This window comes from Streptococcus sp. UBA632, assembly GCF_002300045.1.
Lineage (GTDB): Bacteria > Bacillota > Bacilli > Lactobacillales > Streptococcaceae > Streptococcus > Streptococcus alactolyticus.
Window position 1 is genome coordinate 1 of the sequence record NZ_DBPA01000019.1, and the last position, 57671, is coordinate 57671.

At 41.4% G+C, this 57671-nt stretch carries 57 protein-coding genes and 1 riboswitch (1 of these 58 running past the window's edge); of the genes, 10 read left to right on the forward strand and 47 right to left on the reverse strand.

The genetic code is table 11. The annotated features are described in order from the left end of the window. Window positions 1-144: 144 nt before the first annotated feature. Window positions 145-1779 carry a putative polysaccharide biosynthesis protein gene (locus B3473_RS02185; protein WP_154454555.1) on the reverse strand — a complete coding sequence of 545 codons (1635 nt, stop codon included), beginning with the start codon at window positions 1777-1779 and terminating at the stop codon, window positions 145-147. Between the two features lie 103 nt (window positions 1780-1882). On the opposite strand from B3473_RS02185, the gene B3473_RS02190 reads away from it, so the two are divergent. From B3473_RS02190 to B3473_RS02210, 5 genes are all read left to right on the forward strand, one after another. Continuing rightward, the gene (locus tag B3473_RS02190; RefSeq protein WP_235280827.1) at window positions 1883-3334 is read left to right on the forward strand and encodes a UDP-N-acetylmuramoyl-L-alanyl-D-glutamate--L-lysine ligase; all 1452 of its coding nucleotides are present in this window, start codon (window positions 1883-1885) and stop codon (window positions 3332-3334) included. 119 nt (window positions 3335-3453) lie between these two features. After that, on the forward strand, window positions 3454-4236 hold the full coding sequence (locus B3473_RS02195; protein WP_154454553.1) for an ABC transporter ATP-binding protein: 783 nt from the start codon (window positions 3454-3456) through the stop codon (window positions 4234-4236). A gap of 21 nt (window positions 4237-4257) precedes the next feature. Then, window positions 4258-5196, forward strand: a complete 939-nt coding sequence (locus B3473_RS02200) for an ABC transporter substrate-binding protein (RefSeq protein ID WP_154454552.1) — start codon at window positions 4258-4260, stop codon at window positions 5194-5196. Between the two features lie 37 nt (window positions 5197-5233). Then, on the forward strand, window positions 5234-6256 hold the full coding sequence (locus B3473_RS02205; RefSeq protein ID WP_154454551.1) for a FecCD family ABC transporter permease: 1023 nt from the start codon (window positions 5234-5236) through the stop codon (window positions 6254-6256). After that, complete coding sequence (locus tag B3473_RS02210; RefSeq protein WP_154454550.1) at window positions 6253-7254, forward strand: FecCD family ABC transporter permease; 1002 nt, start codon at window positions 6253-6255, stop codon at window positions 7252-7254. Before B3473_RS02205 ends, B3473_RS02210 begins: the two co-directional genes overlap by 4 nt. 33 nt (window positions 7255-7287) lie before the next feature. On the opposite strand, the gene B3473_RS02215 is transcribed toward B3473_RS02210, so the two are convergent. Both B3473_RS02215 and B3473_RS02220 read right to left on the reverse strand, forming a co-directional pair. Beyond that, window positions 7288-7944: a DUF1803 domain-containing protein gene (locus tag B3473_RS02215; RefSeq protein WP_154454549.1), complete on the reverse strand. Its 657-nt coding sequence runs from the start codon at window positions 7942-7944 to the stop codon at window positions 7288-7290. After that, window positions 7941-8453: a YiiX/YebB-like N1pC/P60 family cysteine hydrolase gene (locus tag B3473_RS02220; protein WP_154454548.1), complete on the reverse strand. Its 513-nt coding sequence runs from the start codon at window positions 8451-8453 to the stop codon at window positions 7941-7943. Before B3473_RS02220 ends, B3473_RS02215 begins: the two co-directional genes overlap by 4 nt. 98 nt (window positions 8454-8551) lie before the next feature. Here B3473_RS02220 and yaaA point away from each other — a divergent pair, with 98 nt between their 5' ends. Then, window positions 8552-9283: a peroxide stress protein YaaA gene (yaaA, locus tag B3473_RS02225; protein ID WP_235280825.1), complete on the forward strand. Its 732-nt coding sequence runs from the start codon at window positions 8552-8554 to the stop codon at window positions 9281-9283. Window positions 9284-9340: 57 nt separating this feature from the next. On the opposite strand, the gene B3473_RS02230 is transcribed toward yaaA, so the two are convergent. The 14 genes from B3473_RS02230 to B3473_RS02295 form a co-directional block, all read right to left on the reverse strand. Next, window positions 9341-10312 (reverse strand): DUF6287 domain-containing protein, encoded by a 972-nt coding sequence (locus tag B3473_RS02230; RefSeq protein WP_154454546.1) that lies wholly within the window; start codon window positions 10310-10312, stop codon window positions 9341-9343. A 42-nt stretch (window positions 10313-10354) separates the two neighbouring features. Continuing rightward, the gene (locus tag B3473_RS02235; RefSeq protein WP_235300283.1) at window positions 10355-11542 is read right to left on the reverse strand and encodes a DUF6287 domain-containing protein; all 1188 of its coding nucleotides are present in this window, start codon (window positions 11540-11542) and stop codon (window positions 10355-10357) included. Window positions 11543-11755: 213 nt separating this feature from the next. After that, on the reverse strand, window positions 11756-12688 hold the full coding sequence (locus B3473_RS02240; RefSeq protein ID WP_154454545.1) for a manganese-dependent inorganic pyrophosphatase: 933 nt from the start codon (window positions 12686-12688) through the stop codon (window positions 11756-11758). A gap of 154 nt (window positions 12689-12842) precedes the next feature. Continuing rightward, on the reverse strand, window positions 12843-13475 hold the full coding sequence (locus B3473_RS02245; RefSeq protein WP_154454544.1) for a hypothetical protein: 633 nt from the start codon (window positions 13473-13475) through the stop codon (window positions 12843-12845). A gap of 54 nt (window positions 13476-13529) precedes the next feature. Next, window positions 13530-14324, reverse strand: a complete 795-nt coding sequence (pflA, locus tag B3473_RS02250; RefSeq protein ID WP_206148149.1) for a pyruvate formate-lyase-activating protein — start codon at window positions 14322-14324, stop codon at window positions 13530-13532. Between the two features lie 66 nt (window positions 14325-14390). Next, window positions 14391-15722, reverse strand: coding sequence for a hemolysin family protein (locus tag B3473_RS02255; protein ID WP_154454542.1), 1332 nt, complete (start codon window positions 15720-15722; stop codon window positions 14391-14393). Between the two features lie 101 nt (window positions 15723-15823). Next, window positions 15824-17887, reverse strand: a complete 2064-nt coding sequence (locus B3473_RS02260) for a cation:proton antiporter (protein ID WP_293651152.1) — start codon at window positions 17885-17887, stop codon at window positions 15824-15826. An 18-nt stretch (window positions 17888-17905) separates the two neighbouring features. Continuing rightward, the gene (locus tag B3473_RS02265) at window positions 17906-18148 is read right to left on the reverse strand and encodes a hypothetical protein (RefSeq protein ID WP_154454541.1); all 243 of its coding nucleotides are present in this window, start codon (window positions 18146-18148) and stop codon (window positions 17906-17908) included. A gap of 3 nt (window positions 18149-18151) precedes the next feature. Continuing rightward, window positions 18152-18715: a tRNA (mnm(5)s(2)U34)-methyltransferase gene (locus B3473_RS02270; RefSeq protein WP_293651137.1), complete on the reverse strand. Its 564-nt coding sequence runs from the start codon at window positions 18713-18715 to the stop codon at window positions 18152-18154. Then, complete coding sequence (locus B3473_RS02275) at window positions 18712-19653, reverse strand: TIGR01212 family radical SAM protein (protein WP_154454539.1); 942 nt, start codon at window positions 19651-19653, stop codon at window positions 18712-18714. Before B3473_RS02275 ends, B3473_RS02270 begins: the two co-directional genes overlap by 4 nt. A gap of 101 nt (window positions 19654-19754) precedes the next feature. Next, complete coding sequence (locus B3473_RS02280; RefSeq protein ID WP_154454586.1) at window positions 19755-20411, reverse strand: phosphatase PAP2 family protein; 657 nt, start codon at window positions 20409-20411, stop codon at window positions 19755-19757. A 30-nt stretch (window positions 20412-20441) separates the two neighbouring features. After that, complete coding sequence (locus B3473_RS02285; RefSeq protein WP_168260433.1) at window positions 20442-21005, reverse strand: ECF transporter S component; 564 nt, start codon at window positions 21003-21005, stop codon at window positions 20442-20444. Window positions 21006-21080: 75 nt separating this feature from the next. Beyond that, window positions 21081-21221, reverse strand: a riboswitch (FMN riboswitch). Between the two features lie 80 nt (window positions 21222-21301). Then, window positions 21302-21847, reverse strand: coding sequence for a tRNA (cytidine(34)-2'-O)-methyltransferase (locus B3473_RS02290; RefSeq protein ID WP_293651138.1), 546 nt, complete (start codon window positions 21845-21847; stop codon window positions 21302-21304). A gap of 218 nt (window positions 21848-22065) precedes the next feature. Beyond that, window positions 22066-23913 (reverse strand): APC family permease, encoded by a 1848-nt coding sequence (locus B3473_RS02295; RefSeq protein WP_293651139.1) that lies wholly within the window; start codon window positions 23911-23913, stop codon window positions 22066-22068. A 195-nt stretch (window positions 23914-24108) separates the two neighbouring features. Here B3473_RS02295 and trkA point away from each other — a divergent pair, with 195 nt between their 5' ends. Together trkA and B3473_RS02305 are read left to right on the forward strand one after the other, a co-directional pair. Next, window positions 24109-25458, forward strand: a complete 1350-nt coding sequence (trkA, locus tag B3473_RS02300; RefSeq protein ID WP_154454535.1) for a Trk system potassium transporter TrkA — start codon at window positions 24109-24111, stop codon at window positions 25456-25458. A gap of 2 nt (window positions 25459-25460) precedes the next feature. After that, window positions 25461-26900 carry a TrkH family potassium uptake protein gene (locus tag B3473_RS02305; RefSeq protein ID WP_154454534.1) on the forward strand — a complete coding sequence of 480 codons (1440 nt, stop codon included), beginning with the start codon at window positions 25461-25463 and terminating at the stop codon, window positions 26898-26900. Between the two features lie 70 nt (window positions 26901-26970). On the opposite strand, the gene yidD is transcribed toward B3473_RS02305, so the two are convergent. The 17 genes from yidD to B3473_RS02390 all read right to left on the reverse strand — a co-directional run bounded on the left by yidD (window position 26971) and on the right by B3473_RS02390 (window position 40712). Beyond that, a complete protein-coding gene (yidD, locus tag B3473_RS02310) occupies window positions 26971-27222 on the reverse strand; it encodes a membrane protein insertion efficiency factor YidD (RefSeq protein WP_154454533.1) in 252 nt (83 codons plus the stop codon). After that, a complete protein-coding gene (locus B3473_RS02315) occupies window positions 27219-27944 on the reverse strand; it encodes a pseudouridine synthase (RefSeq protein ID WP_264879485.1) in 726 nt (241 codons plus the stop codon). Before B3473_RS02315 ends, yidD begins: the two co-directional genes overlap by 4 nt. A 33-nt stretch (window positions 27945-27977) precedes the next feature. Next, entirely contained in the window at window positions 27978-28544 is a 567-nt protein-coding gene (scpB, locus tag B3473_RS02320) for an SMC-Scp complex subunit ScpB (protein WP_154454531.1), read from the reverse strand. A gap of 11 nt (window positions 28545-28555) precedes the next feature. After that, complete coding sequence (locus B3473_RS02325; protein WP_168260425.1) at window positions 28556-29290, reverse strand: segregation/condensation protein A; 735 nt, start codon at window positions 29288-29290, stop codon at window positions 28556-28558. Continuing rightward, entirely contained in the window at window positions 29290-30030 is a 741-nt protein-coding gene (xerD, locus tag B3473_RS02330; RefSeq protein ID WP_168260497.1) for a site-specific tyrosine recombinase XerD, read from the reverse strand. The genes B3473_RS02325 and xerD overlap by 1 nt, the downstream gene beginning before the upstream one ends. After that, entirely contained in the window at window positions 30020-30493 is a 474-nt protein-coding gene (gene cbpB, locus B3473_RS02335) for a cyclic-di-AMP-binding protein CbpB (RefSeq protein ID WP_168260424.1), read from the reverse strand. Before cbpB ends, xerD begins: the two co-directional genes overlap by 11 nt. Further along, a complete protein-coding gene (locus B3473_RS02340; protein ID WP_168260423.1) occupies window positions 30490-31014 on the reverse strand; it encodes a metallophosphoesterase in 525 nt (174 codons plus the stop codon). The genes cbpB and B3473_RS02340 overlap by 4 nt, the downstream gene beginning before the upstream one ends. Beyond that, window positions 30993-32015, reverse strand: coding sequence for a nucleoside-triphosphate diphosphatase (locus tag B3473_RS02345; protein WP_293651143.1), 1023 nt, complete (start codon window positions 32013-32015; stop codon window positions 30993-30995). Before B3473_RS02345 ends, B3473_RS02340 begins: the two co-directional genes overlap by 22 nt. After that, entirely contained in the window at window positions 32005-32838 is an 834-nt protein-coding gene (gene racE / locus B3473_RS02350) for a glutamate racemase (RefSeq protein ID WP_168260421.1), read from the reverse strand. Before racE ends, B3473_RS02345 begins: the two co-directional genes overlap by 11 nt. A 147-nt stretch (window positions 32839-32985) precedes the next feature. After that, complete coding sequence (locus B3473_RS02355) at window positions 32986-33228, reverse strand: YneF family protein (protein WP_154454525.1); 243 nt, start codon at window positions 33226-33228, stop codon at window positions 32986-32988. 137 nt (window positions 33229-33365) lie between these two features. Then, window positions 33366-34607 carry a diaminopimelate decarboxylase gene (locus B3473_RS02360; RefSeq protein ID WP_167510357.1) on the reverse strand — a complete coding sequence of 414 codons (1242 nt, stop codon included), beginning with the start codon at window positions 34605-34607 and terminating at the stop codon, window positions 33366-33368. Window positions 34608-34723: 116 nt separating this feature from the next. Next, a complete protein-coding gene (locus B3473_RS02365; RefSeq protein ID WP_168260420.1) occupies window positions 34724-35413 on the reverse strand; it encodes a Bax inhibitor-1/YccA family protein in 690 nt (229 codons plus the stop codon). 42 nt (window positions 35414-35455) lie between these two features. Next, on the reverse strand, window positions 35456-35929 hold the full coding sequence (locus B3473_RS02370; RefSeq protein WP_154454522.1) for an HD domain-containing protein: 474 nt from the start codon (window positions 35927-35929) through the stop codon (window positions 35456-35458). 107 nt (window positions 35930-36036) lie between these two features. Beyond that, on the reverse strand, window positions 36037-36780 hold the full coding sequence (locus B3473_RS02375; RefSeq protein ID WP_154454521.1) for a TrmH family RNA methyltransferase: 744 nt from the start codon (window positions 36778-36780) through the stop codon (window positions 36037-36039). 49 nt (window positions 36781-36829) lie between these two features. Further along, window positions 36830-38104 carry an oligosaccharide MFS transporter gene (locus B3473_RS02380; RefSeq protein ID WP_293651144.1) on the reverse strand — a complete coding sequence of 425 codons (1275 nt, stop codon included), beginning with the start codon at window positions 38102-38104 and terminating at the stop codon, window positions 36830-36832. Window positions 38105-38121: 17 nt separating this feature from the next. After that, window positions 38122-39498 carry a glycoside hydrolase family 32 protein gene (locus B3473_RS02385; protein WP_235280773.1) on the reverse strand — a complete coding sequence of 459 codons (1377 nt, stop codon included), beginning with the start codon at window positions 39496-39498 and terminating at the stop codon, window positions 38122-38124. 215 nt (window positions 39499-39713) lie between these two features. Beyond that, on the reverse strand, window positions 39714-40712 hold the full coding sequence (locus tag B3473_RS02390) for a LacI family DNA-binding transcriptional regulator (RefSeq protein ID WP_293651145.1): 999 nt from the start codon (window positions 40710-40712) through the stop codon (window positions 39714-39716). A gap of 91 nt (window positions 40713-40803) precedes the next feature. Between B3473_RS02390 and B3473_RS02395 the strand changes: the two genes are divergently transcribed. Continuing rightward, window positions 40804-41082: an acylphosphatase gene (locus B3473_RS02395; protein WP_154454754.1), complete on the forward strand. Its 279-nt coding sequence runs from the start codon at window positions 40804-40806 to the stop codon at window positions 41080-41082. Window positions 41083-41185: 103 nt separating this feature from the next. Then, the gene (gene yidC, locus B3473_RS02400; protein ID WP_154454755.1) at window positions 41186-42115 is read left to right on the forward strand and encodes a membrane protein insertase YidC; all 930 of its coding nucleotides are present in this window, start codon (window positions 41186-41188) and stop codon (window positions 42113-42115) included. A gap of 81 nt (window positions 42116-42196) precedes the next feature. On the opposite strand, the gene greA is transcribed toward yidC, so the two are convergent. The 13 genes from greA to htpX all read right to left on the reverse strand — a co-directional run. Beyond that, the gene (gene greA / locus B3473_RS02405) at window positions 42197-42679 is read right to left on the reverse strand and encodes a transcription elongation factor GreA (protein ID WP_154454756.1); all 483 of its coding nucleotides are present in this window, start codon (window positions 42677-42679) and stop codon (window positions 42197-42199) included. A gap of 79 nt (window positions 42680-42758) precedes the next feature. Then, a complete protein-coding gene (mltG, locus tag B3473_RS02410) occupies window positions 42759-44438 on the reverse strand; it encodes an endolytic transglycosylase MltG (RefSeq protein WP_154454757.1) in 1680 nt (559 codons plus the stop codon). A gap of 160 nt (window positions 44439-44598) precedes the next feature. Beyond that, entirely contained in the window at window positions 44599-45930 is a 1332-nt protein-coding gene (gene murC, locus B3473_RS02415) for a UDP-N-acetylmuramate--L-alanine ligase (RefSeq protein WP_154454758.1), read from the reverse strand. A 29-nt stretch (window positions 45931-45959) separates the two neighbouring features. After that, window positions 45960-46553 carry a hypothetical protein gene (locus B3473_RS02420; RefSeq protein ID WP_167829274.1) on the reverse strand — a complete coding sequence of 198 codons (594 nt, stop codon included), beginning with the start codon at window positions 46551-46553 and terminating at the stop codon, window positions 45960-45962. Between the two features lie 180 nt (window positions 46554-46733). Beyond that, entirely contained in the window at window positions 46734-49829 is a 3096-nt protein-coding gene (locus B3473_RS02425) for a DEAD/DEAH box helicase (protein ID WP_167829275.1), read from the reverse strand. Between the two features lie 128 nt (window positions 49830-49957). Then, window positions 49958-51268, reverse strand: coding sequence for a ribosome biogenesis GTPase Der (der, locus tag B3473_RS02430; protein ID WP_154454759.1), 1311 nt, complete (start codon window positions 51266-51268; stop codon window positions 49958-49960). Window positions 51269-51365: 97 nt separating this feature from the next. Continuing rightward, window positions 51366-52268, reverse strand: coding sequence for a primosomal protein DnaI (gene dnaI / locus B3473_RS02435; RefSeq protein ID WP_154454760.1), 903 nt, complete (start codon window positions 52266-52268; stop codon window positions 51366-51368). Window positions 52269-52284: 16 nt separating this feature from the next. Then, window positions 52285-53433, reverse strand: a complete 1149-nt coding sequence (locus B3473_RS02440; RefSeq protein WP_154454761.1) for a DnaD domain protein — start codon at window positions 53431-53433, stop codon at window positions 52285-52287. Beyond that, window positions 53420-53917: a transcriptional regulator NrdR gene (nrdR, locus tag B3473_RS02445; protein ID WP_154454762.1), complete on the reverse strand. Its 498-nt coding sequence runs from the start codon at window positions 53915-53917 to the stop codon at window positions 53420-53422. The genes B3473_RS02440 and nrdR overlap by 14 nt, the downstream gene beginning before the upstream one ends. Window positions 53918-54055: 138 nt before the next feature. Further along, window positions 54056-55510: a sensor histidine kinase gene (locus B3473_RS02450; protein ID WP_154454763.1), complete on the reverse strand. Its 1455-nt coding sequence runs from the start codon at window positions 55508-55510 to the stop codon at window positions 54056-54058. Next, the gene (locus tag B3473_RS02455) at window positions 55510-56205 is read right to left on the reverse strand and encodes a response regulator transcription factor (RefSeq protein WP_154454764.1); all 696 of its coding nucleotides are present in this window, start codon (window positions 56203-56205) and stop codon (window positions 55510-55512) included. The genes B3473_RS02450 and B3473_RS02455 overlap by 1 nt, the downstream gene beginning before the upstream one ends. 236 nt (window positions 56206-56441) lie before the next feature. Beyond that, entirely contained in the window at window positions 56442-56978 is a 537-nt protein-coding gene (locus tag B3473_RS02460; RefSeq protein ID WP_154454765.1) for a YceD family protein, read from the reverse strand. 83 nt (window positions 56979-57061) lie between these two features. Continuing rightward, a protein-coding gene (gene htpX, locus B3473_RS02465) for a zinc metalloprotease HtpX (RefSeq protein WP_154454766.1) crosses the window boundary here: on the reverse strand, window positions 57062-57671 show its 3' portion. 284 nt of this gene lie beyond the right edge of the window; the window shows 610 of its 894 coding nt (coding positions 285-894); the start codon falls outside the window, past its right edge; it ends in the stop codon at window positions 57062-57064.

Consider the following 57671-nt stretch of genomic DNA (forward strand, 5'->3'; position numbering starts at 1 on the left):
CAATCAATCTCTTTTTAAATGTTATCACTATTCTACCACTTATTAGGCATTAGACAGGCTTTTTGGTTATTCTAATTCTTGATAATGAGCTATAAGTCAAAACTATAACACAAAAAAGCACCGCAAGGGTGCTTTTTTAATATCTTAAGGTAAGTGTAATTTTTGACGCAAGGTTTTGGCGCGTGTTCCGATGAGTTTATCCAGCAAATGAGTGGCTAGGGTCAAAAAACCATAGACAAGGACGCCAATCGCACCAACCAAGGCAATGTAAACCACACTACCAAGACGTGTTGTCGGACTAATGGCAAAATGAAGCCCATAAGCTGCTATAGCCACAACCACACCCATGATAAGCGCTAATAGCGTCATCAAGAGAATCGAACGTCTTAACCCTTGGCGATTAAAGCCAGTCACTTCATGAATACGACGGTACATCAAGACAATGGGCACAGCTAAGCCAATCGCCGTTGAAATCAAAGGACCGTAAGCTTGGAACACATAGATAAATGGAATTTGCAGCACAATCTTCACCACCAAACCATAGACAAAGTAAAGGATAGCTTTGCGAGGTTCAAAGAGGGCTTGAAGCATTGGTGCTAACAAACTGTAAAGAGCTAGGAAAATAACCTGAATCAAGGCCCCCACAAAAAGCCAGAGAGCTGTATTGCTTGGAGCTCCGTAAAAGAGCGTATAGATAGGTTCTGCCAAGATAATGGCTCCAACCAAGGCTGGGAAGAGCACCATCCAAAGCATTTGCAAGTTGTTGACAACTAATTGAGCAGCGGCTTTTTTGTCTTTGTTGACAAAGTTTTCGGTTAATAGGGGAATACCCGCACCTGCGATAGCCGTTGCAATAGACACCAAAATCATCGTAATCTTGTTAGGGTTACTTGATAGAAAAGCGTACAAGATTTGCAGGTCTTTGTTGCTATACGATGTAAAAGATGTCATCGTATTGATGAAGGACATTTGGTCCACAATTTGAAAGAGCTGAATAGCTGCTCCTGTGATGATAAAAGGAATGGCTTCTTTTATTGTTTCAAGGATAAGGGCTTGCGTGTCAACCGTCACGTCGTTGGTATTGCCAGCAAAAATAGCTTGCCATTTGCCTTCTCGCCACAAGAAAACTACCAAAACCAAGACGCTGGCAATCATTCCAATGAAGGCTGCAAAAGTGGATTGCACGACGGCATTCACATAATCTCCAGAGCCGATATTCATGATGATATAGGCAGTGAGCAGCATCCAAATCACGCGGATAATTTGCTCAGCAATTTGGCTCATGGCGTAGGGTTTTAAATTATTGAAACCTTGGAAAAAGCCACGTAAAACACTCATTGAAGGGAAAATCAGCAGGGCCCAAGACAAGCTTTTCATGACACGAACTAAGTCTTCCCCACCACCACTCCAAGCAGCCAGAAGCGGCGAGCCTAGATACATGATGGCTGCAAAAATCAGCCCTAAAATACTGGTTAATTTCAGTATTTTCCGCAGCAAGTGGTAGCTGGTTTCTTCTTGACCAAGGGCATTGTACTTGGAAACCTGTTTGGCAATGGCAACAGGAATTCCTGCCGTTGATATGAGAAGAAAAACGGCATAAATGTTATACCCCATTCCAAAAAGGGCATTGGCTTGTTCGGCGTGCGTTCCCATCCAAGCGTACCAAGGAATAATGTAGAAAGCACCGAGCAGGCGGCTGAGAAAATTGGAAGCCGTCAACCAAGCCGTCCCACGGACCATCTGTTGTTGCTGTGTCGTTGTTGTATTATTTTCAGACATAGTATTCTCTCTAGATGTAAATTTTAAAAATAAGCGTTACGTTTTATTATAAACTTTTGCTTATGACTTGTAAATTAAAGACTTTAAGTCTAAAATAGAACGTATGATTACACTTGAAGAAACCATCCAGATTTTAACCAAAGACCACAATTTTCGTGAGATTATCTTTGGCAATCATTACAGCCTTGATTGGCCTGAAAATCCGCAGTTTAAGCACATCAGCTTTGATAGTAGCGATGTAGACCAAGACACCCTTTTCTTTGCCAAGGGAGCGACGTTTAAAAAAGAATACCTTGAGCAAGCTATTCAAAAAGGGCTAGGCTTTTATGTGAGCCAAGTGGATTATGGTCTTGCGATTCCAGCCATCATCGTGACGGACATCAAAAAAGCCATGAGTTTGATTGCTATGGTCTTTTACGGACACCCTGAAAAACAATTGCATTTGCTGGCATTTACAGGAACGAAGGGCAAGACTACGGCGGCTTATTTTGCCTACCATATTCTAAAACAAAGCCACAAACCAGCCATGCTCTCAACCATGAACACCACGCTTGATGGAAAGACTTTTTTCAAATCGCATCTGACAACTCCTGAGAGCCTTGACCTCTTCAAAATGATGGCGACAGCGGTAGACAACGGCATGACCCATCTCATCATGGAAGTGTCTAGTCAGGCTTATCTTGTTGACCGTGTTTATGGTTTGAGCTTTGATGTGGGCGCTTTTCTCAACATCAGCCCAGACCATATTGGACCTATTGAGCATCCGACCTTTGAGGATTATTTCTACCACAAGCGTCTGTTGATGGCTAATAGCAAAGCGGTTGTGGTCAATGCTGACATGGACCATTTCAAAGTGGTGGCCCAACAAGTGGCTGACAAACCGCATGATTTTTACGGCAAAACGACTGACAATACTATCCACAATAGCAAAGCTTTTGCATTTGACGTGGCAGGAACCTTGGCTGGGCACTACGATATTCAGCTCATTGGTTCATTTAACCAAGAAAATGCCTTGGCAGCTGGACTTGCCTGCCACCGTCTAGGAGCTAGCCTTGATGATATTCAAAAAGGAATTGCTGAAACCAGCGTCCCAGGTCGTATGGAAGTCATCACCCAAGCCAATGGTGCCAAGGTCTTTGTGGACTATGCCCATAACGGAGATAGCCTTGCCAAATTGTTGTCTGTCGTGGAAGAACACCAAAAAGGAAACTTGTATTTGATTTTGGGAGCGACTGGTAATAAAGGGGAAAGTCGCCGAGCTGATTTTGCCCGCATCATCAATGCCCACCCTAATCTACACGTGATTTTGACGGCAGATGACCCTAACTACGAAGACCCGCAAGCTATTGCCGAAGAAATTGCCAGCCAAGTCAACCGTCCGCTTACCATTCAAGTGGACCGTGAAAAAGCTATCGCGCACGCTATGACATTAACAAAAACACAAGATGATGCTGTTATCATTGCAGGAAAAGGGGCTGACGCTTACCAAATCGTCAACGGAGAACACACGCCTTACGCTGGAGATTTGCAAATCGCCAAAAAATACCTTGATTAGAATGATTTTAAGTAAACTTTTGAATGATTCTAACCAAGTAGCAATCATAGAAAAAGCCTTTTCTCAGGCTTTTTTTCTTGTTACAATAAAAAAGACATTTTCTAGAAAGGAGGACTTGTATGTCACAAATTGCTGCTGAAAATATCTCAGTTGCCTATGAGGACAAGCTTATTTTGGACAAGCTATCTGTCACCATTGCCAAGCAAGAAATCACCACGATTATTGGGGCAAATGGTTGCGGCAAATCCACTTTATTAAAAGCCTTGACTCGCATTCACCCTGTGAAATCTGGGCATGTTTTAATTGACGGAGAGTCTATCGTACACTTGCCAACTAAGGAAGTGGCGAAAAAACTAGCCCTGCTTCCACAAATGCTTGAGGCAACGGACGGTATTTCAGTTTATGAATTGGTTTCTTATGGGCGTTTTCCTCACCAAAATTCTTGGGGACGATTGACCAAAGAGGACAAGGACAAAATCAATTGGGCGATGGAGATGACCAAGGTGGCTGACCTTGCTAATGAAAGCGTTGATTCCCTCTCTGGTGGGCAACGGCAATGTGTTTGGATTGCCATGGCTTTGGCACAAGACACCGACACGATTTTTCTGGACGAGCCAACCACTTATCTCGACATGAATCACCAATTGGAAGTCTTGGAATTGCTCAAAAAGCTCAACACTGAAACCAAGAAAACCATTATCATGGTCTTGCACGATTTGAATTTATCCGCACGTTTTTCGGATACCTTAATCGCTATGAAATCTGGAAAAATCGCTTATCACGGCAGCATCACCGATATTATGACGCCAGCTATTTTGCGTGATATTTTCAACATCGATGCCCAGATCGTTCAAGACCCTATCCACAACCGCCCAATATTGCTGACTTATCAGCTGACATAGATTAATCATTTGGAGAATAATATGAAAAAGTTTTTCGTCGCTTTAGCAACATTTCTAGCAACCTTTACACTCGTGGCTTGCCACAAAAATAACTCATCATCTGATACCAAGCAGGCAGACTTGTCTAGCATGCCTAAAATCACTGGCTTCTCTTACGAAGGGGACATTCCCAAAAATCCTAAAAAAGTCGTCAATTTTGCCTATTCTTACACAGGCTACCTCTTGGAACTTGGGGTCAATGTGTCTAGTTATTCCTTAGATTTGGAAAAAAACAACCCTGCTTTTGAAAAACAATTGGATAAGGCTGTGCATCTGACTTCAGATGATACCGAGGCTATCGCTGCGCAAAAGCCTGATTTAATCATTGCCTTTTCAACTGATAGCAACCTCGCTCAATTAAAAGCCATTGCTCCTGTTTTGGTCATTGATTACGGCAAAAACAATTACTTGGAAATGATGACCGCTCTTGGAAAGGTCTTTGACAAAGAAGACAAAGCCAAAGAATGGCTAAACCAGTGGGAAGAAAAAACCAAGGCTACCAAGGAAGAATTGAGCCAATACATCGACCCATCAAGCACCTTTACCATCATGGATTTTTATGATAAGGACATTTACCTTTACGGTAAGAACTGGGGACGTGGTGGAGAACTGATTTATGACGCTCTTGGCTATGCTGCTCCTCAAAAAGTGCAAGAAGACGTCTTTCCTGCAGGCTGGCTAAATATTTCTCAAGAAGTGCTAGGCGATTATGTTGGGGATTATTTGGTGGTTAACACCAGCAAGGACAGCCAAAACGTGGCAGCTTCCCTGAAAGAAAGCGACGTTTGGAACAACCTCTCTGCCGTCAAAAACAAGCACGTCTTAGAAGTCGATGAAAATCTCTTTTATTTCTCAGACCCCTTGTCATTAGACAAACAACTCGACGTTTTCGTGACAGCCATCAAAGAACTCAACGCTTAATCCCTATCAATCCAATGCTTTCTGAAAAGGAAATCTCATGAAACCAATCTCCCTTCTTTTTCAAAAAAATAAAACCGCTGCTACTTGGCTTCTCCTTATCTGCCTCTGCCTACTTTTTGGGCTGGGCTGGTATGGAGAGCTTCGCTTTGGTGCCATCACCTATTCCAATAGCCAGCTCGTTCAAGTGCTCAAGCACCCTTTGACGGATTCGCCAGTGCAAGATGTCATTATTGATTTACGCTTACCAAGAACGCTGGCTGCTATTTTGGTTGGTGCTGCCATGGCGCAAGCTGGGGCAATCATGCAGGGCATCACACGCAATCCCATTGCTGACCCTGGGCTTTTGGGTATCAATGCCGGTGCTGGATTGGCACTGATTGCGGGCTATGCATTTTTGGGGAGTATGCATTATAGCGTGATGTTGGTGCTTTGCCTATTAGGAGCTATTGTAGCGGCACTTTTGGTTTTTGGCTTGGCTTATCGTCCTAGAAAGGGTTACCAGCAACTGCGATTGATTTTGGCAGGGGCTATGGTTGCTATGCTATTGTCAGCTATCGGACAAGCTTTGACCTTGTATTTTGATTTGTCAAAGGCTGTTATTGGCTGGCAGGCTGGTGGCTTGGCTCAGGTCAATTGGAAAATGCTGGGCATTATCGCTCCTGTCATTGTCCTTGGCTTGATTCTAGCCCAAATATTCGCCCATCAATTGACCATTTTAAGCCTTGACGAAACCGTTGCTAAATCTTTAGGGCAAGAAACTTTCTCCATGACCGTGACTTTTCTTGGTATTGTGGTGATTTTGTCTGCTGCTGCAGTTGCCTTGGTGGGAAGTCTTGCTTTCGTAGGCCTTATCATTCCGCATTTTATAAAACTGTTTGTGGCAAAAGATTACCGCCTCATTCTGCCCTTAACAGCTTTTGCAGGTAGCACATTTATGCTGTGGGTGGATTTGGTGAGTCGCGTTATGAATCCACCTGCTGAAACGCCACTCAGCGCTATCATCAGCATCATCGGCTTGCCTTGCTTTTTATGGTTGGTTAGAAAAGGAGAACAAGCATGACTGCAAAACGACCTACTGCTCGTCATTTTATCTTGTTAAGCGTCTTGCTCGTCCTAGCCTTCCTCCTATCTTTGTCGCTTGGGTATGCGCATTCGTCCTTTGGCGACGTCCTTCAAGTCTTTTTAGGGCAGGCCGATCCAACCACTTCACTCATCGTTTTAGACATCCGTTTGCCACGTATTTTGGCTTGTTTGCTGGGAGGTGCCTCGCTGGCTTTGGCAGGGGTATTATTGCAAACGCTGACGCGAAATCCCTTGGCAGACTCAGGTATTTTGGGCATCAATACAGGCGCTGGGCTGGTCATTGCTCTGATGATTGGATTGTTAGACACGAGTCATCCACTGGTTATTGCACTTATGCCATGCTTTGCCATGCTAGGCGGGATGCTAACCATTTGCATCGTTTATCTCGTATCTTATCGGAAAAATCAGCCCATCAATCCAACACGCCTTATTATTGCAGGGGTGGGGATTTCCAGTCTGCTGTCTGGTGTGATGGTGGCTGTCATGGACCAACTTGACCCAAATGAAACGGACTACATCGTTTCTTGGTTAAGCGGGAAGGTGACTGGCGGCAATTGGCAAACGCTGACAATTTTGGCGCCGCTGCTCATTCTCATCTGGCTGGCAACTTACAGCCGTAGTTACGCTTTAAACATCATGACCCTAAACGAAGAAAGCGCACTAGCTTTGGGATTACATCTGAAACGAGAACGCTTCTATATTCTCGTATTAGCCACAGCCTTATCTGCCATTAGCGTGGTACTCGTTGGCAATATCACCTTTGTTGGCTTACTGGCTGGACACATCACGCGCCGCTTTCTAGGCAGCGACCACCGCGTTAGCCTACCTGCCATCATGATAATGGGAATGCTATTGCTCCTAATCGCCGATACCCTTGGCCGTATTTTCTTAGTTGGAACAGGCATTCCCACAGGCATCGTCGTTGCCATCATCGGAGCGCCTTATTTCCTCTACCTCATGTCAAAAACAGCATAAAATCCCTAAACCATCTCGGTCTAGGGATTTTCTTTAGGCTTTGCTAATCAATAGAAGATTTTCCGTGTCAAAAAGCATCTTTAAGACATATTTGCCTTGGTCATTTTTGTGAATGTAACCCAATAACTCCAAGGCTGTGACAAAAATATCAGGGCGTTTTTGGGCCACCTCGTCCTTGCGTGCAAATTTTAAGAGAAATGTTGTCATGTATTTCAAGGCATACTGAGGATTGACATCCCCTAACAAATCATAGAGCGGCTTTTGGGCAGCTGAAAGAGGCAAATTCTCATCCAGCTTGAAAAAGTAATTGGCCAAGGTCAAGTCATCTCGTGCAATACCTGTTTCTTCTCGCACAACCAAGTCGTTGGTTGTATTGGCTAGTTCGGTTTCAAAACGCAGCGCCATAAGCTCAGCAAAAACCTCGCTTTGGTCATCCACAAAAACCTGACTATCTAAGCTCACACAAGCCACATCCTCTAACAAGTCCAAACCAATCGTGTAGCGTTTATTTTCACGGATAATGTACCCTGCCTGAATGTACTCCTCCAACAAACGGTCAATTTTGGTCACCTCGGGAAATGCCGCCTTTATCTGACGCAAGGTCACATCATCGTGCTGGTACAAAAAAGCTACCAAGTCTTTAAAAAAAGCTTGTCGAGTCCATTTATCTGGATTAAATATACGAATCATATCAATTCTCCTACATAGTGTAATAGCTTAGACTGTGCTAATTGGCTGGGATTGGTCCCAGGTTGATTGAATGGCACAGCAAGCCCAAGTTTATCATAATAAGCCTGCCAAAAAGGGGAAATCTCTTGATTGCCATCACCAAACTGCATGGGGATAGGGGGAAAAATAGGCAGAATACTAGCAATATATTGTGAGCAATAATAAGCATCATTGTCGGGGTAAAAGCTGTCATTGTAAGGCTTTCCGAGTAAATTTTCCGCAGCCCTAAAGACCTTTTCCACGTTTATTTGCGGATAGCGATAGACGGCAATTGCCTGCGAATGACTGGCTAAAAAAGCCGCCAAATCTTCCTTAATCACGCCCTTATCTCTCGTGGCATGGTAAATCATGTGGTCAAAATAAATGGCAACATGGCTATACTTTCCTGTTGCCTCTTGAATAGCTTGTGACAGGTCGGACGCATCCTTCACAAAAAGCAAATCCCCCGCCTGCAATTCCTGAATAGTCATAGCCTTATTATAACAAAAAACCAGCCTGACGGCTGTAAAACTTTCTCACTTAAACCGAAACATTGTAGCACGCTCTAGTGATATGCTATAATGCCAGTATGAAAATATTAATTCCTAACGCCAAAGAATTACATACCAACCAAGATGCTTTTCCAAGTCAAAACCTAACTCCTATGAGTCAAACAGTTCTCAAAATCATACGCGAATACGCTGTTGATGACTTGGCCAACTTTTACAAAATTAATTCCAACAAGGCTGACCAAGAATGGCTGCGCTGGAAACGTCTTGCTGACGGGGAAGCCAAAACCTACCACGCATGGCTATTATATGACGGTCTCATGTATCGGTATATGAAACGAACTCAGGTAACCGAATCGGAGCGACATTATCTTGATAACCACCTTCGTATCGCTACTGCCTTATACGGCTTAATCAGTCCCATGACGTTAATCGCACCACATCGCCTTGATTTTCAAGGAAATCTCAAGATTGACAACACATCATTAAAACAATTTTGGAGACAACAATACGACGAAGAAGTCCAAGATGACGAACTCATCATTTCATTACTGTCATCAGAATTTGAGCAAGTTTTCTCTCCAAATATCCGCAAACGCATAGTTAAAATTGTCTTTATGGAAAATAGAAACGGAAAGCCAAAAGTTCATTCAACCATTTCTAAAAAAGGACGTGGTCGTTTGGTCTCACTAATGGCTGAAAAACAAATTGAAACCATTGAGCAAATCAAACACCTAACCTTTGACGGCTTCCAATTCTCACCAGAATTATCCAAAGACCAAACCCTCACCTTTATCCGTGATCAAGAATAACATCCCAAAAATAAAAAGCAAACCAATCAAACCAACGATTCGTTTGCTTTTGTTTTGTTATTCTCTATAATAATATGCTTCTGCAGGAAAGTCAATAAATTGTTGCCCAGCAATCAACCTTGGTTGGGAAGAATCCGAATGATCTCCTTTGGGATTTTTGACACCAGTAGGGTAAACTTCAATAGCAAATCCACCGGGTGCACCGTTAGCTGCACCACATGCTAAGATAACTGTTCCATAAGAACTTTCTCGTGGCGAACTAATATTCATTCCTTCAAGCATTCCTTCATCACTAAATTCAAAAGTTTGCCCCCTACCATTTTTCCATGTTCCAGCTAATGATGTATAATCTCCATTAAGTATCTGGTCAATATTTAAATCACCTGAAGAAGTCTGTTCTGATGCCAAAGGTTGCCAATCCAAAATACTAAAATCAAACTCTTTTTTCCCCTTGATGTCAAAGTAATCCGACAACTCTACATCTCTCCCAATAGGTACATTAGCATTTTTTATTACATCAACACCTCTATTGTCTGCTCTTAGTTGATATTGAGTGTCTTCCATTTGAGTTCCTGTTGACATCCACTTAGCTGTAATAACCGTTCCATCTGTATAAATATTTGCAGCTTCTCTATAACCACCAGCTGACGCAACATAACTTTGTGCCAAATAATCAGCAACACCGTTATTATCATAATAAAGAGCGGCGAATTCAATTGTTCCCGTAGACTCCCAATACCGTCCAGAAAATAGTTCATCCTGTCCATTTCCATCAATATCATAATAAGCATAATGTGTCGCAGGGCTCTCACTGGTATCATTTCTAAGTTTCTCTAGTACAACGTCATAAATACTATTATTACTTGTTACTTCCTCATTACTTTCTGTCTGTGATACAGTTGAACTGCTAGAACTAATCGTCTCACTCGAGTTTGTGTTCCAACTACCACTTACACTTCGACTATCACTCTTTTTAGAACACCCTGACAATAATAAAACCATTATGCCTAGTAAAACAAACTTTTTCATAAACTGACCTTTCCTTAATACTCCTATAAAAATATTACATTATTATTGACGATAATAATAAGCATCACTCGATAAATTATACACACCATTCTGTGTTGGTACAATTCGTGGTTTAGAAGTATCTGAATTGTCACCTTCTGTTTTAAAACCAATCTTAAGTAATGCTATTAAACCTCCCATATAGCCATTACTCATTCCAATATAAGGAACACCATCACTTTCATATCTAAAAGCACCTCCCAAACTTCCTTCGCCCGTCCTTCCGCTTACTGTACTGACAACAGATCCATCTGCTTGAATGACAAGAGTATCACCTCTACCATTAACCCATGTTCCCACTAACGATTCATAATCACCTTTACTGATTGCAGATAAATCAATATCATTTACAGATTGTTGTTCATAATCATATGCTGATTTTATTTGTAGCGCACCCGACCAAACATAACATATTTTTCCATCAACAGATACTTCCCACCAACTTGAAATATCATTATACTTATCACCATTAACGCAATCAGATACTTGGATAATATCACCCTTTCGTCTTGAATCAATAATATCGGAATTTAAGCTTGGTTTAGAACGCAAATTTACCTCATCTGCATTAACAACATATTCTGTTTTATTAGGTTTTCCGTGAAAATAAACCTGTATTGCTGACTGATTTCCTTTTCCTGTTGTCAATACTTTATTTCCTTCATCATTGGTATAGCCATATAATACCTCTGTCGTTTGATCTTCTGAAAATTCAACTGTACCATTAACTCGCTGAATGTCTTCAGAAGAAATATTAATTACAATCTTAATACTCGGCATAACTTCTGTTCGGCTTGGTTCTTCACCATTTACAGTCATATTTCCCGAAGTGATATAGGTTTGGATAGAATCTGGTTCTTCATACTCCTCGATTGTGTACTTTCCTTCCAAAGGATTTCCTTGATTATAAGCCATTAGTTCAGCGCCAGATCTATATAAGATTACTGTTCCATCATTATTCAATGATAATCCGCCAAACATTAATGATGAGGTATTAGATTGAACATAATAATACTTATAGTTTAGGTACCATTCACTATAATCTTTATTCTCTTCCTGCAAGGATACATTACTACTGCTGCTAGAAGTTTGTATTTTTTCGCTACTTTGCGTGGTTGTTTTAGTATCATTTGATTCCTGATGACATCCTACTAATAATAGGCAAGAAAAAAATAAAACAAACTTTTTCATAATAATCCCTCATTTTTCTTTCGTTTTGTACTCATTGTATCATAACAAATGCTCTTCTGAATGGATTATAATAACTTTTTAGAAATAACAAAATCACTAGACTAGACAAACTTAGAAAAAAAGTGAGATACAATAATTATCTCACTTTAGTTTTAATATAAAATTCTAAGATTTTTAGACGACTCACGTCACCTTTTTATTATCCCTTATTAATTAAGCGTTGAAGCTTTCTGTTAATTGTGGGACAACTTGTTTTTTACGTGAAACAGCACCTGCAAGGAATGCGTGGTTATTTTCAAGTTTGAAGTTGAAGGCAGCTTCAACTTTGCCAATGTTTGAACCAAGTGCCAAGATTTCTGAGTTTGAGTTAAGAATATCAGTAATCATAAGTACAAAGTCAGAGTAACCATTTGCAGTATTTGCTGCTGTAATAGCTGCTTCGATTTCTGCTTGGCGTTCAAGAACTTCGTTAATATCAACTGTGTTAACTTGTGCTACACGAACTTGGTTTCCATTAAGTTCAAATGTTTTGGCGTCAATGTCAATCAATTCTTCAGCAGATTTTGTTGCCAAGTTTGTACCAGCTTTAAGCAAAGCCAAACCATATTCTTCAAGGTTTACACCTGCGATTTCTGCCAAGTCAGCAGCAACAGCTGGGTCTGTGGCATGAGTTGTTGGTGATTTAAGAAGAAGGGTATCTGAAATCAAACCAGACAAAAGCAAACCAGCCATTTCTTTAGGAATAACAACGTTATTTTCTTTGTATAGGCGGTAAACGATTGATGAAGCTGAACCAACTGGTTCTAAACGCATGTAAAGTGGGTTAGCTGTTTCAAAATTTGCAACACGGTGGTGATCAACAACTTCGATAACTTCAACGTCACGAATATCAGAGATTGATTGTTGGAATTCGTTGTGGTCTGTCAAAATAACTTGGTCAGCCCCTTCAGCTTTTGCAGATTCCACAACGCGTGGTGCTTCTACGCCAAAGTAGTCTAAAGCAAAAGCAGTTTCTTCATTTGGAGTGCCTAGGGCAACACCTTCAGCATCAACACCAAGTTCACGTTTCAAATATGCATAAGCAACTGATGAACCGATAGCATCAGAGTCTGGATTTTGGTGACCAAAAACTAAAATTTTAGACATGTTTTCTACCTCATCATTATTATTTTACTTCTCTCTCATTTTAGCAAAAAAAGGCAAAAAAGGCTATATGCGAGGCGTAATACTTTCAACTTCCTAGAAGGTTGCAACAAAAGAAAAAACTCCTAGGTCAGTAATTCTCTGACTATAGAAGTTCTTAGTTTTCCTCTGTGTCCTCTTTGGAAGTTGGTGCTTGTTCTTCAGAAGCTGAAGCGTCATCGGTAGCTTTAGTTTCTGTTTGTTTGGTTTTTTCTTGTGCCAAAGCCAAACGCAACAAACGTTCTTCTTCCTCGCGGTTTTCACGATTTTGTGTGGCTTTCTTTTCCTTACGGTAAGCCATGTAGCGTCGGCTGTTATCCACCAAATGCAAACTCCGAACGCCCTTGACCAATAACCACCATACAAAAACGATAAGCGATTCTAGCAGCAGCAAAAACTCAATCAAAATGACGCCAATTAAACTCCACGCCATAAAGAGAGTTACGAGCAACTGCGAAAAGATTTTCTTGAGATTGCCCAAATCATTATTGTGGATGGCTAGGGTTTCTAAAAAGAGGTTCAAAATGCCCTGTAAAAGAGCTGATTTGGTCGAAGCCTCGTCATCCACAACCTCATCTGTGGCTTTTTGGCTAGGCAAAACCACTACGATATCTCCATCTTGAATATAATCAACCGTATCACCCAATTTAATATCAAAATCAAATAAATCACGCGCCACTTTTTTAATCTTACCATCTTGAATCAGGTAAACAAAGGCCTCATCAAATTTTAAAACTTTGTAACTATTCATGCTTTTTTCACCTTATGCTATAACTTATCAAAGTTTTGAGGCAATGTCAATATCTCATTGGTGGATGCGTTTCATGTACTCGGTATAAGATTCGGTGTGCATCAATTCTTTGGCATTTTGGACGCGTTCCTTGGTTGGCGGTTTGACGCCTTCAAGGGTATAAGGAATCCCCAATTCACGCCACTTAAACTCACCCAAGGTATGATAAGGCAAGATTTCAAACTTATCCACATTTTTCAGCGTCGCGACAAATTTTCCTAGCTCAATCAAATCCTCATCAAAATCCGTCAAGCCAGGTACTAGCACATGGCGAATCCACACTGGCACTCCCTTGTCAGACAAGTAGCGTGCGAAGGCTAAAATATTAGTGTTAGGTTGACGCGTCACCACGATGTGTTGTTTGGGATTGATTTCCTTCAAATCCAACAAGACCAAATCTGTCACTGCTAACAACTTATCCACAACCTCGTGGTATTCTGGCGTATCGCGAAAACTAAATCCACACGTATCCAAGGTACAATGAATCCCCATAGCTTTAGCCTTGGTAAAGAGAGCCGTCACAAAATCAATTTGCAACATAGCCTCACCACCAGAAACAGTAATCCCTCCATTTTTCCCCCAATAATGGCGGTAACGAAGGGCTTCTTCTAACACATCATCAACCGTGCGTTCTCTTGATTTGTTGGTTTCCATTGCCCAGGTATCAGGGTTGTGGCAATACTGGCAGCGCATCTTGCAGCCCTGCATGAAAATCACAAATCGAACCCCTGGCCCATCAACAGAACCGAAACTCTCTGTGGAATGCACCATTCCTGTTACTTTACCATAATCTATTTCTGTCATTGTCATTTCCTTTGTAACCGTTTTTCTAATATTATTATAGCATTTTCATAAGAAAAAAGACTAAGGTTTAGCTTAGTCTTCTTCAATACTCTGTTCTATATCAGAAAAGACAACCTTCAATTTCGTGACACGGCCATCTTTCACTTTATCGTTGGTAATAGCAATATGTTTTTCTTTGGTGTCGATTTCAAAGGTTTCACGACTCTCTTGGGTTGGGATATTGCCCACACCTGTCAGGTAGAAACCAGCAATGGTATCCACATCATCGCTTTCTAGCTGCACATCAAAATAATCGTTAAACTCGTTTAGAGTCATTGTCCCAAGAACAATATAGGTATTGTCACCAATTTCGCGAACAAATTGTTCAGCCATATCGGTTTCATCATCGATTTCACCGACAATTTCTTCAAGAAGGTCTTCTAAGGTGACCAAACCAGAAACCCCACCGTACTCATCTAGCAAGATAGCCATTCGATTTTGGGTATTACGCAATTGACGCAACAAATCATCCACAAAGATAGTTTCTGGAACAAACAAAGGTTCTTGTAAAATCTTACGCAAATCCACTTTGTCAAATCCATCGCAAAAACCAGCAGCTAACAAACGTTTGGTATGCAAGATACCGATAATCTTGTCCTTATCGTCGTCATAGACTGGGATACGTGAAAAGTTTTGTTTCAGAATTTCTTGAATATTGTCTTGGGTATCGTCGTTAATGTCAATCATGAAGGAGTCGGTACGGGGCACCATCACTTCACGCGCCATCAATTCATCCAAAGAGAAAACACCTTGGAGCATCTCAATTTCTTCTGCGCCTAACGTTTCTTCACTATTAGACAACATATAAGCAATCTCATCACGGGTCATCTTCTCATCTGCATCGTCAAATTGCATTGGAGTCAGACGCGACAAGAGATTGGTTGATGCTGAGAGTAGCCAAACAAACGGACTTACAATTTTTCCTATTAAGATAATGACTGGGGCAGAAACAACCGCTAAATTTTCCTTGAGGTTGAGGGCAATTCGTTTAGGGTAAAGCTCACCAAGAACAATGGAAATATAGGTCAAAAAGACAAGTGAAATCACACTACCTGCCGTTTGGGCCCAAACAAAATTACCAAACCAAGACGCAATCACACTTCCTAGAGAAGCTGACAAGCTCGCACCTTGGAGCAGACCAATAAAGGTAATACCAACTTGGATGGTTGATAAGAAATTGTTGGGATTGTCCAGAACAGACAATAATCTTGTATATCTCCGGTCGCCTTCTGCTGTTTTTTGCTCAACACGGGAACGGTTTAGGGAAACTAAAGCCATCTCAGAAGCTGAGAAAAAGGCATTTAGGAGCGTCAAAATCAATAATAAAACAAATTGTAACGCTAAGTTCTGACTGGGGTCTTCCATATTACATGTACTCCTGTTCTTCAAAAACTAATATGAATAAATCACTGCATCAAAATAATACAGTGATTATATTATAACATATTTTATTTTTTATGTAATCATTACTGAATAATAACGTGATTATAAGGTTCGGCTAGGTCATCTTTGAGGGAATAACTTTCAAGTTTGTTAACATTGCGGCGTAAAAAGGTCGCATAACTTGGGGTAATGTCCCCACGGCTTTCGTACTCCGCAATGACTTTTCGCTCCAAATAATAGCCACGCAACATTTCATCAATATTGTCTGAGCGCATATGGGCGATAACACGTTCGACAAAAACACCTGTTTCGATGATTTCGACTTCCTGCAAGCGAGAGCGTTTCATAAAGGCAATCAAATCGCTGTTGTAAACCCCTTCCAAATCTTGCAGACCTTCTAGCACCAATTCGGTATTGCTGAGGTAGAGTTCAGTCAGGCGTTCTCGATTTTCTTCGGTCAAGCGAATTTCTCTTGGCTGCCCTGACAAGAAACGACGCAAGGTCGGCCACAAGCTCAAACTTTCCCGAATCAAACGGCGAATGCCTCGCATGCTAATGGTAAAGAAATACGTAAAGGTCGAGATGAAACCACGGTTGATTTGACGTTCTAGATTTTGCAAATAACGTTGGTACAAGCGGTATTCCACCAACTCAATGCGGCCTTCTGAAAAGGCATGTTCCAAACCGTCACTTTCAATTCCTAAAATCATCAAACGCAAATACACCAATTCCCGTTTGACACTCGTGGGTTCTTGTTCCAAAACCAAGTGCTTGATACGGCTATTGTAATTGTCAATAGCGGCATACAGGGCTCCTTTGTCTTCGTCTTTAGTGTTTTTCAAATCATCTTCCAAGGTTTGCACCACCTCGTGCAAAATGGCGATTTGCGTGAGGTAATCGGTCTTTTCTTCACCATCTGAACTCTGAGCAAGATAAGGTAAAACCACCAAGCCCGTCACAAAACTCAATAAGGTAACCGCTGCTACGGTAAACAAAATCAAACTGTAAGCATAAGCGTTGAATTGTGGCAAAAGCAAAATGGTCGCCATAGATACCGTTCCTTTAACACCTGAAAAGGTCAAAAGGAGAATTTCTCTGATTGCTGCTCTTAGCGAACGCACCATGGTACGGTAATGAAAAGCATAGTAAAGGCTAATCATCACAAAACGCACTAAAAAGAGCAAGACCGTCACCGTCAAAACGATAGCCAGCAAACGGTAATTGTTGACTAGAGGATTGACCAAGGCTGGCTCAACGATGCGGGTTAATTCGTAACCAAAGACCGTAAAAACCAAGCCGTTTAGCATAAAGCTGACTGTTTCCCAAATAATCTGACTAACGCGGTCCAACTCAACATCAAATAGCCGAATGCGTTTGAAACGGCGGGCTTGAGATAACCCCGCAATAACCACGGCGATGATACCTGACACCCCAAAAAGACTGGCAACAAAATAAGACACAATTGGCAGGGATAATTCTAGCAACAGCGCCCCTGTCACGTCTGCAATATCAATCTTTTCAAGGAAAGACAAAACGCCACGGTTTAGCAAGGCAAATAAGATACCGACTAAAATACCGCCGATAATAGCCCAAAAGAGGCTAAAACTCGCCGTAAGCAACGAAAAGGTTCCCGTCATCAAAGCCGCAACGGCAAATTCAAAGGAAATCAAACCGCTGGCGTCATTTAAGAGCCCTTCTAGGGTCAGGATAGACTCCACTCGTTTGGGAAATTTAAACCGTTTGGCAATGGAAAGAAAGGCGACGGCATCTGTTGGGGCTAAAGCAGCTCCCAAGGCAAAACTAGCTGCCAAGGGAATATCAACTGGCAATAATTTTCCAGTCACATAACCAACGGTCAACATGGTGATAAACACCGTTGGCAAAATCAAATAAGCCAAGATGGACTTGTATTTGACAAAGGTCATGACATCACTTTCTTGCCCCTCACAAAAGTTCAGCGGACCAATAACCAAAGCCAAAAACAGCTCCGAATTGAGTGTTAATGTGCTTTCTCTAGCTAAAACACCCACCAAAATTCCCAAGACAATCTGAATAAAAGGCAAGGGAATTTTAGGGTATAGACGATTGATGATATTAGATACAATCAGCATTAAGAAAAATGCGATAAGTAAGATAGAACTCTCGATAACCATCACCTCTGATTCTTATTTTTGCAAACAATTCACCATAAATTGTTCCTTTTGTTTGGCAATTTTTTGGTCAATTCGTGTGACATCTCTGCCCTCTCTCAAGCAAATGCAGCGCTCTTTTTCCAAGTTTGCCAATCTTCTTTTGATAAGCAAAACACGGTCGCTCACTTCTTCTAAAGTGTAAACGGTTGGCGTTTCTGTTTCCAAGTATTTTTGGTGCATACGCTGAATGGTTTCATGAACCGTTAGGGGGTGCATAAATTAGTCCTCTTTCACTTTCTTTAATTTTTCAATCATCACAAGAAAAGGTGGTTGATTGATTTGATTTAATGGTTGGTACAACATCGCTGTAAAGAGCCTTTGGTCAAGGTTTTGCACAAAGTGCAACACAGCATCTTTTTCTTGGTCACCGCCCTCATGTCCATAATAAATCATGATGGCTAGGCGACCGCCAACTTCGAGCTGGGCCAAGATTTTCTCAATAGCCACAAGGGTTGTGTCGGGCTTTGTAACCACTGTTTTATCAGCACTTGGTAAATAACCCAAGTTGAAAATAGCCGCACGGATAGGCTCTGTGACGTACTGGTCCACCTGCTCATGCCCCGCTAAAATCAAGTGGGCATTGCAGATACCTGCTTTTTCCAAACGCTGGGCCGTACTTTTTAGGGCTTGTTCTTGAATATCAAAAGCATAAACGTTTTTTGACAAGCCAGCCAAAAAGGCTGTGTCATTGCCATTTCCCATGGTTGCATCCACAGCAATGGCTTCTTTATCTAAAACTTTCGCCAAAAAGGTATGTGACACCTGCAAAGGACGTTTTATCATACAGACACCTCTTGATTTTCTAGCTTGCAGCCTTGATAACTGCCTCGGCGCTCCATTTCTTCGTCAATGGCGTTTAAAACTTCCCATTTTTTAAGGCTCCACATTGGCCCAATAAGCATATCGCGCGGGGCATCACCCGTAATTCGGTGAATGATGATAGATTTTGGAATGATTTCCAATTGATTGCAAATGATTTGGACATATTCGTCCATTGAGAGCAATTTCAGACGCCCTTCGTGATAATCGCGTTGCATTCTGGTATTGGTCATGAGATGCAATAAATGCAGTTTAATGCCGTCAATATCGTTATCCGTCACGCAACGTCTGACATTTTCCAGCATCATCTCAGGCGTTTCCCCTGGCAAGCCATTGATTAAATGCGACACGATTTCCACCTTGGGAGCTTGTTGGTGTAGGCGTTTGACCGTTTCCACGTACAATTGGTAAGTGTGGGCTCGGTTGATGAGCTGGGACGTTTTTTCATAAGTGGTCTGTAAGCCTAGCTCAACAGTCACATGCATGCGCTCAGACAATTCCGCCAAATAAGCAATGGTTTCATCTGGCAAACAATCTGGACGAGTCCCAATGTTAATACCGACCACGCCAGGTTCATTGATGGCTTGCTCGTAACGCTCTCGAATCACTTCAACCCTATCATGGGTGTTGGTGAAATTTTGAAAATACACCAAATATTTCTGAACGCTGGGCCATTTACGATGCATAAAATCAATTTCTTTATAAAATTGGTCGCGAATCGGTGCCTCAGGGGCAACGATGGCATCACCTGAACCCGATACCGTACAAAAAGTACACCCACCGTGGGCTACCGTTCCATCACGGTTGGGACAATCAAAGCCCGCATCAATGGGAACTTTGAAAATCTTCTCCCCAAAAAGCTGACGATAATAATCATTTAATGTATTATAACGTTTTTTCATAGCACCTATTATAACATTTTACAAAAAACAAACAAACTCTTATTGCTTACTTTAATTCATCGAAAAAAGACCCAAAAGGTCTTTCCATCTTATGATGTTTTTTAATCTTGTTTGCCTTGGAAACGCCATTCAAATCGTTTTTCGGCATAAAAAGGATAGACGAATAAAACGATAGTAAAGGCTAAGAGCCAGCCACCCAAGATATCTGATGGGTAGTGTACCCCTAGATAAATGCGTGACAAGGCAGTGGCAAAAGCCAAGGCGATGAATAGCACTTGCAAGCAACGTTTAGCAAAGGTCTGTGTTAGGTGTTGGTTGACAATAACGACCAAGCTAAGGGCAACAACCATGGTTGCTGCTGCGTGCCAACTTGGGAATGAAGCTCCCATTGGCTTGGCAATAAGATAAGGAATATCTGGACGTGGGCGGTTGTAAAGGTATTTAAAACCTGTTGATAAAACGCCCATCAACAAGAGGTTACCAACCAATAAGAAAGCTTCCATCTTCCATTTCTTCCAAACATAAAAGAGAGAAGCGAGGGCAAAAACATAGATAAAGATATAGATTTCATGCCCAAAGTTGGTAATGATTTTGAAAAATGCGATCCAGTGCCGAGGCAAATCCGCACGCAAAGCGATTTGAATATCAGCATCAATACGGACTAAATCTGCTGGGTAAAATTTCACCAAGTAGCCTAGCATCATGAAAAGGACTAATGCAAATGAGCCACCTAGAAAATAAGATTGTTTATGTTTCATCATAAGAGTCATTATACCACAAAAAATGGGTTAGAGTTTAAGAAAGGTGATGCATCGGTACAAAAGGAAAAAGCAAACCGAGAAAATCACCCCTTCAATGAGGTTAAACGGAATAACCATAGCAAATAAATAATTGCCCAGTCCCAAAACAGCCTGAATATCAAAATTCGCAAACATGGCGTAAAATGGCACGGCATAGATATAATTTAAGCAGAACATGGCAACTGTCAAACCAAGTGTTCCTACAACAGAGGCAATGATGTAATTTTTAGTTGTTCGTTTCTTATTCCACAGCAAAGCCAAGGCTAAGACAAACACACCAAGAGCCACCACATTCATGGGTAAGCCAATCAGACTGGAAATGCCCCCATTATTAAGCAAGAGCTTTAAAAAGGTCCGCAGCACTAAAATGCACATAGCGCTTCTTAAATCCAAAACCACCAAGCCTATCAAAATAGGCATAATGGAAAAATCAAACTGCAAAAAGCTTGCTGCTGGAATTAAAGGAAATTGCACATACATCAGCAAAAAGGAAAGGGCTGATAAAATGGCAATATACGACAGTTTTCTTGTCCTAGACATTGTGTTAAACATAAAAAATTCCTCCAATTTTTTCAAATTGAAAGAAGCACTAAGGTATTAAGCGACACCAAAAAAGCGTAGCTAATCCTTGGTCTTCTCCCATCCAGACTATACTGTCGGTCCTAGAATCGCACTAGGTCAACTACTTCACGTAGCTCGCGGACTTTTCGCTTTGTTGCGACACAAAGCACCGCCGGTCGGGAATCTCACCCTGCCCTGAAGACATCTTTAGCATAACAAAAAAACGCCCCTGACGCAATAGATGTGACAGAAAAAAAAAGATAGCTAGAACTAGCTATCTTACAGGGTTATTTTAATTTGTCATGTGCATATGTGTGGCTCAATTCAAGGCTTGGGAAGGATTGTTGGCGAAGGGCTTCATAGACAATCATGCAGACGGTATTAGACAAGTTAAGGCTGCGAACGTGCTCATCATTCATGGGAATACGCAAGGCTTCATCCGCATGGGCACGCATAAAGGATTCTGGCAAGCCTTTATCTTCACGTCCAAAAAGGAAATAATGGTGCTTGCCGTCATTGTAATCAACGTCCGAATACACCTTGTCAGCAAATTTGCTAATTAAATGCAATTCTCCATCGCATTTATTCAAAAATTCTTCCAAACTATCGTAAAAGGTCACGTCCAGCTTGTCCCAATAGTCAAGTCCTGCACGCTTCATTTTGCGGTCGTCAATGGGAAATCCCATAGGACGAATGATGTGCAAGGGAGCGTTGGTCGCGGCACAGGTTCTTGCGATATTTCCTGTATTTTGCGGGATTTGAGGTTGAAAAAGCACGACATGGTTAATCGCTTTGCTACCTTCTTCATGATAATCCAATTCTTCGATATTCATAGATTTCCCCTTCATTTTGACATAAAAAGAAAACCACACTGCTCGGAGTCGCGCTCAGCAAACAATGTGGTTGGTGGTGGTTCATTAACTTAAATCATAACAGGTTTGATTTAAACTAACGAATCTTCGCTAACTATTATAACACTTTGCCCTGTAAAGTCAACGGATTTGATAAGATTTTATAGCCTTTTTTACCAGTCTTTTTCAAAGATAAGGCTCTATTTTTTCAAATGATAAGAATAAGTGGCAATGATAATATCCTCATACCAACGCAAGCGGACACGTAAGCGTAGGCTCATTTGGTTGTGAAGAACGTTTTGCCAGCTGTGTTTTGGAATAAATTTTGGAATGATGACCGTCATGGTGTGGTTTTGTTTTTGGGCTTCACGGTTCATCTTGTTGACAAACAACATGGTCGGTTTAACAATATCACGGTAATTGGATTCGATATTGACAAAGGTCACTTCTGGGAAATAGGTTTTAAATTCTTTTTCAATTTCCAAGTCTTTTTGCTTGGTTTCAAGGGTGGACACGTGCATAGCAACGACGGTTTGCCCAATGCTTTTGGCATAATTGATGGCACGAATGCTGGCTTGGGTTAGATTTCCCACTAAAATCAAGACGGTATTGCCATCGTAATGAACGTTGGTCACATCCTCTGTCAAACGCAATTGCATGGCCACGTTGTTGTAGTGATTTTTAATAGAATAAAACAAAATCATCAAGGCAATAATGATTGGGAAGAATGGCCAAATCTCATTTAATCTAAAGATAAGCAGAATTAAAATGATGACGTAGCAAATGATAGCCCCTAAAATATTAGCTAAAGAGTGCCTCAAAAAGCCCTTACCAATTTTGCGTTTCCAGTGAACAACCATTCCCGTTTGTGACAAGGCAAATGGAATAAAGACCCCAATGGTGTAAAGTGGAATGAGACGTTCGGTTGAACCATTGAAAATGAATAACAAGGCAATCGCACCGACGGCTAGAGTGATGATACCGTTTGAATAACCTAAACGTGCCCCTTTTTCCATAAAGAGATGCGGCATGTACTTGTTTCGAGCCATGTTAAATGACAACATTGGAAAGGCTGAAAAACCAGTATTGGCTGCCACGGCCAAAATCAAGGCTGTAGATAATTGGAAAACGTAAAAGAGGGCATTTCCCACAAGAGAATCGCCAAAAATTTCCTTGGCAATTTGAGCTAAAACGGTCACATGAGCATTAGGCAAAATCCCCAACCAGTAGTTCAAGAAGGTAATGCCTGCAAACATGATTCCCAAAATTAAAGACATGATAGCCAAGGTACCAGCAGCGTTATTTTCTTTTGGTTTTTTGAAAAATGGTACTGCGTTTGAGATAGCCTCAACCCCTGTCAAAGAGGCGGAACCACTTGTAAATGCCCTTAATAACAAGATAATGGATACCCCAGGAACCACCGCACCGACGTGTGCTGTTGCGTGGTAAGGCAATTGACCCGTTACAATCTGGAAGGCACCGTACACAATCAAAAACATGGTGCTAATGATAAAGAGGTACACAGGTACCATCAAGGACCTAGCCGATTCGCGCAAGCCCCGCAAATTCATTAACATCAAGAGCAATACCAAGGCAATCGCAATTTCCAAATTGAAATTTTTGAAAGCTGGAAAGGCAGAGGTGATGGCATCTGCTCCTGAAGAAACAGACACCGCTACGGTCAACATATAGTCAATCAAAAGGCTTCCACCAGCTAATAAGCCCATGCTGGGCGATAAATTTTCAGTGGAAACAATATAAGCCCCACCACCTTTGGGGTAGGCATGAATTACTTGTTGGTAAGAAATCGTCAGACTGGCTAACAAGACAAGAACCAATAGCCCGATTGGCAAAGACCACCAAATAGCTGCCGCTGAAATGGTTGTCAACACCAAAATCACTTGTTCTGGTCCATAAGCAATAGATGACAAAGCATCACTTGAGAGCATAGCTAAAGCCTGCGACTTGGACAACAAATGCTCTTCATCGGAATCACCAGCTGATTTCAATGGATAACCGATAAAAAGATTCCTTAACTTTTCAAACATTGAAATTCTCCCTTAATCTAAATAACGATTTATTATAGTTCTCTTGTTCTCATTTCGCAAGTATTTTGGGTAAATGTTATCTATTTGTAACAATTCTAACAGTAGAGTGCTAATGCTTATCGGGACTTTCAGTTTTGTCTAGAAATTTTTACAAAAAAGGAGTATCATAGAAGTGATACTTTTCGGAGGTTCAGGATGAAAATAATTGTTGTCGGTGGAGGTAAGGTCGGAACTGCCCTTTGCCGTTCTTTAGTAGAAGAAAAACATGATGTTATTTTAATTGAGGAAAAAGAGTCTGTTTTAAAAAAAGTTACCAAACGCCATGATATTATGGGAATTGTTGGCAATGGTGCCAACTTTAAAATTCTTGAACAGGCCAATATTCGAAACTGTGATATTTTTATCGCCTTGACGGCAAAAGACGAGGTCAATATGATTTCTGCTGTCTTGGCTAAAAAAATGGGGGCAAAAGAAACGGTTGTTCGTGTGCGAAACCCAGAATATTCCAACACCTATTTCAAGGATAATGATTTTCTTGGCTTTTCCCTCGTACTCAATCCAGAATTGCTGACGGCTCGCTACATTGCCAATTCGGTTGATTTTCCAAATGCCTTGTCTGTTGAGCACTTTGCCAATGGGCGCGTCATGTTAATGGAATTTATCATTGCCGATGGCAGCAAGTTGTTCCAATTGTCGATCAGTCAATTCCGCAAGAAATTTGGAAACTTGGTGGTCTGTGCCATTGAGCGTCAGGGCAAGCTTATTATCCCTGACGGGGATACCACGCTACGTCTTGGTGATCGTATTTTTGTCACTGGTAATCGTAACGAGATGATTCAATTCCATAATTCTGTGAAAACTAAAATCATCAAAAACATGATGATTATCGGAGCTGGACGCATTGCTTATTATGTATTGAACATCTTAAAAAATACACGCATAAGCTTAAAAATTATTGAAAATAACCCTGAAGGTGCTGCCTTTTTCAGTCGTGAATTTCCTCATGTTCATGTTGTGCAAGGGGACGGTACGGAAAAAAGCGTTCTTCTAGAAGAAAGTGTGGAAAATTTTGATGCCGTGGCTACCTTGACTGGAGTCGATGAGGAAAACATCATCACGTCAATGTTCCTTGAAACCTTAGGCGTGCCAAAAACGATTACCAAGGTCAATCGCACTAGCTTGCTTGAAATCATCGATACCAGCCGTTTTTCAAGCATCGTCACACCTAAAAATATCGCCGTAGACACCATGATGCACTTCATTCGTGGACGCGTCAACGCCCAAGACTCAAACCTTGATGCCATGCACCACATTGCTAATGGGCGCATCGAATCCTTGCAGTTTGAAATCCGCGAATCCAATAAAATGGCTGGCAAGAGTCTCTCTTCGCTTAAATTTAAAGACGATATTTTGATTGCTGCCATTATCCGCAAGGGGAAAACCATTTACCCAACTGGTGAAGACATCTTGCAAGTTGGCGACAAAATTGTTGTGGTCACATTTCTCAAAAATGTGACACGTATCTATGATTTGTTAGCGAGGTAGTTATGAATAAAAGTATGGTTCGCTACCTCCTATCCAAATTGCTCCTGATTGAATCTGGTTTGCTTTTGGTTCCTTTGGTTGTCGCTTTTATTTACCATGAACCTTCTCGCGTGGTCAGTAGCATTATCATGACGATTGCGATTTTACTGCTTATCGGTTTACTTGGAATTGCTTTTAAACCCCAAAATTACCATATCTATACCAAGGAAGGGCTGTTGATTGTCGCTCTTTGTTGGATTTTGTGGTCCTTCTTTGGAGCTCTGCCTTTTGTGCTATCTGGCCAAATTCCTAGCATTATCGATGCTTTCTTTGAAATGAGTTCAGGTTTTACCACGACAGGGGCAACCATTTTACCCGACGTTAGCGTCTTATCGCATTCGATGCTGTTTTGGCGCAGTTTTGCTCACCTTATCGGAGGAATGGGGGTTCTGGTTTTTGCCCTTGCCATTATGGAAAACAGTAAGAACAGTCATCTTGAAGTCATGCGAGCAGAAGTTCCAGGACCTGTTTTTGGTAAAGTGGTATCAAAACTAAGGGAAACCGCTCAAATTCTCTACGTCATCTACCTCAGTATGTTTGCCGTAATTTGCGTTATTTTAGTTGGTGTGGGAATGCCGCTGTTTGACAGTCTGATTACCGCCATGGGATGTGCGGGGACTGGGGGATTTGCCGTTTACAACGACTCCATCGCCCACTACCATAGCTCTCTCATTACCAATATTGTTTCTATCGCGGTGCTGCTTTTCGGAATCAATTTCAACCTTTACTACTTCTTGCTCTTGCGTAAATTCAAAGCCTTTTTCAAGGACGAAGAATTGCGTACCTACATTAGTATTATCATCGTGGCAACAGCTTTGATTTGGCTCAATGTCAGTGGACTTTATGCCAGTGCTGGTAAAGGGTTAGAGATTGCTTTCTTTGAAGTATCCAATGTTATCACGACCACTGGTTTTGGTATCACCGATTTAACCGTTTGGCCGCTCTTTTCGCAAGTCATTCTTCTGATACTGATGTTTATCGGTGGGTCGGCTGGGTCAACTGCAGGTGGTTTTAAGGTAATGCGCGCCTTGATTTTGACGAAAATTTCCAAAAATCAAGTGCTCTCAAGTCTTTATCCTAACCGTGTCATGACCATTCATGTTAATCAACAGCCGCTGGACAAGGAAACCCAGCACAGCGTTTTAAAATACCTGTCGCTATACGTGACCTGTTTACTTGTCTTGACACTCTTCCTATCACTTGATAATAGCGACTTTATGGTGGTTGCCAGTGCCGCGGCTTCAACGTTCAATAACATCGGCCCACTGCTTGGCACCGACCAAACCTTCAACATTTTCAGTCCTTTTTCAAAACTGCTCATGTCCTTTGCCATGATTGCGGGACGTCTTGAGATTTTCCCAATCTTACTGCTTTTCATCCCCAAAACATGGTCTAAATACTAATCATACCGCTCCCTTTCAAAAAGGGAGCTTTTTTGGAGAAAAAAAACGACCTCAGGCCTGAAGTCGCTTCTTAGTTATGACGAAAATCTTTATGACGGTGTAGGGTGAAATAATCTGGGACAGGGTCTTTGCCACCCTCGACAAATGGGTTGCACCGTAAAATACGTGCAATCCCCATCAAAACACCCTTAATGCCATGCTTTTCAATCGCCACAATCATATAACTAGAACAGGTCGGCTCATAGCGGCAAGACGGTGGGGTCAGTGGGGAAATGAATTTCTGATAGCCCCGCACCAAAGCAATCAAGCTTTTTTTAATCATTTGGTCTTAGTCACCGCTAAATTATGTAGCTGGCTGATTTCTTTTTTATTCAAACGGCGAGATTCCCCAGGACGCAAGCCCCTCACATCTAGATTTCCAAAGCGTGTGCGGGACAATTTATCCACCAAAAGCCCAACAGATTCAAACATCTTTTTGACTTGATGATTGCGTCCTTCATGAATGGTTAATTCCACAACAGAACGGTTTTTGTCAGGATCTACTTTGATAATGTTGTAGCGAGCTGGTTTGGTTTTCTTACCGTCAATGAGCACACCACGCGTCAAAGGACGTAGGTTTTCCTTGGTCGCAATGCCTTTCACACGCGCCAAATAAACCTTGTCAATTTCATTTCTTGGGTGGATCATCTCATCTGTAAAATCCCCATCATTGGTTAAAATCAACAAACCTGTAGTATCCCAGTCCAAACGCCCAACAGGGTAAATGCGTTCTTTGACATCAGGCAACAAATCCACAACTGTCTTGCGTCCCTTCTCATCTGACACGCTTGAAATGACCCCATGCGGTTTATTGAGCACATAATAAACCTTTTCTTCATTGTAAATCGGTGTGCCTTCCACTTCGACTCTATCCCCATTTTTAACGGTGGTCGCTAGTTCTGTCACTACCTGACCATTTAATGTCACCAATCCTTGCTTAATCAATTCTTCGGCTTTGCGTCGACTGGCAACACCTGCATGGGCAATGTATTTATTAATTCTCATGCTATTACTCCTATCCTCAAAAATAATGACTGCCTAAGCGTCATCTGTCTGCTTTGTTTCTCCAAAAAGCGACACTTCCTCATCCACCAACTCAATGTGAGAGGCGTCCACCAATTCTGTCAAGTCATTAATCCCCATAAAATCCAAGAAATAATCTGTTGTGGCATAGAGATTGGGACGTCCGATAACCTCTTTTTTCCCCGCTTCTTGAATCAAGCCCAAAGACAAGAGTTTACTCACCGCACTGCTAGAATTGACCCCACGAATGTCGTCAATCTCAATACGCGTAATGGGCTGCTTATAGGCAATAATAGACAGAACTTCCAAACTCGCACGCGACAAGCTCTGATTGACAGGCGCCTTGGCAAATTCACGTAGCAAGTCTGAAAATGTCTCCTTGGTAGCCATTTTATAACGTCCAGCCGTTTCAATCAAGCACAAGGCTGTTGTGTCGTCTGACTCGTATTTTTGAGCCAAGATCTGCAAGAGCTCTTTTAGCTGACTAGGAGTCAGCTGGAGCATTCCTGCCAAATACCTCAAGCTCAGCCCCTCTTCTCCTGCCACAAAAAGAAGCGCTTCTAATTGTGCCAAATCATTCATATAGCCTCCTCTTAAATGGCTGACGCATCAGATGGCACCTGTTTATCAGCCTTTTTCACCACAATACTACCAAACGTTTCGTCTTGTTCCACCGTGATTTCATGCACCTTAACCAATTCCAAAGTCGCTAGAAACACCGTCACCATCTCCAAACGTGTCTGACATTCCTGAAAAATACTCTCCAAACATAGGCTCGGCGTTTGATTCAAACGCTCAGAAAGAGTCATCATCATGTCTTCGATACGGTAATCATCACGTTCAATGACCGTGTGAGTGCTTGCCATTCGTTTTTGCTTTTCAGACATGACTTGCGAAAAGGACAAAAACAAATCCATAACCGTCTTGTCATGATTCAGCACTGCATCTTCAAAAATAAGCTCTTCCTTAGGTTTGGAATAAAATTTAGAGCGTTCGTCGTGCTGGGCAGACATTTCCTCGCTGATGGCTTTAAAGCGACGGTACTCCTCAATCTGCGACAAAAGCTCTTGCTCGGGGTCATCCTCTACTGGCGTTTGCTCCACAACTTTTGGTAATAGCTTACGACTTTTGATGAGCATGAGCTGACTCGCCATAACCATGTACTCCCCCGCCACTTCTAGCTTCATAGCTTGCAAGGTCGAAATATAAGCCAAATATTGTTCAATCACCTCTACAATCGGAACGTCATAAACATCCACCTGATATTTTGACACCAAATGCAAGAGCAGATCCAAAGGACCTTCAAAATCTTTTAATTTAATATCCATTATGATGTGTAATATTTCTCTAATGTTATCGGGCTTTTTAACCCCAATTGCTTACTGATTTCTAGAATAGACTTGCCAGCCTCTTTTTGGTGAAGAATGTACTGCTGCCGTAAATCTTGTGCGGATAAGGTCTCAAAACCGTATGTGCTTAAAAAAGCCTTGAGCTGAGTGAAAAACCATTGCCGTGAATAAGGCTTTCCTTTATGGTCAAAAAGATACTGACCTTCTGACAATTGTGCCACTAAATAGGGCAAAAGCCGTTCTGGCACTTGCAAAATCCTCACCATCCCAGAGCGTTTCAGACGCAAGACCGCAAATTGACTGTCCACATCGGCTGGGGTTAAGTGCTGAATTTCTTGAGGCAACAAGCCCAATTCAACTATCAACAAGGCAATCAATTGCCCTGCTTTTTGGCTCGTTTCCTGATAAAAACAACCGTAATCTAACAGTGAACAGTCCGCTGGCTGAGTTACCATTTTTTCTTGATTGTTCAGCTTATAAAACCGCTCCAGTTTGCCTTGTTCATACAGAAAATACAGAAATTGATTAACTGCTGATAGTTTGCGTTTTTTAGCCGACACTTTCAAGTCTGCTAAGGAATGCTCATACAAGGACAATTTTTCAGGTGTGATTTTGCCAGCCACCACCTCAACAAACTGCTGCAAGTCATAATAGTAAGCCTTCTTAGAACTCTCAGACAGTTGCTTACTTGCTATAAAGCGTGTGATATCATTCTTCATCATCTTTTGGCGTAATGGTGTAATGGTTGGTAAAATCGTGCAACAAGCTGTTGACCGCTTTTAAAATTGAGCGGCGTGTGATAATGCCCAAAAATTGTTGGTCATCATCTAAAACTGGCAAGAAAGGATAATCCACCAACAAGTGCATAATTTCAGTCAAATCAGCCTCTTTGCGAATGGTTTTGATTTTGGTATTGACCATTTGACCAATATCCATCTGGTTGAGTTCCCATTCTGTCAGCTGGTGCTTGACCTGATAAGACATGATATCTGCGATGCTAATGGTTCCCACGTACTTCTTGTCCTTGGTAATAACAGGCACGCGAGAGTAACCATTATTGACCAACAGCAGCATAACATGGTCTGAATTATGCGTATCAATAAAAATGGCTAACTCATCTGCTGGAATGAGGTAGTGGTCCAAATGGCTGAGCAGAAAATCTTCAAATTCTTTTGCTATCATCTGTCAAATTCCTTAGAAAGTGCAGGGTAAAGGTCATGGTGACGTGTGTAGTAAGTCACCTTGATAGTATCCTGTGTAATCTCAACTTTGGCGTACAATTTTTCTTGTACATCGCCACGTGGTTGTGACACGCTTCCTGGGTTGATAAAAATGGTTTTACCATTTCGCCAAGCGGCAGGGCGGTGCAAATGCCCATAAAGGCAAATATCCGCATCTGCTTCTTGAGCAAATAAATCCAATCTATCCCACGTGAAATTGATATTATACAAATGACCATGCGTCTGAGCAATGGTAATGTCCCCAAGTTGGGTAACCAAACGTTCAGGATAACCATTGTCATAATCACAATTGCCACGAACCACATGGATGCCTCCTTCCCAAACAGGGTCCGAACTTGGTAATTCAGAATCCCCATTGTGGAAAATGGCATCTACTTTGCCTTGATACGTTTTTTTGATGTCCTCGACAATCTCACGGTCCCCATGAGAGTCACTCATTACTATGATTGTTTTGCTTGCCATACTGAGAATGCCTCCATTAATTTCTTAACAGCCAATCCTCTGTGTGAGATGCTATTTTTTTCTTCAGCTGTCAATTCAGCTGCATGACGCCCTGTTTCACCGACCATAAACAAAGGGTCATAACCAAAACCATTGTCTCCCTTAGGTTCCATAGCGATGTAACCCGGCCAATCCGCTTCAACCACTAGGCTTTCCTTGCCTGGTGCTGCAACCACCAAGGTTGTGTGGAATTGGGCAGAACGGTCTTTGTGGTCAAAAACCATCGCCAGTTCGTGCAAGAGTTTGGCATTATTGGATTCATCTGTTGCGTCTGGTCCTGAAAAACGTGCTGACCAAACACCTGGAAGGCCACCTAGGGCATCCACTTTCAAACCAGAATCATCCGCCAAGACCATCTTACCCGTTAAATTGGAAATGGTTTCTGCTTTCAAACGAGCATTTTCTTCAAAAGTTGTGCCAGTTTCTGCGACCTCAGGCAAATCAGGGTAATCATTAAGATTTTCCACCTTGATACCTAGTTTTTCAAACATTTTGCGGAATTCTTTGGTCTTGCCTTCGTTGCGTGTGGCAATTAAAATGGTATCACCAAAAGCAGTTTCAGAAGCATTCCCAAAGAAAGCTTTGGCGTCCACGCCCCCTTTAGGCAAGTGCACCAAGAGCAAATGATCAGCCTCAGTCACCACGACGGCACCAGCTCGTTGTGCCACTTCAAACTGACGATCGCTTTCTTGGTTAATCATGTCAACCACAAAACGAATCAACTGAAAATCAGACGCTTTTTTGATAACCGTGACGTTATAGCCATTTTTGGCTTGGTCAGAATGGCACTTACCATGATCTTTATGACAACGCTTATGCTTAGTTAGTTTTGACAATTCTGAGTTCAATCGAGCTAGGTGGTTGGCACAAATGCCTTCAAAACCACGAAGCACATTGGCGCCACCCCATTCACCGATAAACCAATTGTCCGCATCTTTGTATTCATAAATCTTATCCGTCATTTTCTAATCCAACTCCTTCATCTTGTGCTTGCAAATCAACGTGTCTGACGTCAATATCTGTATTTAGCCAATTCATGGCGATTTCTCTAAAACTTTGCGTGCTGGCTGTGGTATAAAAAACGGGTATGGATTGATTTGGGATACGGCTGTGATTGATTTGAAAATAATTAAGCAGCACGGAAACATCCCGCACACACTCTGCTCCGCTATCAATTAACTTAACCTCTGGCCCCATGACATTTTGAATGATAGGACGCAACAAAGGGTAATGTGTGCAACCAAGCACCAAGGTATCCACTTTGCCAACAAGCGATGCCAGCGTTTCATAAACCACTTTTTTGGCGACACTTGACGCCATTTCGTTTGATTCCACCAAGGGAGCAAATTTAGGGCAAGATAGACTCAAAACGGTCATTTGTGGGGCTAGGGACATAATTTTTTGGCGGTAAATATCCGATTTGATTGTCATCGGCGTGCCAATGATCCCGATTTTGCCGCTGCGCGTTGATTTAATGGCTGCGCTAGACCCTGGCAAAATCACACCCAAGACAGGAATATCCAATTTTTCCTTCACTTCTTCCCAAGCGACTGCTGTTGCAGTATTGCAAGCAAAAACAATCATCTTGACGTTTTGTGTCAATAAAAACTGCACCAATTCCCACGTGTATTTTCGAATTTGCTCGGCTGGTCGTGGCCCATAAGGCGCTCTAGCAGAGTCCCCAATATAGACAATTTCTTCATACGGAAGTTGACGCATCAACTCACGCACCACGGTCAAGCCACCAACACCAGAATCTAAAAAACCAATTGGTCTATTATCCATAACATCTTCTTTCTAATCATGGACTTATAAAAAACCCAGTTGGCGAGGCAACTGAGTCATTCATTTCTGAGCTCTGTGCTCGAAAAGTCAATCAGCCCTTAGGAGTTATGGTCTCTTGCCACTTCTCATAAGGGATGAAACGCTAGCTTATCGTCTATTTTTAGCAGCTGCTGCTTTTGATTGTTTAATAATATTTCGATAAGTCTGTTGAATTTTAGCTTCGCTCGGTTTTTGACCCATTTGGCTCATCATTTCACGAATAGCGTCTGGCGTTAAACGTGGGTGTTCAGCCACTTCTCTTTCAAATTGTCGACGAGCAATGAAAACACCACCAACAAGCCCACCAAGAAGGGCAACCAAAATTAACAGAATCCAAAGAAATGTTGTCATGATTATCTTTCTCCTAAATTTTTTACACCACTCATTATAGCAAAAATAGGGAAAAATAGAAAGAGTTTACAAACGCCTAAGCGCTTTTATCCCCTTTCTTTTTCCCTTAAAAGTTTTGGCTCAAAATGGCTATCGCTCTAGTCAAAATCAAATCCTTCAATGGTCGCAAAGTAATCCTCTGGGATTTCCGCACGACGAATCAAACGAGCAGTGCCGTCCTCTTGGTAAAGAATTTCAGCCGAACGCAAGCGACCGTTGTATTGGTAACCCATTGAAAAGCCATGTGCCCCTGTGTCATGAATAACCAAGATATCCCCGACACGCGCCTCAGGCAATTCCCTTTGTTTCGCAAATTTATCGTTGTTTTCACACAAAGACCCCACCACATCAACGGTTTCCAGTTTGCCATTTGGATTGCTCATGTTGGTAATGTGATGGTAAGCATCATACATAGCAGGACGCATTAAATTCACCGCAGAGGCATCAACGCCGATATAGGTACGGTAGGTTTGTTTACGATGCAATACTTTTGTGACCAACAACCCATGCGGTGCCAACATGAAACGCCCTAATTCTGTGAAAATCTTGACCTCACCAAGTCCCGCTGGAACCAAGACATCATCAAAAGCACGATGCACACCTTCCCCTATAACCGCTATGTCATTGGCTTCTTGACTTGGTAGATAATTGACCCCAATTCCTCCTGACAAATTGACAAAATCAATGGCAACACCTGTTTTTTCCTGGATTTCAACAGCCAATTCAAACAGTTGGCGAGCTAATTCTGGGTAGTAATCGTTTGTGACGGTATTTGACGCCAAGAAGGAATGCACACCAAAATGCTTCACACCTTGGGCTTTGAGTTCCTGAATCCCTTTGAGCAATTGCTCCTTGGTCATCCCAAATTTAGATTCGTTGGGATTGTCCATGATGTCTGTCCCAAGGGCAAAGACGCCACCAGGATTGTAGCGAAGGGAAATCGTGTCAGGCAAACCTGCCACTTCTTTCAAGAAAGCAATGTGCTCATACGCGTCTAAATTGATTGTCGCACCGATTTTTTTAGCGTATTGAAATTCACGAGCTGGGGTGTCGTTTGATGAAAACATGATATCCGTAAATCCCAGTTTATGGCTCATCAACAATTCCACTTCCGTTGCACAATCCACGCCACAATTTTCCTCTTGCAAAATCTTCAAAATCGCAGGTGTTGGGGTAGCTTTAACGGCAAAATACTCTTTAAATCCCTTATTCCAAGCAAATGCCTTATTGACAGCACGCGCTTTTTCACGAATGCCCTTTTCATCATACAAATGAAAGGGAGTTGGGTAAGTATCGGTAATAGTTTCAAGTTCTTTAGCTGAAATAAACGGTGTTTTCATCAGGACTCCTCTAAATTGTCAAAATATTATGATTATTATATCATAAAGCCACAAAATCACCAAAAGATAGCTAAAAAAAAGCCAGCACCAATAGTGCCAGCTTGTCAGTTAAGGTATTAATCGTCCTTTCCGAAAATACGAAGCAAGTTTAAGAACAAGTTAATGAAGTCGAGGTAAAGGCTCAAGGCCATTGAGATAGCCCAACCGTCATTGACTTGACCACCAGTGCTTGCAAACACACGCTTAATCATTTGATTGTCATAAGCAATTAAACCTGAGAAAATCAACACAGATACAATGCTGATGATGTAACTCATACCGCCAGAACCAATGAAGAGATTCACAAAGCTAGCGATGATAATCCCAATCAAAGCCGCCATCAAAGCCTTGGTCATGCCTGATAAATCACGTTTCGTAAAGAAACCAACCATTGACATAGCAAAAAAGACTAAAGCTGATGAGATAAAGGCTTGGAAAACAGTCGCCTGCGTGTAAGCTGCTAAAACAAAGCTCAAGGTAAAGCCGTTTAAGGCCGAATAAAATAGAAATAGTGGCAAGGCCGCAGGTGTGTTGCGACGCGCAGCGTTACTTGCCATAAATACTAGGGCAAGTTCTAAAAAGATAGCAACGTAATAAACCATTGGATGATAAGTGATAATATTTACCATATTGTCTGAAAAGACATAAAGCATGAGGTATGAGACAAAGGCTGATAGCCCAATTCCCATGCCGACTAATCCATAAATCTTAGCAAAAAAGCGACTTAATGCCCCGTCATTTTGAGCATAAATAACATTATTATCCATATACTTTCCTTTCTGTAATAAAGAGATAATGTCTATTCTATATTAACGATGATTGCTTGGTAAAATCTTGCGGCTGTAACGTCTGCGTTTGGTAAATCGTTTTCGCAAAGGCGTCATCGCTTCTTTAACCGCACAATATTTGTCAACCATCGTAACAATATAACCTTCTTTGTAGCGTGGTGGCGCAATAGTAGCCCCCCACATGTGTTTTAAAATAATATCCTCTTCACGTTTTGTTAAGTCCACCAATTTCCGTGCGTTACGAACAGCGATTCGAGGGTGAACCCAAGCGTGCCCTTTGTTAAATTTTGTAACTCTCCAATCGTAATAGAAAAAGTCATGCAAGAGTCCGCCACGTGCGGTAGCTTTTTCATCCCAACCCAATTTTTTAGCAATACGATAACTCGTATAAGCCACGTCGATGGAATGCTCCATCCGAGTTGAATAGTGGTGTTGGGTAATCTTATCTAATTTTTGAAAACGAGGATGTTGGATGATATGACCAACAAGGTCCATAAATTCTTTGTCTTTTTTATAGGCTTCCGTGTAACCCGCCCCCTTTCTCTCAACTTAATTATAGCATAATATCTTAAATTAAAGTGAAATAAGAGAAGGCTTAAGACCTAAGCTATCAAGTGAAAAAGCAAAATACCAGCTGCCACAGCCACATTCAAACTCTCTGCTTGACCAGGCATGCTAATGTGAACCAAATGGGTTGCTTGTTGCGCCATATTTTCCGAAATGCCATTGCCTTCATTGCCCATGACCAAAGCAAACTGCTGCGGAGCCGCAAAGTCCTTGTAGTCAATCGAATCTGATGACAAGGTGCTAGCCAGCACAGGTAGGTTTAATGTGTGGAACTGCTCGCAAGCAACCGCCATATCCATTCGCCAAACAGGTAGGTGAAAATGGCTGCCCTGCATAGAACGCAGCGTTTTTTGATTGTAAATATCGGCTGATTTTTCCGAAATAATCACACCATCTAAGCCAGCCGCATCTGCTGTCCGAATCATGGTCCCGACATTTCCAGGGTCCTGAACATCCTCCAAGACCAAGTAGCGTCCTGCTTTTAGCGCTTCAAGGGGCAACTGCGGCATCGCAACTTCAGCAATAATGCCCTGTGGTGCCTTAGAATCAGTCAACTCCCTCAATACTTCAGGAGTCACCACTGTTACCTTTGGCAAATGGCTGATGCGCTCAACAAAAGCTTCCAAAACAAAGACATTCACAAAAGTCGCCCCTGCTTTTTCCGCCTCTTCAAACAAATGCCAGCCCTCAATCAAATAAGACGACTGCCGGTATTTCTTTTGCAATAATTTTTTCGTTTTTTTAATGAGATTATTGGATTTAGAAGTTATCGTTAGCATGTTGCTATTATAACAAAAAATCTCCCAAAAAGGAGATTTCAGCACTATTTTAGCTCATTTCTAATGGTTGTCCATTAACATCTTTATCGTCTTTTTTGAGAATAAAGAAGGCATAAATAGCAGACAACGTCACAATACCAGATACCACCAAGAAGGTTTTTTGATAACCAATCTTATCATGCAAGGCTCCAAATGGCGTAGAGAAAATAATTTGTCCTACCTGAGCCGCAATTTGGAAACCAACCATGTAAAGCGTTGTTGAAATACGTGTATCAAAGTGAAGTGTGAAGTAACGGAACATCGCTAGAATAAAGATGGCCGTTTCTGGTGCGTGTAGAAGTTTAATAATAGAAACGCCTAAAGGATTGGTCACTAAACCACAACTACCGATACGTAAAACCATGATAACCAGTCCAATAAGAAGGCTTTTACGAACACCTGTTTTGCGCATCATGATAGGAACCAATCCCATCATAATGGATTCTAAAAAGACTTCCATTGAATTGAGAACCCCATATGCCTGTTGACCAATGGCAGGTGTACTAAAGAATTTAGTAAAGAAGTCAGGGAACATCTGTTGGTCAAATACGGTATAGAAAGCCCAACTCATCATGATAAAAATGATAATTTTCCACAAATCAATCATCTTAAACACGTTTAAGATTTCAGCCATAGAAGGGGATTTATCTTCTTTTTGATTTTCAGCCAAATTCTCAAATTGCTGGAGTTTTTCTTCATCATCTTCTGGTCTAAAGAAAATAAGGACCAAGAGCAACACAACTGCAAAAGCAGATCCTACCCAGAAAATCAAATAAGCATTTATGGTAAATAGGAAACCTGCCACCAAAGCCGCCACAGCATAACCAAATGAACCCCAAGCACGCGCTTGACCGTATTCAAAGTTAAAACGTCTTCCCATACGTTCTGCCAAAGCTTCAAATGTCGGCGAAGTCGCTAAAAATGCAACGGATAAGTATAAAGATCCTAGTAAAACTCCCACATAAAACTGACTTTTTAGCATAGGAACGTAAATCCATGTGAAGAAAGGTCCTAAGAAAATCTCACATCCTACACAAAACATCAAAAGTGTCTTTTTGATTCCCAATTTGTCTTGAATAGAACCATAGACAAACATCAAAATCAAGGTAATAGCAGAGTTAAAAGAATAAATGGTTCCAACTTGTGAACCTGAAAAGCCTTGCTTGCTGGTCAACCATATCTGGAAGAATGACCACCAAATTCCCCAACCTGTGAAGAAGAGCAAGATTGACAAGGAATTACTTGCATAAAAGGGATTGTCAAATTGTTTTTTCAAAGACTTCATGACTCCTAGCCTCCAAATTAGTAGGTATTAGCTTCTTCTTCCAATCGATAGATGTGGGTTTGATTATCACATGCTTGGTCTAAAGAAAGTTCAATTGCATGATTCCAGTAAATTCTTTCTGTAAAGGTAACGCTACCTTCATTCACAAAAATTTCCACTGAACTCTTATCAATATAGACTTGTAACGTCATTTCATCGGTCAAGTCAAGATGAGCAACACGTTCGCCATCGGTTGTGCTACGATTTAGAATCAAGCGTTGTCCAGACAAATCAACTGTTAAATCTAACTGATTGTCACCGTCACTTAGGGTTAGGAGTTTTCCTGATGTTACTCCTTTTATAGCCATCTCGAATTCACTGGTACGAGCCAATTCATATTTGCTATGAGCTTCCAACGTTCCACTAAATTCACAAGCTTCACGTAACGATTTCAACTCTTTGATTGGCAATTGATAGATTTTTCCATGACGGATAACCAATTCACGCGGAAGAGTGAGAGCTCCTGCCCAGCCATCTGCCTTTTCATACATTGGTGAATCCCAAGCATTCATCCATGCAATCATCACGCGACGTCCATCTGGCGTCAATAATGTTTGTGTCGCATAGAAATCATGACCATTATCAATTTCTATGAATGAACTACGTGATAAGGTAAAGTCTTCTTTCAATTGTCCCATAAGATAGCCTGTTTGGTTAAGGTTGCGATATTTGTCGCCTTTTGGCTCTAAACCTTGTGGCGACATCAACAAGATATCTTCACCATTTAGACGGAAGAAATCTGGACACTCCCACATGTAACCTTCATCTTCCAAGTTACTTGCTTTATCAAGGATAGGTAATTCCTTCCAGTCAATCAGATTGTGTGATTGATAAAGCAAGGCTCTTCCTAAACCATCTTCACCTTGACTTCCTAAAACCATATAAAAAGTATCACCATCTTGCCACACTTTTGGATCTCTAAAATGTTTTGTATTACCACTTGGTGTCGTTAAAACTGGATTACCTTCATATTTGGTAAAATGAATGCCATCTGTACTGTAAGCTAGATTTTGATCTTCGTAGAATTGCTCTTGATCATTAGGATCTGTATAATGATGTCCAGTATAAATCAACCACAGTTTTCCATCATACTCAACAGCACTTCCTGAAAAACAACCATCTTCAATAGTGGGTTCCAGAGCAATTGGTAGCGTTTCCCAATGCACTAAATCTTTACTTCTAGCATGTCCCCAGTGCATTGGACCCCAATCTGATCCATAAGGGTAATATTGATAGAAGATATGGTAGTAACCTTTGAAATACGAAAATCCATTTGGGTCATTAATCCAGCCAGCTTTAGCCATAACATGATAGCCAAGACGATAGCGATCGTTGTTCACAGTCATTGTTTCCATTTTTTTCTCCTCTTGATATGATAACCGGTTAACATATTGTGAAATCGTTTTCCTTTAAGGAATACATTCATTATAGCGCTTTCATTTTTATATATCAACCGGTTGATATAATATTTTTTAATTTTATGTGATTAACTGAAAAAACAACCTATCCTGATGATAAATTGCTTTTATATACTTTTATATATTAGAAAGCCTTGTAGGACTTATTACCGTTAACAAGTGCCATTATCTAGGAGTTTAACAGGTAAAATATGAGTATTAGATTGACTTACTTTACCATTCATGCGATTTTCTAAGAGGTTTACAGCTGTTTTTGCCATTTGATTAATCGGTTGTTGGATTGTTGAGAGATGTGGCAACAATAATTGTGTCATATCGGCACCGTCATATCCAATAATTTTTAAATCACGAGGAACTTCACGATTATACTCTCTTGCTAAAGACAATAAAATAGCCGCATCGGTATCGTTAGAGGCAAATATGCCATCAACCAGTGGATGTTCTTCAAAAATACAACGTAGAACTTCTCTTTTTTCTTCCTGACTAATATTAAAATCAATGTGATAAGTAATCGGTTTAAGACCGTGGGCTTCCATCACACTTTCATAAGCAAGCCGTCTTTGTTGGGCAGGCGTATTCAGATTTAGTGGACCATTTGTATGCACCACATAACGACAACCTCTTTTTAGTAACCTCTCCGTGGCTAGTTTACCACCTTGAAAGTTATCAGACGACACGACTGGAATGTCATCGTTCATAATGCGGTCAATTGAAACAATCGGAAGATTATGGTGGCTATATTCCTTTAAGCCTTGATTATGAGCACCTACAATCAGACCATCTACTTGATGGGTTAGGAGTTGTTTGAGGTAGTCTTCTTCCTTATCTGGATCGTTTTGTGAATTTCCCATCAACACCTTATAACCTCTTTTATACAATAAACGCTCCATTTCAGCTTCTAATTGTGCAAAAAAAGGATTATTGACTGTAGGAAAGATTAAACCAACTAGATAAGTCTTTTGTTGGAACAATTGACGAGCAATGATATTGGGTTGATAGCCTAAAGCTGCCATGGCATCGTTTACCTTCTGAATGGTTTTCTCGCTTAAGTAACCTCGATTATTTAAAACCCTAGAAACAGTTGTTTTAGAAACACCTGCTAGGCGAGCAACATCTTCTAATTTTGGACGAGTATGTGACGTATCTTTCATGCTTTCTATTATATCATAAGCCAGCCTAATCAGCTTTATGATATAATAAACGCATAAGAAGACTATAATATTATTAGGGGAGGAATTTGAGATGAAAAAAGTGCGTTTGATTGTGTCTGGTCGTGTGCAAGGCGTTGGTTTTCGCTACTCAACTTATGCAATAGCCCTTCAAATTGGGGATATTTATGGGCGGGTTTGGAATAATGATGACGGCACTGTGGAAATCCTAGCTCAATCCCAAGATGCTGCTAAAATGGCAAAATTTATTCAGGAAGTACGCAAAGGGCCGTCACAATGGGCCAAAGTGACCTATGTTGATGTCAAAATGGATAACTCTGAAGATTTTAAGGATTTTCGCATCGCCAACTAATCTTTGTCACCAATCTATCAAAAATTAGGACCATAGATGTATTGAGAATTTGCCTAAAAAAAAGTAAAATAGTAGGGTATTATATTTTTAAAGGAATAATCAATTGAACAAAAAATTAAATCGTGTCCTCTTATCGGGACTTAGTTTATCGTTATTGTTAACTTTATCTGGCTGTGTCAGTGTCGATTCTAGTGGTAACCCAACAGGAACCGTTTGGAACATTCTTGGGGAGCCGATGGCAAAACTCATCCAGTATTTCGCTAATAACATGGGGCTTGGTTTTGGCTTAGCCATTATCTTAGTCACCGTTATTGTCCGCCTCATTATCCTACCTTTAGGGCTTTACCAATCTTGGAAGGCAAGTTACCAATCTGAAAAGATGGCTTTCTTAAAACCTGTCTTTGAGCCAATCAATGAGCGTATGCGAAATGCGACAACTCAAGAAGAAAAAGCTGCTGCCCAAATGGAATTGATGGCAGCTCAAAGAGAAAACGGTATTAACATGCTTGGAGGCATGGGATGCTTGCCACTGCTTATCCAAATGCCATTCTTCTCAGCCTTGTACTTCGCAGCCCAATACACTCAAGGGGTTTCTGAAAGTACCTTCATGGGAATTGACCTTGGAACACGTAGTATTCCGTTGACAGCAGTCATCGCTATCTTGTACCTCTTCCAATCATGGTTGTCAATGCAAGGTGTAGCTGAAGAACAACGTGCAGCTATGCGTGGTACCATGTACGTGATGCCATTGATGATGGTCTTCATGGGTATGGGAATGTCAGCCAGCGTCTTGCTTTACTGGTTAGTCGGTGGTATCTTCTCGATCTTCCAACAATTAATTACCATGTTTGTTATTAAACCAAGACTTCGTCATCGCATTGAAGAGGAATTTAAAAACAATCCTCCAAAAACTTACAAATCAACCAGCCGTAAAGACGTTACACCAAACGCTAACAAAGCACAATTAAATAACACTAATAATCAAGCTCGTAAGGCAAAACGTAACGCTGGAAAACAACGAAAACGTCGCTAAAACATTCAAAAGACCGTCATTCTGATAGGAATGGCGGCCTTTTTGTTGCAATAAAAAGAAGGCTTGTAAACCTTCTTGTCATTAAGCTGTTTTTTCCACGCTCAAAATTTCAACGTCATAGCTTCCAGCAGGTGATTCAATTGTAACGATGTCACCTGTCTTTTTACCAATCAAAGCTTGAGCGATTGGGCTTTCGTTAGAGATACGACCTGAGAAGATATCCGCACCAGCAGCTCCAACAATGTGGTAAACATCTTGGTCAGTTGTGTTCACTTCTTGAACAACAACGGTTTTACCAATAGCAACTTCGTCTTTGGCAACAGCTTCGCTATCAATAATTTCAGCATAACGAATTTTAGTTTCCAAAATTTGAATTTGCCCTTCAACGAAAGCTTGTTCATCTTTGGCTGCATCGTACTCAGAGTTTTCAGACAAGTCACCGTAAGAACGAGCAATTTTAATACGTTCAACGACTTCTGGGCGTCGAACCAATTTAAGATTTTCTAATTCTTGTTCTAGCTGCTCTTTTTCAGCTAGGGTCATGGGATAAGTTTTTTCTGCCATTTTCTATCTCTTTTCTATAATTTTATATAAACAACAAATACAAACATGATGCGAAACACATCATGCTTGTACGTATTTATTACTCAGATAACTGACTATTAACGTATTTGTGAACATTCTTTTCATGGTCATCGTAGTTTTCCGAATAGTAGACATTACCTGTCTTGACATCCGCAACAAAGTAATAGTAATTGGTTGTTGCTGGATTTATCACAGCTTCAATTGCTGATAATCCTGGGTTATCCACAGGTCCAGGCATCAAGCCCGTATGGGTATAAATATTATACGGCGAATCAATTCCTGTGTCAATACTTGCGTCTGCCTCCAGAGTTGTTTCCTCGCCGAGTTTGCCCATGGCGTACAAGATAGCGATATTACTTTGTAAAGGCATGCCAGCATTTAGACGGTTGTAAAAGACGCTGGCAATGTTGCGGCGGTCCTCGTCGGTTGAGCCTTCTTTTTCCACCAGTGAAGCAAGGGTTAAGACTTCATTGACTGTCATGCCTTTTGCAGCAATGGTATCGTAGTAGCTAGACATATAAGAATCCATGGTCGCAATCATTTGTTCCACCAAATCTTCCATGCTGGTTTCTTTATAGTAGCTATACGTTGCTGGAAAAAGGTAGCCCTCCAAACGATAAGTGGCTTGGTCGGCACTTGGTAAGTCACCTAACAAGCGCGGGTATTTTTCAACCATTTTGGCGATGAAGTTCTCATCTTGAACAACGTTTAAAAAGTCGTCTGAGCTAAATGGTGTCAAGGCATCCTTGTCCGCCTTGTTTTTGGTGATCGCTTCTGAGATTTGCTTAATGGTATAACCTTCTGGAATCAAGATCTTACCAAGGGCTGGTTTTTCAGGCTCTGCCGTTCCGCCTTGTTTCAACAAGCTGCAAATCTCATCCAAATCCATGCTCGGTTGCAAATTGTAGTAACCGCTTTGGAAATTGCTATAATTTTTAAACTTGGTGTAGTAATTAAACACCGTAGCACTCTTGATAACCCCTGCTTTTTCAAGGATTTGTCCGATGTATTTGTTCCCAGAGCCTTCTGGAATATCAACCGTGATGTATTTGATTGAGGTTTTATCCAAAGGTTTAATGGCACTATCTACATAATGGTAAACAAAAAAACCGGTAGCTCCGAGTGCAATAATAATCACTGTGATGAGTACCAAAGCAATGCGTTTGGCAAGATTATCTGTTCGTTGACGTTTTCTACCCACTGTGTTCTCCAAATGTTCTTCTGTTTCTGCTGGCGATTCTGGCTCAGGCTCAAAAGAGTTGTCTGTTTCTTGGCTATCTTCGGATGAGTCCTCCTCATAGAGCATCTCAATCGGGATATCTGGCATTCCCGTAGAGCCAACCCCATCTGTCGCCCGTACAAAATAGCTTTCTTGTTCCTGTTTTTCCAGCGTTTCAGGAGTAAAGGCTTGTTGAATCGTTTCTAGAGCCTCGTCAATGCTCGAACGTTCTACTTCCGTCTGAATGCGATTTTCAGCTAAAGCCGACTGAGCCTTTTCTTCAAGCTGGCATTTGACTTCATGCGTATCTTCGTCAAAAAGTTGTGACTGATCGGTCTTATTGGCAAGTGCCGAATCCTGATTGTCCTGAACTTCTGATTTGGCTGCAGCTTCTTTGACTTGCTCGGCTAAATGTTGCTGCTGACGCAACTGCCTAGCTTCCTGCAAATCCGCTAAAATCTGCTCCTTAAAACTTTTTTTCTTGTGAGTTTTTGGCTTATCGTCGTGACGTTCGGTCAAAGCTTACTCCTCCTAAACTTAATCAATCGCCATTATAACCTAAAAAGCGCTTAAAATCAACAGAAGATAGCGCTTGTTATCTATTTTTAACATTAGCATTTTTCCTGAAAATAGCCACTTTATTTCAGAAAAAAGAGAGAACAAGTGCTCTCTCTTTTCGTTACTGTCTGTTATTCGTCAAGCTTGAAAGCAACTCTTCAAATGAGCGTTCGTAGAGTTGGATATCCCCAGCTCCCATAAAGACATAAACCGCATCTTCATGGTCCAACAACGGTGACATATTCTCAACGCTCACTACTTTAGCCGGTTTCTTGATTTTCATCGCAAGGTCTTCAACTTTGATATCGCCGTGGTCAACTTCACGCGCAGAACCGTAGATATTAGCCAAATAAACCGCATCTGCTTGGTTCAATGCGTCAGCAAATTCATCCAAAAGGGCAATGGTACGAGTGAAGGTATGTGGTTGGAAAATCGCCACAATTTCTTTGATTGGGTATTTTTGTCGAGCAGCATCAAGTGTAGCAATGATTTCAGTTGGGTGATGTGCAAAGTCATCAATAATAGTCACATCGTTAATGATTTTTTCACTGAAACGACGTTTTACCCCAACAAATGATTGCATGTGCTCTGCCACCAAATCCATGTCAAAGCCAGCCACATAAAGGTTAGCCACAACAGCTGTCGCATTTAAGATATTGTGACGTCCAAAAGCTGGTAGATGGAAGCTACCAATCTCTTTGCCTTCATGTTTGACTTTGAAAGATGAGCCACTTGTTGTGCGAACAATATCGTAGGCGATGAAATCATCCGTGTCATTGAAGCCATAGTAGTAAATAGCAGCATCTGACGTGATACGACGCAAGTAAAGGTCATCACCGTACAAGAACAAAGCTTTTTGCACTTGTTTTGCATAATCGTTGAAGGCTGCAAACACATCGTCAATGCTTTCAAAATAGTCTGGGTGGTCAAAGTCAATATTCGTGATGATGGAATACTCTGGATGGTATGGCATGAAGTGGCGTTGGTATTCGTCAGCTTCAAAGACAAAATAATTGCTATTGGCTGAGCCACGACCTGTACCGTCACCAATCAAATAAGAGGTATCTGTGATATTTTTGAGAACATGTGATAATAACCCTGTGGTTGAGGTCTTTCCGTGGGCACCTGCCACACCAAAACTGGTAAATTGACGCATAAATTCACCCAAGAATTCATGGTAGCGTTTAAAGGCAAAACCATTTTTCATGGCATAAGCAATCTCGACATTGTTGTCTTCACGAAAGGCATTACCAGCAATCAATTCTACATCTTCTGTGATGTTGTCTTCAGAAAATGGCAAAATCTTAATGCCTGCTTGCTCTAATCCACGTTGGGTAAAATAATATTTGCTAACGTCACTTCCTTGAACAGTGTGTCCCATTTGATGTAGCATCAATGCTAACGCACTCATACCAGACCCTTTAATTCCGATAAAATGATAGGTTTTAGACATGTTTTCTCCTCTATTTCATAACGGATGCCTTATTTGTTTGTATCCAATTGCGCCAAATTCATCTCTTGCGCTTTTTGATATTTTTTCTGTTTTTGGTTGGCATCCTTATTATAAATTTGACTATGTTTTAAGAATTCATAACTATTCTTTTTGGCTTTTTGAGTGGATTCCTTTTGTGAGCGTTGGTGGTTAAGGGGAATCTCAGCTAAAATGTAGTCATCTTGACGCATGTTAGCACTCAAATGACTGAATTTACCAGCCCTTTTTTTAGGAGGGTTTGGTTTTTTCGTTTGCAATGGTTGTTGATTTGCCATTTTTGAAGGTTTAGCCAAATTGTTTGATACGTAAGCTTGACGTTTTTTCTTCACATCTTGTCTGGCTTCATCGCGAGCCAGTTCAGCATAAGATTTGCCTTCATTGAGTGTTTTGACACGCTCGCTGTCATGGTCGTTTTCAGTCACAAAATGATAGTTATTTGTCACATCATTGTAGTCTTTTTCACGATAAGCGCCATGAATATTGGTAATTAAATCTGAATTCTCGTACAAAGCCATCGCTTTAGATGGACTGCTGACAGGTTCATCATCAGCCACTAACGGAAAACGTCTTGTCGTTTTCTTCACAATTTCACTTCCTTTCTAATGGTTGTATCACATGCACCTTTTGAGAACAATCGTCATCAGAATTGGCATGGACTCTTAGTTTATCAGTAGGTTTTCCCTTAGAATCACGGAAAAACCCATCTTAAACATAGCATGTTTATTATAAACTAAATCAAGCTTTTTTTCAAAATTTTCAGCGGGTTAAAGCTGATTGATGCCCAGAATTTCCTTGATGTCCTCAATGGTCATGCTGGCACACGCTTCATTGCCGTCAAGTACTGTGGTGACAAGGTTTTTCTTGTTTTCTTGCATTTCCAAGATTTTCTCTTCAATGGTCCCACGCGTAATCAAGCGGTAAACTTCCACATTGTCCTTTTGGCCAAGGCGGTGCGCACGGCTGATGGCTTGCATTTCAACAGCAGGATTCCACCACAAATCTACTAAAATCACTGTGTCGGCTCCTGTCAAATTAAGCCCGACACCTCCAGCTTTCAAGGAAATAAGAACGGCATCCTTAGAGCCATTATTGAAGGCTCGCGTCATTTCTTGACGGGCATCCGCAGGGGTTGACCCTGTAATCTTGTAAGATGTCAAGCCAAGCTCAGCCATTTCATCTTCAACTAAATCCAACATGCCTCTAAACTGTGAAAAGACGAGAGCGCGGTGACCGTTGTCCTTGATTTGTGCCAATAAAATACGCAGGCTATCGAGCTTTCCACTATTTCCCTTATAATCCATAAACAAGCTTGGCGTGTCACAGATTTGGCGCAGACGCGTAATCCCTGATAGGATTTCAATCTTGTGACGGTTAATGTCCTCATCACTAGCCCCAACAAGTGTTTCTTGCATTTGCCGCAATTGAGCGAGATAAATGGCTTTTTGCTTGTCATCCAATTCATTAGGGTAATTGATTTCAATCAGGTCTGGCAATTCTGGAAGCACTTCTTTCTTGCGACGACGCATGATAAAAGGCTTGATGAAACGGGCCACTTCTTTGGCGTCCATTTTGAGAAAGGTCTTTTTATCTGGCAATAAACCTGGCAAGACAATTTGGAAAATAGACCAAATTTCCAGCAATTTATTTTCAATCGGCGTTCCTGAAAGGGCAAAGCAATGCCCAACGTCAAATTGTCTGAGGTAATGCGCAATCTTGGTTTGCGTATTTTTCATGACCTGCGCTTCGTCCAAAATCAAGTAATCAAAGGAATGCTTTTGGTATTCCTCAAAATCTTGGCGGAAAGACGAATAGCTGGTGATGGTCACTTGGTGATTTTGGGCAATAATGTCATCACGAACAGATTTCAAGCCATAGGACACCACCACGTCAATCTCAGGCGCAAAGCGTTTGAATTCATCCAGCCAATTGTAAATGAGGCTAGACGGCGATAAAATCAAGACCCGCATGTCAGGTTTTAGGCGACTGGCAAGAAAGGTAATGGTCTGCAAGGTTTTCCCAAGGCCCATGTCATCCGCTAAAATACCGCCAAAGCCATAATGGTCCAGCATAGACAACCACCGCACCCCTGTTTTTTGGTAGGCGTGCAATTCTGCCTTGACAGGTGGGAAGGTCATCTCAAATTGTTCTGGGTGGGTCAAATCATAGGCCAATTGTTCAAATTCTTTTGAAAAGGTGATGCGGTCATTGTCCTGCAACACATCGACCAATTGGAAGGTTGACACGGCATCCATCTGCAAATGCCCATTTTTCAATGGTTTGGCACGCAATGCTTGCAAGGATTTGCTGACTTTTTTAATCTCATCATCAAAAACCACCAAACGCCCTGCCGAATCAATAAAATAAGGCTGATTTTTGGTCAAAGCCTCCAAGGCGGCGTCCACTTGGTCCTCAACAATGGTTGAAAAATCAAACGAAATATCCAGCAACCCACTTTGAGTTGTGACCGAAACGCGTGGATTTTCCACATGGTACAAGGCTTTCAAGTCGTCTGAAAGAATGACTTGCCCTAATTTTCGAAATTGTGTCACGGTCTTTGTAAAGAAGGGATACAGGTCCTCAGGCGTCAAAGGTGCGTGGTAAGACACAAAAGCAGCTGAAAAGCCGTTGGCTTTCAAGGCATTGAAAATACGCTCCTCGTGTTTGAAATGACTAGCAAAAGGCAAATTTTCCAGTTCTTGCTTGCTGCTGACTTGAACCGTGCCATAATCAAAAGTCAGGTGCAATTCCACTTCATCATAATGATTTAAAGACAGGTTAAAAATAGGACTGAAGTCTTTGATTTCAAAGCTTTTTGGTGCGTCCACACTGCCTAATTCCTTGAAATCTAGCAAACTAGAAGCCAGCTTGTCTTGGTCCTCCCAATTGAAGAACAAATGTTTGGCCAAATCCGCTTCAATCGGAAGGCTTCGGATAGCCGTTAGCATTTTTTGCTGTTTCAAATTCAAGGCATAGACAGTGCCTCTTGTGAACAAGAAAGCATTGTCAAAAAAAATGTGGAAATCACCTTCCGTAATAATCAACTCGATAGACTGACGATGCACCACCACTTGAAAGCGAATAAGCCCCTCGCTGCCATCCAACTGACGAAAAGCCAGCTCAGAATAGGGTTGCTTATGGTACTCAAATGAAAAATGATAGAGGTCGTTCAGCAAGGACAGGCCTTCTTCAAAAAGCCCGCTGGTCAAGGCTAAATACCGCCCATGATTTGGCAAAATGTAGTCCGTGTCCACTTTTTCATTGTCTGGTAATACCCGCCACAAAAACCGAATGAGTTCTTGGCTGGCCTCATCAAATTGAATCAAAGATAAAGACTCAAAATAATTCTTGCCGATTTGGTAGTGGCCTTCTTTTTTGACAAGCGCTAAAAAGGACTTGATATCGCGAATGACATAGGTCCTATCACTAGGCAAGCGGTTGATTTTAAGCGTCCACCAGTAATTAGAAGAATAAGGACTTTGGTTACCATAAGCCGACAAGCGATACTTGGTCGTGTCATCACTATTCATCTCCAAGTGGTCTAGAAAAATGCTGCCAAAAGACGTGTTTCGTTGCTCTTCTTCCTGACTTTCTTGCTTGTCTTTGAGGCTAATCGACAACTCTTTTCCTTGATGATTATTTTTTAAAAAATATTCCAAAGCAGCCAAATGTTGGCAATACCTTTTTTGGGCAAAAAGTTCACAATCACATCGAATTTGGTCATCTTCCAAGGCGTATTGCAGGTGATGTTTCCCAATGCTGGCTTGGATTACGCCATCACGCGTGCTGGTAATGGTCACAAGACCTTTTTCATACAGTTCAATACCTTGATTACGAATGCGACCTGGAATCATTCTGCTCACTGTTAGTCACCCACCTTTTTCTTATCTCTTAATTATATCAAATTAAACTTCCTTTGAGCCAGTAAATACCTTTTTTGCAGCAGAAATCAAAAAAATCTCCCGAGCAAATTGCTCAAGAGATTAGGGTATTACTGGCGTTTACGAGCAATCAAACGAATCGGTGTGCCTTCAAAACCAAAGGCCGCACGAATTTGATTTTCCAAGAAACGCATATATGAGAAGTGCATCAGCTCTTCTTCGTTGACAAAGATGACAAATGTCGGTGGTTTAAGTGAAACTTGGGTACCGTAGAAAATTTTCAAACGTTTACCCTTGTCAGTCGGTGTTGGGTTGATCGCGATGGCATCCATAATCACATCGTTAAGCACAGCTGACGGAATGCGTTTGTTTTGGCTTGCACTTATTGCTTTAATCATCTCAGGCAATTTATTCAAACGTTGCTTAGTCGCTGCTGAAACAAAGATAATAGGGGCATAAGATAAGAATTGGAATTGGTCCCGAATATCTTCTTCCCAACGCGTCACGGTGTGGTTGTCTTTTTCAATGGTATCCCACTTGTTGACCACAATGATAATTCCCTTACCAGCCTCATGAGCAAAACCAGCAATACGCTTGTCATACTCACGAATACCTTCTTCGGCATTAATAACCATCAACACAATGTCTGAGCGGTCAATGGCACGCATCGAACGCATCACAGAATATTTCTCTGTGTTTTCATAAACTTTGCCAGATTTACGCATACCAGCGGTGTCAATCATGGTATATTCTTGACCTTCGCTATCTGTAAAATTGGTGTCAATAGCGTCACGAGTTGTCCCTGCAATTGGGCTGGCAATCACGCGTTCTTCACCAAGAATAGCATTGATAAGGCTTGATTTCCCAACGTTTGGGCGTCCAATCAAACTAAACTTGATGATGTCTGGATTTTCATCTTCTTCCTCAACAGGGAGGTTATCCACAATCGCATCTAGAACATCCCCTGTTCCAATCCCGTGAACCGATGATACTGGGTAAGGATCACCCACACCAAGTGAATAGAAATCGTAGATATCACTACGCATTTCAGGATTATCCACTTTATTGACCACCAAAATCACTGGTTTGTTAGTGCGGTACAAGATTTTTGAAACGTATTCGTCAGCGTCTGTAACGCCTTCTTTTCCTGAAACCACAAAAACAATCACATCTGCCTCATTCATCGCGATATCAGCTTGGTGCTTGATTTGCTCCATAAATGGGGCATCAACGTCGTCAATTCCCCCTGTATCAATCAATGAAAACTTACGGTTCAGCCATTCTCCAGTTGTGTAGATGCGATCACGCGTTACGCCTTCGACATCTTCCACAATGGAAATACGCTCACCTGCAATACGGTTAAACAAAGTCGATTTGCCCACATTTGGACGACCGACAATAGCAACGGTAGGTAAAGCCATAATTCTTCTTTCCTGCTTCTTGCTAGAGGCATTTTTCAAAACACACCCTAGCCAAGCCTTCCTTTCTAGTTCATTTCGTTATGAGTTATTTATGCTGTCAACGTCTGTTATCACCTTGTAAATGAATCTCTTTAGCAAGGTAGCGAATCCGCTCCATAATTCGTTTGGCTTGCCATGTTTCATCACCTGAGCGTGATGTAGCAAAATGAGCCTCTAAATCCTTAAAATCAAGGTTAGACGTGAAAAACGTCAATAGATTTTCTTGCATGCGGTACTGTAAGATCACCTGCAAGACATCGTCACGAATCCACGGGCTAAATTGTTCCGCCCCGATATCATCCAAAATCAAAATTTCTGCCGCTTTGAGCTGATCAATTTCTTCCTTGACGGTACCTGTATTGATCGCACTCTTGATGCCAACACAAAAGGTTGGAAAATGCAACATGGTTGTTGATTTGCCGTACTTGGCAGACAAACGATTGGCCAAATAAGCCATCAAGTAGGATTTACCAACCCCAAACGTCCCAAAAACATACAGACCTTTTTGAGTCGTCATGTCAAAACGATTGATGTACTCGGTGATATAATGGTAAATCTCAATCCGATTGGGATCGTCCAAATCAATGTCATCCGTTGAAATCTGCTTGAAGCTAGATGGCAAGCCCATCAAAGTCACACGGTTCTTGATATCTTGCTGCTTTTTGGCCTCAACCAATTCACGCGTTTCCAAATACACCACATCGGCATAGCCTTCATTCATGCTGAGGGCTGGCCTGTAACCCTTGGCAACGTAAGAAGCATCACCTTGTTGAAACTTGTCGCGTTCCACCATAAATTGATTAAATTTAGGCAAGCTGCGTGTGATTTGCTCTTGTGTGAGCCCATGAGAACTAATAAAATCAACAATTTCAGTATCCATCAAAATCTTTTGCGTCAAGGCATTCAAGTCATGACGTTTGTTGTGAAGCTGTTTTGCTAAAGTATCTCCTATTTTTTCCATCGCTCGCTCCTTTCCTTTAATCTTCTAGCATGCTACGTTTGAGGGCTTCCAATTTGGCTTTTTCCTCAGCTGTTGCCTCGTGTTTGTAATCTTGTTCAGCCCATTTAGGGATATTTTTCTTGCTTTCTTTGGCCGTTTGTTTTTGATCCTTGCGTCGTTGTGAGAATGACCGCATTTGCAACATAGCCGCCTCGGCCGTGGCAATCTTGTGGTAAGCAAAGTCATTAGCCAATTTTAAGATATAAGCCTTGTTGAGGTTGGCTGACTTCGTTTTATTTAAAGTGTACAAGACCATGATGTTAATCACTTCATCCAAAAAGCCCATGTTGGCCAACTCTTCCAAGAGTTGACGTTCACTCGAAATGACTACCGCATGACGTGGCGATTTGATTTTAGTCAGAAAATCGCTGGCACTATCTTGCTTGGCTTCACGGAGAATAACCTGCTCTTTGGCACTAAAGGTTTCGCCAGCGGGAGCCGGATTTTCCTTGCTTTGTTCCAATTGCACCAGCATCCGTTTAGGCGAAATAGTACCACCGATAGCCGTTTGTTGAGCCAAACGATAGGTATCAAACCAATTAAGACGGTGCTTATCTGCAATCCCGTAAATGGTCAACACATCTGATTGCTCGTCCTTGAAACGCAGCCCATCACGCGCCATTAAACGTTGGAAACTCCCCAAATCAAAATGATTTTTAGACACTGGCCGCTTGATAGCTGGCGCTTCCGCAGAGAAAATATCCGAAAAGTTTTTGGAAATGTCCCTAGCATCCTGAGGAAGGCTCATATCCAATTCTGCCACGGCAACCTCACCGATTTCTTTTTCTAACAAACGGCGGTAAATGGGATTGCCCAAAAAAGCTTCGCGAGACAAGGGCTGGACTAATTTAAACACATAACCGTTACGCGTTTGGTACAAAACCAGCAAATCAATCGCTGTTAAAATAGCTAATGCTTCTTCCAAATCCCCCATGCTAACCTGAAGGTGATTGAGGATTTCACTAAATTTATGACGCTTAGCACCATTATCAAAAAAGGCATTTAGATAATGATAAAGAGCTGTCGCTTGATTACCGATAACAGGAAGATAGAGCTGCGTTAGGCTATCTGAATCCAAGACAACCTTATTGTTCTTGATATACGAAAACTCTTCAATCGGTCTCATCTACATTATCACTTCTTTTTTTCTTGCTGCGAACACGATTAGTGATTTGTTGGAGCAACTCCTCAATCTCATCGACATCTTTGAAAGACTTATAAACTGAGGCAAAACGGACATAAGTGATTTCATCTAGCTCTGCCAACTCGTCCATCACCAAATTACCGATGACGGTGCTTGGCACCTCACTATCATAATCGCTTCGAATGCTCTTTTCAATGCGCGACACCACTTGTTCAAGGTCATCGCTAGAAACTGGGCGTTTTTGAGCACTTTGGAAAATCCCATTTAGCACCTTTTCACGCGAAAATTGTTCCCTCGTTCCATCCTTTTTAATGACCAACAAAGGCAACTCTTCGATGCGTTCAAAAGTTGTAAAACGCGTATGACAGTTTTCACATTCTCGACGACGTCTTATGGTATTGCCATCTTCAGCCTGACGGCTATCAATAACACTCGATTTATGATAATTGCATTTTGGACAACGCATGCTCACACCCCATTCTACCCATTGTAATATAGTACTTTATTTTACCATAAAATAGAAGATTATAAAAGGCATTACCCTTGGGAGCTACTATCAACAAGAACTTTGGCAGACAAAAAGAGCTAGGTTAAAACCTAACTCTTAGCGGCATTCAGGAAACAAGACCTTGAACTCTGTTCCCTCGTCAATGACACTGTTAACTGTCACTTTTAAGCGGTAAACTTCGGCAATTTGTTTGAGAACATTTAAGCCAATGCCAAGCCCTTGCACCACTTCACTAACAGGTTGCGAGGTGTCAGAACGATAAAAGCGCTCGAAAATGTAATTGATTTCTTCCTTCGCCATCCCATTTCCCTCATCTCGAATTTTAAGCAAAGGTTGCTTGTCTGACAATTCCAACGTAATGTGAATGCGTTTGATTTTTGTTGAGTACTTGACCCCATTGTCAATCAAAATGAGCATTAACTGTTCAAAATGATGCTGGTAGATATTTGCCATAATGCTCTTGTTCTCAGGAAGAGAAACGTTGAAGGAAACATCTGGATAAACGACACGGATTTTTTCCAATAGTTTTTCAATAGACGCTTTCAAATCAGTCTTTTGATCCCTATTTTCGATAACTTCATTTTGGAAACGAATGCTATCCAAAATCTCATCGATCATCATGGACATTTTTTCTGTTTCATCATAGGCAACGTCCAAGCTCTCCTGTAAAATCGTTGAGTCTTCTTTACCCCAACGTTTAAGCAAGCCCAAGTGTCCCTTGATAATAGCAACAGGTGTCCTAAGCTCATGGCTGACTTCACTGATGGCTTGCGATTGGTGTTTAGTGTAATCCGCCACAACTTCTAAATAATTATTGGCATTTTGTAACAATTCCTGCTCCAAAGGATTCTTCCATTTGGTATTACCTGTTTCTTCTGGTGAACTGCTAATGGTTTCAGCCAACGATTTAAGATCCTCCAAGGGTTTCAAATAAGGCTTAGTCATCCGTCTAAAGAGCAATAAGATAACAATAAGAGCAACTACTTCAAGCACTATCATGAAGAGCAAGAGATAACGACGCGTTTTTTCATACAGTTTTAAGTCTTGAAAAACGGTCACGTAACCAATGGTTCCATGGGTTTTCTCGGATACAACCTTAGTCGTTAAATAATACCCTCTCGTCCCAACTCTGTGGTAGTTAGATGATTCGGCCAACAGATCCTCTGACTGACTAGAATCCGAATCAGTCGTTAACAGCAGGTGTTTGTCCGCATCAAAAATAGCTACCGTCTGCTCACTCGAAATATATTTAGACAGACCATCGTTTTCAAGGACAACAGATGATTGGTCTTGATCATCACCATCTACATTAGACAAATGATCCGCATTAAAAAGGGATACCAAGACAGATGTCGTCAATTCAGATTCCTTAGACAAGACTTTTGTCATTGAACGGAGGTCTTTTTTCATTTGATAACGGTCATTTGCCAAAAAAAGCTGCGTAAATCCTTGATAAAGGACAATATTGAAAGCCGTTATCATCAAAAGCAGTGGCAATATCGACGATCGCGATAGTCGCTTATTTAAAAGCTTTTCTTTCAAACGATTCATTAATTTTCTCGAATAATATAACCCATGCCCCGAACAGTTTGGATGTAAGAATCCTTACCTGGGATATCTAATTTTCCACGAAGGTAGCGAATGTAAACATCCACAACGTTGGTGTCAACGTCTTTGTCGTACTTCCAAACATTAGACAACAATTCTTTACGTGTCAATACACGGTTTGTATTAGACAAAAGAATTGACAACAAATCGTATTCGCGTTTAGTCAATGGAATATCTTCTTGGCCTCGAATAACTGAACGGTTTTGCGGGTTTAGTTTTAAGCCCACAGCATCTTCTTTATTTTGACCTTCTTTTAGGACTTTGTGCTCTGCATCTTGACGACGGAAAACCGCACGAATACGAGCAAGCAATTCTTCAATTGCAAATGGTTTTACAATGTAATCATCTGCACCGCGGTCCAAACCAGCCACGATATCCATTGTTGAATGACGAGCCGTCATCATAATGATGGATAAGTATTCTTTTTCCAAGCGAAGACGGCGTGTGATTTCATAACCGTCCATATCTGGAAGCATCAAATCCAACAAAACAAGGTCAAAGTCTTCGTTCAAAGCCAATTGCAACCCTTGACGACCATTTTCTTCTGCAACAACCGAATACCCTTCGTGTTGTAATTCCAAAGACACAAACCGTGCTAGATTTTTTTCATCTTCAATGATTAAAATTTTTTTACTCATGTGTCCAACCTACCATTTATTATTATTTTTTCTTTTTCACTTTTTCCAGCAACACTTATATCTAATCCCTAAAAATAAGTCATGTTGCACCGCTTTAAAAGTATATCAAAGTTATTATTAAACTTCAAGACAATTCTAAAATAATCTCATATTATTAAAAAGTTATTTGAAAACGACCAGACAAAAAAGCCTCTCCTGAAGCTTTTTCATCGTCCCTTACGTTTTTATGAAGTGATTTACTCATCATCAAATAAGCCACCTAAAGAGGCAAAAGGATTATTGGCCTTTTTCTTTTCGTCTTGGAGAGCATCGTATTGCTCTTCTGTCAAAACAGACCAATGATTGCCTGATGGCATTTCTGCTGAAGCTTGCTCTTCTTCACTCAAAACTTGCATCGGAATACCTAGCAAAATGTTATCAATGACGCTTTCTTCTAAATCGATAAAACCATCTTCGATAACCATGGCTAAATTTTCTCTGACTAATTCTTCCTTGTCCGCAAGGTCTGATGCTTCAACGAAAATCTCTGAAACGAGTTCTTCTTGATGAAACTCAACAGGCTGCATCGAACGACTAGACGGCAAGGTCAACGTATAGCCCAACGTGTATTGGAGCAAATACAAGCCGTCATCGTAAGAAAGATGACCAGTCGCACGAACGTCTTTGACATCTAAAATGTCCTCGTCACGCGCTTGAAGTTTTTCTTTAATATCTAAGGAACGGTCAAAAGCAATACCGTCACTATTTTTCTTTATTTCTAAAATTGAAAACATATCTTTAAAACCTCTATTTGTCGTATCGGGGAGATAGCCTAAAAACCTCCCTTACACCATTATACCACAGATATGCCTTATTCTCACATCTGACGTAAGCGCTCGATGCGGTCGGAAATAGATGGGTGCGTGCTAAACAATGAGGTCAAGCGTTCTTCCTTCTTGATAGGGTCATTGATGTACAATGCTGCGCTGGCTGCATCAACAGGTTGCTGCATTGGAGCAGATTGTTGCAATTTTTGAAGGGCGTTAATCATGCCTTGTGGGTTGCGGGTTAATTCTACCGAGCTAGCATCTGCCAAATACTCACGCTTCCTTGAAATAGCCAATTGAAGCAAGGTCGCTGCCAAAGGAGCTAGGATTAAAGACAAAATGGAAAAGAGAAAAACCAAAAGCCCTGTGCCATTGTCACGGTCATCTGAACGACGACGCCCACCGCCAAACCAAACCATCCGACTACCAAGGCTAGATAGCAAGGTAATGGCACTCGCTAAAGCCACGGCAATGGTGGAAATACGGATATCATAATTGCGAATGTGGCTCACCTCATGCCCAATGACTCCTTCTAATTCTTCACGGTTCATCACGGCTAAGAGGCCTGTCGTAGCCGCAACGGCTGCATTTTCAGGGCTAGAACCTGTTGCAAAGGCATTAAGCGATTGGTCCTCGATGATAAAGACACGAGGCATAGGA

Excerpts from the sequence above, each read along its gene's own strand:
- B3473_RS02185 (WP_154454555.1), bottom strand. The coding sequence starts at position 1,779 with ATGTCTGAAAATAATACAACAACGACACAGCAACAACAGATGGTCCGT.
- B3473_RS02190 (WP_235280827.1), top strand. The coding sequence starts at position 1,883 with ATGATTACACTTGAAGAAACCATCCAGATTTTAACCAAAGACCACAAT.
- B3473_RS02195 (WP_154454553.1), top strand. The coding sequence starts at position 3,454 with ATGTCACAAATTGCTGCTGAAAATATCTCAGTTGCCTATGAGGACAAG.
- B3473_RS02200 (WP_154454552.1), top strand. The coding sequence starts at position 4,258 with ATGAAAAAGTTTTTCGTCGCTTTAGCAACATTTCTAGCAACCTTTACA.
- B3473_RS02205 (WP_154454551.1), top strand. The coding sequence starts at position 5,234 with ATGAAACCAATCTCCCTTCTTTTTCAAAAAAATAAAACCGCTGCTACT.
- B3473_RS02210 (WP_154454550.1), top strand. The coding sequence starts at position 6,253 with ATGACTGCAAAACGACCTACTGCTCGTCATTTTATCTTGTTAAGCGTC.
- B3473_RS02215 (WP_154454549.1), bottom strand. The coding sequence starts at position 7,944 with ATGATTCGTATATTTAATCCAGATAAATGGACTCGACAAGCTTTTTTT.
- B3473_RS02220 (WP_154454548.1), bottom strand. The coding sequence starts at position 8,453 with ATGACTATTCAGGAATTGCAGGCGGGGGATTTGCTTTTTGTGAAGGAT.
- yaaA (WP_235280825.1), top strand. The coding sequence starts at position 8,552 with ATGAAAATATTAATTCCTAACGCCAAAGAATTACATACCAACCAAGAT.
- B3473_RS02230 (WP_154454546.1), bottom strand. The coding sequence starts at position 10,312 with ATGAAAAAGTTTGTTTTACTAGGCATAATGGTTTTATTATTGTCAGGG.
- B3473_RS02235 (WP_235300283.1), bottom strand. The coding sequence starts at position 11,542 with ATGAAAAAGTTTGTTTTATTTTTTTCTTGCCTATTATTAGTAGGATGT.
- B3473_RS02240 (WP_154454545.1), bottom strand. The coding sequence starts at position 12,688 with ATGTCTAAAATTTTAGTTTTTGGTCACCAAAATCCAGACTCTGATGCT.
- B3473_RS02245 (WP_154454544.1), bottom strand. The coding sequence starts at position 13,475 with ATGAATAGTTACAAAGTTTTAAAATTTGATGAGGCCTTTGTTTACCTG.
- pflA (WP_206148149.1), bottom strand. The coding sequence starts at position 14,324 with ATGACAATGACAGAAATAGATTATGGTAAAGTAACAGGAATGGTGCAT.
- B3473_RS02255 (WP_154454542.1), bottom strand. The coding sequence starts at position 15,722 with ATGGAAGACCCCAGTCAGAACTTAGCGTTACAATTTGTTTTATTATTG.
- B3473_RS02265 (WP_154454541.1), bottom strand. The coding sequence starts at position 18,148 with ATGCACCCCCTAACGGTTCATGAAACCATTCAGCGTATGCACCAAAAA.
- B3473_RS02270 (WP_293651137.1), bottom strand. The coding sequence starts at position 18,715 with ATGATAAAACGTCCTTTGCAGGTGTCACATACCTTTTTGGCGAAAGTT.
- B3473_RS02275 (WP_154454539.1), bottom strand. The coding sequence starts at position 19,653 with ATGAAAAAACGTTATAATACATTAAATGATTATTATCGTCAGCTTTTT.
- B3473_RS02280 (WP_154454586.1), bottom strand. The coding sequence starts at position 20,411 with ATGAAACATAAACAATCTTATTTTCTAGGTGGCTCATTTGCATTAGTC.
- B3473_RS02285 (WP_168260433.1), bottom strand. The coding sequence starts at position 21,005 with ATGTTTAACACAATGTCTAGGACAAGAAAACTGTCGTATATTGCCATT.
- B3473_RS02290 (WP_293651138.1), bottom strand. The coding sequence starts at position 21,847 with ATGAATATCGAAGAATTGGATTATCATGAAGAAGGTAGCAAAGCGATT.
- B3473_RS02295 (WP_293651139.1), bottom strand. The coding sequence starts at position 23,913 with ATGTTTGAAAAGTTAAGGAATCTTTTTATCGGTTATCCATTGAAATCA.
- trkA (WP_154454535.1), top strand. The coding sequence starts at position 24,109 with ATGAAAATAATTGTTGTCGGTGGAGGTAAGGTCGGAACTGCCCTTTGC.
- B3473_RS02305 (WP_154454534.1), top strand. The coding sequence starts at position 25,461 with ATGAATAAAAGTATGGTTCGCTACCTCCTATCCAAATTGCTCCTGATT.
- yidD (WP_154454533.1), bottom strand. The coding sequence starts at position 27,222 with ATGATTAAAAAAAGCTTGATTGCTTTGGTGCGGGGCTATCAGAAATTC.
- B3473_RS02315 (WP_264879485.1), bottom strand. The coding sequence starts at position 27,944 with ATGAGAATTAATAAATACATTGCCCATGCAGGTGTTGCCAGTCGACGC.
- scpB (WP_154454531.1), bottom strand. The coding sequence starts at position 28,544 with ATGAATGATTTGGCACAATTAGAAGCGCTTCTTTTTGTGGCAGGAGAA.
- B3473_RS02325 (WP_168260425.1), bottom strand. The coding sequence starts at position 29,290 with ATGGATATTAAATTAAAAGATTTTGAAGGTCCTTTGGATCTGCTCTTG.
- xerD (WP_168260497.1), bottom strand. The coding sequence starts at position 30,030 with ATGAAGAATGATATCACACGCTTTATAGCAAGTAAGCAACTGTCTGAG.
- cbpB (WP_168260424.1), bottom strand. The coding sequence starts at position 30,493 with ATGATAGCAAAAGAATTTGAAGATTTTCTGCTCAGCCATTTGGACCAC.
- B3473_RS02340 (WP_168260423.1), bottom strand. The coding sequence starts at position 31,014 with ATGGCAAGCAAAACAATCATAGTAATGAGTGACTCTCATGGGGACCGT.
- B3473_RS02345 (WP_293651143.1), bottom strand. The coding sequence starts at position 32,015 with ATGACGGATAAGATTTATGAATACAAAGATGCGGACAATTGGTTTATC.
- racE (WP_168260421.1), bottom strand. The coding sequence starts at position 32,838 with ATGGATAATAGACCAATTGGTTTTTTAGATTCTGGTGTTGGTGGCTTG.
- B3473_RS02355 (WP_154454525.1), bottom strand. The coding sequence starts at position 33,228 with ATGACAACATTTCTTTGGATTCTGTTAATTTTGGTTGCCCTTCTTGGT.
- B3473_RS02360 (WP_167510357.1), bottom strand. The coding sequence starts at position 34,607 with ATGAAAACACCGTTTATTTCAGCTAAAGAACTTGAAACTATTACCGAT.
- B3473_RS02365 (WP_168260420.1), bottom strand. The coding sequence starts at position 35,413 with ATGGATAATAATGTTATTTATGCTCAAAATGACGGGGCATTAAGTCGC.
- B3473_RS02370 (WP_154454522.1), bottom strand. The coding sequence starts at position 35,929 with ATGGACCTTGTTGGTCATATCATCCAACATCCTCGTTTTCAAAAATTA.
- B3473_RS02375 (WP_154454521.1), bottom strand. The coding sequence starts at position 36,780 with ATGCTAACGATAACTTCTAAATCCAATAATCTCATTAAAAAAACGAAA.
- B3473_RS02380 (WP_293651144.1), bottom strand. The coding sequence starts at position 38,104 with ATGAAGTCTTTGAAAAAACAATTTGACAATCCCTTTTATGCAAGTAAT.
- B3473_RS02385 (WP_235280773.1), bottom strand. The coding sequence starts at position 39,498 with ATGGAAACAATGACTGTGAACAACGATCGCTATCGTCTTGGCTATCAT.
- B3473_RS02390 (WP_293651145.1), bottom strand. The coding sequence starts at position 40,712 with ATGAAAGATACGTCACATACTCGTCCAAAATTAGAAGATGTTGCTCGC.
- B3473_RS02395 (WP_154454754.1), top strand. The coding sequence starts at position 40,804 with ATGAAAAAAGTGCGTTTGATTGTGTCTGGTCGTGTGCAAGGCGTTGGT.
- greA (WP_154454756.1), bottom strand. The coding sequence starts at position 42,679 with ATGGCAGAAAAAACTTATCCCATGACCCTAGCTGAAAAAGAGCAGCTA.
- murC (WP_154454758.1), bottom strand. The coding sequence starts at position 45,930 with ATGTCTAAAACCTATCATTTTATCGGAATTAAAGGGTCTGGTATGAGT.
- der (WP_154454759.1), bottom strand. The coding sequence starts at position 51,268 with ATGGCTTTACCTACCGTTGCTATTGTCGGTCGTCCAAATGTGGGCAAA.
- dnaI (WP_154454760.1), bottom strand. The coding sequence starts at position 52,268 with ATGGAAAAAATAGGAGATACTTTAGCAAAACAGCTTCACAACAAACGT.
- B3473_RS02440 (WP_154454761.1), bottom strand. The coding sequence starts at position 53,433 with ATGAGACCGATTGAAGAGTTTTCGTATATCAAGAACAATAAGGTTGTC.
- nrdR (WP_154454762.1), bottom strand. The coding sequence starts at position 53,917 with ATGCGTTGTCCAAAATGCAATTATCATAAATCGAGTGTTATTGATAGC.
- B3473_RS02450 (WP_154454763.1), bottom strand. The coding sequence starts at position 55,510 with ATGAATCGTTTGAAAGAAAAGCTTTTAAATAAGCGACTATCGCGATCG.
- B3473_RS02455 (WP_154454764.1), bottom strand. The coding sequence starts at position 56,205 with ATGAGTAAAAAAATTTTAATCATTGAAGATGAAAAAAATCTAGCACGG.
- B3473_RS02460 (WP_154454765.1), bottom strand. The coding sequence starts at position 56,978 with ATGTTTTCAATTTTAGAAATAAAGAAAAATAGTGACGGTATTGCTTTT.